Source organism: Candidatus Thiodiazotropha endoloripes (genome assembly GCF_001708965.1).
Taxonomy (GTDB): domain Bacteria; phylum Pseudomonadota; class Gammaproteobacteria; order Chromatiales; family Chromatiaceae; genus Thiodiazotropha; species Thiodiazotropha endoloripes.
This window is the reverse complement of the sequence record NZ_LVJW01000003.1, coordinates 2,079,176-2,136,846: the sequence shown is the minus strand read 5'-3', so window position 1 is coordinate 2,136,846 and position 57,671 is coordinate 2,079,176. Positions and strand designations below refer to the sequence as shown.

Here is a 57,671-nt window from a genome sequence, read left to right as displayed (position 1 = left end):
ATCTGCCGGAACGTTTCAAACCGCAACGGCGGATCAATGCGGAAGAGTTGCCACCACCACAGGAGAAGCTCGACATTCTGCAGATGACCATCGATAAACTGTCGGATGCCGGGTACATCTATGTCGGCATGGATCACTTTGCCAAACCGGATGATGAGCTGGTGAAAGCCCAGGAGGACGGCACTCTGTATCGTAACTTTCAGGGTTACTCGACCCATGCGGACTGCGATCTGATTGGATTGGGGGCAACCTCGATCGGTATGGTCGGACCCAGTTATGCGCAAAACATGCGTAGCCTGGATGAATACTATGAGCGAATCGATGCAGGAAGACTGGCGGTATTTCGTGGCGTAACGCTGACCCGGGACGACCTGATCCGGCGTGATGTGATCACCCGTCTGATCTGCCACTACACCCTCACCATCGGGGACGTTGAAGCCAGTTGGGAGATTGATTTCAGAGACTACTTCGCGGAAGAGCTGGAGCGTCTGCAGGAGATGGTGGAGGACGGTCTGATCAGCATTGAGGATGGGACCATCAACGTGTTACCCAGAGGGCGCTTGTTGATTCGCAACATCTGTATGCAGTTCGATATCTACCTGAACAGCAAGGCCTCTCAGGGCAGCTTCTCCAAAGTTATCTGATTCATCGGATCGGCTGACTGGTTCTTTTCAGGTGCCGGGTTAGTCACCCTCCCCAGGGCAATTTTATTGTACTGGGGTCAACGCCTGGATCGCTTTGCGGTTCCCCTGGGCGGCGGCCTGCTGAACCCAGTGCATCGCCTGGCGTTCATTCTTTTCAACTCCCATGCCATGATAGAAGAGATAGCCCAGGGCGTATTGCGCCTTGTCATTACCGGCAGCTGCGAGGGGAAACAGCAGTTGAAAAACCCTCTTATACTCTTTGGCGTTGTAGGCCTTGTGCGCTTCGGTCAGGGTAAGCGCCGTCTCATCCACGGAAGGATCCGGGGAGGTTGCACAACCGCTCAAAATCGCTAAACAGAGCGCGATGATCAGCGGCAGAGTGCGGATTGGATTGCTAGAAAGTTCCATAGAGTCAGGCTACCAATTGGTTAAGATCGAAAATAGGCAGCAGTATAGCCAGTACGATGACCAGCACAATACCACCCATGACCAGGATGAGTATAGGTTCGAACAATCCCTGAATCGTGGAGACCAGGGTTTCTATCTCTCGCTCCTGGATATCGGCGGAGCGCTCCAGCATACCTTCGAGGTTACCACTCGATTCACCGCTGGCGAGCAGACTGAGGGTCATCGGTGGGAAGTATCCGGTTTTGTCCAGGGCCTGATAGAGACTGGCCCCTTCACGAACCCTTAAAGTGGCTTCCTCGACGGCACTGCGCATCGGCAGATTGGTCAGGACCTGGGAAGCGATGCGCATCGAATCGAGAATCGGTACACTGCTGGCGGCCATGATGCTCAGGGTTCTGGAGAAACGGGCCGCATTGGCGGTCCGCACAAGACGCCCCACCAGCGGGATGCGCAGCAGGGTGCGATGCCACCAGCGTTTGGGGCCTGGTTTCTTCAGCAGATAGCTGAACAGCAGACCGAGCGCCAGCAGCGTCATGAAGATCGGAACCCCGTAGCTGCGGAAGGTGTCACTGGTGGACATCAGTGCCTGGGTTATCCAGGGGAGTTCGGCGGACATGCTTTCGAACACCCGGGTGACCTGGGGCACGATGTAGGTCAACAGACCGCCGACAATCAGCAGTGAGACGATGGTCAGCAGTGCCGGGTAGAAGAGGGCGAAGATGGTCTTCTGGCGCATCTGCTGGCGCTGCTCGGTGTAGTCCGCCAGTCTCTCCAGGACCACTTCAAGATGGCCGGACTGCTCCCCCGAGGAGACGGTCTGGATGTAGACTTCCGGGAAGGTTTTGGGGAACTCCTTGAGGCCGTCCGCCAGGGTTCTGCCCTCCAGAACCTTGGCCCGTACCGCCAGCAGGGTGCGCTCCACGTGGCGTTTGTCCGATTGCTGAGCGGTGGTTTTCAGGACATGCTCAAGGGGTAGTCCGGAGCGTAACAGGGTAGCCATCTGGCGGGTGATCAGAGCCAGTTCCATGGCATTGATCTGACGCTGAAACAGCTTGCTCTTGCTCTGTGTGGCGGTACCGCTTGCGGAGTCGATGGAGAGGGGAGTCAGGCCCGATTCCCGCAGTTGCTGGCGAACCTGTCTTGGGCTGTCACCCTCAAGAACACCACGCTTCTCCTTGCCGCTCGGATCGAGTGCTACATATTCAAAGGCGTCCAAGGCGGGCTATCCTTCCTGGGTCACGCGGATGATCTCATCGATGGTGGTATCACCATTGAGAACCCGCTTCATGCCATCCTGGCGAATGCTGTCGGTGAAGTTTCTGGCGTGTTCCAGCATCTCCATCTCACCACTGCCCTTGTGAATCATATTACGCAGGGTCTCATCGATAGTAATCAGCTCATAGATGCCTGTTCGGCCCACATAGCCGTGGTTATGACACTTTTCACACCCTTTGGCTGAGTAGATCGTGACCGATTCGCTACTCGGTTGCTCCAACAGTTCCAGCTCCTGCTGGCTGGCGCTGTAGGGCTCCTTGCAGTGGGGGCAGAGGGTACGTACCAGGCGCTGGGCCAGAACACCGATCAGACTGGAGGAGAGCAGGAACGGCTCCACACCCATATCCCTGAGACGGGAGATGCTGCCGATTGCCGTGTTGGTATGCAGGCTCGACATCACCATATGGCCGGTCAAACTGGCCTGTACCGCAATTTGTGCGGTTTCCAGGTCACGAATCTCACCAACCATCACCACATCCGGATCCTGACGGAGAATCGCCCTCAGGCCGCGGGCAAAGGTGAGATCGACCTTGTTGTTTACCTGGGTCTGTCCTATGCCGTCGAGATAGTACTCGATCGGATCTTCCACGGTGACGATGTTACGGCTCTGGGTATTGAGTCGGCTCAAAGCGGCATACAGGGTGGTGGTTTTACCCGAGCCGGTGGGGCCGGTGACCAGAAAGATGCCGTGGGGACGCCGAATCACGCCGGGATCGACCTGTTCAAGCAGGTCTCTGGCCATGCCAAGGTGTTCCAGATCGAGCCGGCCCGCCTGTTTGTCGAGCAGGCGCAACACCACTCGCTCGCCATAGCTGGAGGGCAGGGTCGAGACACGCACATCCACCGGGCGGTTACCCACTTTCAAAGAGATCCGGCCATCCTGGGGAATGCGTTTTTCAGCGATATCGAGTTGCGCCATGACCTTGATACGGGAGACCAGGAATGAAGAGACATTGCGCGGTGGCGAGAGGACTTCGCGCAACACCCCGTCGACCCGGAAACGAACCACCAGGCGGTTTTCATAGGGTTCGATATGGATATCCGAAGCCTGCTCTTTGATCGCTTCGGTAAACAGGGCATTGATCAATCGGATGATCGGTGCGTCATCGTCACTGCCCAGCAGATCTTCCGGCTGGTTGAGCGCCTGGGCCGCATGATCGAGATCCATATCATCGCCCATGGTCTCCATGATCTGACTCGATTGTTTGGAGCCCGACTCATAGACCAGCGAGAGCTGTCTCTCCAGACTCTCCTCATCGATCTGTTTGAAGATCAGGGGTTGCCGATAGAGACGGCGGATTTCATTCAGTACTAAAATCGAAACCCCGGGTTTATAGAGTAACTCGTACTCACCCGTTTGATCATTGTGCACCACCACGGCGCCATGTCGCCTTGCATAGGCATAAGGCAACTGACTCGGCTCCTGGGGCGGCAGGCTCTCAGGCTCTTCGGAAAGCAGTTCGGATACCGGATCCAATGCGTCCTGTAGTGGATTTGAGGGCGTCGTGTCAGACATGGTTTACGCTACCTGTCAGAGTTCCGGTTCCGGCGGTTCATCCTCGAAAGGCGGAGCAAATGTACCGAAGCGCGGTGGCATGATCGGCGTCTCCTCATCATCCATCAGACTGACCCCTTCCTGCTTCATTTTCATTTGCTGGGCGCGGAAGTAGTTATATTTGTCACTGGCAATCTGGGTACTGATCGCAGCATCCCTCAATACCACCGGCCTGAGAAAGACCATCAGATTGCGTTTCACTTTGGTGGTCTTGTTGGCGCGGAAGAGGGCGCCCAACAGGGGGATGTCGCCAAGCAGGGGGACCTTCTCTTCAGTCTGCTGGAGATCTTCCTGGATCAGTCCGCCGAGTACGATTGTCGCGCCATCTTCCACCATCACCACGGTTTTGATGGTGCGCTTGTTGGTAACGATATCACTGGTGCCGGTGCTGGCGGAGGCATTGATGCTGGAGATCTCCTGTTCAATCTCGAGCTGAATGGAGTTGCCTTCGTTGATCTGAGGTTTGACCTTCAGAGTCAGGCCCACATCCTCACGCTGTACGGTCTGGAACGGATTGACCGAATTGCTGGTGCCACCGGTGGAACTGTAGGAGCCGGTTATGAAAGGCACATTCTGACCGATCACGATCTCAGCTTCCTGGTTGTCCAGCGTGGTCAGGCTGGGGGTAGAGAGAATGTTGCTGGTGGTATCACTCTCCAGTGCCTGTATCAGGGCCGCGAAATTGACCCGGTCGCTGTCAAATCGGCCCAGGCCGATCGAGGTGCCGGGACCCAGTGGTACACCGGCGCCGGCAGCCACGGAGTTGTAGACGTCCGTAATGGTCGGTGAACCCAGATTGATCACACCAACCGGACCCTGTCCATCCGGTGTGCCGTCAACCACCCACTGCACACCCAGACTTTTGGCCTTGTCATAGGAGACTTCAGCAATGATCGCCTCGACCAGAACCTGGGCTCGACGAATATCCAGTTTACGGATGATTGCCTGCAGGGAGTGGAAAACATCCGGTGGCGCGGTAATGATCAAGGCATTCGAGGCTTCATCAGCCTGTATGTTGACCGGCACCTTGGGTTTACTTGCGGCTTTGGCCGCTTTACCCTTGCCACCCTCATCGATATTTTCACTGACACCGGTCAGTACAGTCACCAAGTCAACCGCATTGGCGTATTTCAGATAGACGACCTGGGCATTGCCCTCGTTGTCAAACGGGGTGTCCAGATGTTCGATCACCACCCGTGCCCGCAGGCGCTCAGTCGGATCACCGCTGATCAGGATGCTGTTGGTGCGTTCGTCGGCGACCATCTTTGAGGCCGATTTGGAGGCGCCCTTGGCGGCGGATTGTTTGAGACTTTCCAGAATCCGAACCACCTCGGCGGCGGAGGCGTGCTGAAGCGTGATGACCTCGATGGAGCTGTCACTGACCTGATCGATCTGTTCGATGATCCTCATCAGCCGGTCCACATTGCGGCGTCGGTCAGAGATGATCAGTACATTGGTGTCCGGGTAGGCCGCCAGATGCCCCTCCTGGGGAATCAGCGGACGCAGGATGGGGACCAGCTGGGCCGAGGTGACATTCTTCACCTGAATAATCCGGGTGACGATCTGATCCCCGGGCAGGGAGCCGGCTCTGGCCAGGGTTGGAATACCACCCTGTTTGGCCTTTACATCGGGAACGATCTTGATCACTTCACCACTGGGAATGGTTGAAAAACCATGCACCTCAAGGATCGACAGAAAGACTTCATAGAACTCATTCCGGTCCATCGGATGGGCGGATATCACCGTAACCTTGCCTTTGACGCGCGGATCGATGACGAAGTTCTTGCCGGTATGTTCTGAAACCGTTTTGATCAGGGCTTCGATATCCGCGTTGTTCAGATTCAGGGTGATCTGCTCGGCATGACTGGGCGCGATCGTCACAAAGTTCAACAGAACCATGCAGCAACAGAGAAGCAGAGCATGGCGAATTCTGTGCTGGAACGGAGCTGATCTGTCCATGAATTTATTGGCCGAATTGGTCATCATAGAAGCTGTCCCCTAGCACTCTCTGCAACATGCCTGATCCAATTCAGGTCACTGGTTTGTGACAGGTCAGGGAAATAGTTGTGAAATTCTTTATCCATCATGGGTTTATGTTGAATATATAATCCATTCCATAATAGCAGATGTTAGCGCATTGGCCTACCGGTTCAAAACAGTAGTATGAAACAGTGCACATGCTTCAAAGCCGCGCGCTGTAGGTTATCTGGTAGCTGCCATCCGGTTTGGGTTTGCTGATTGCATTCAGGGCACCGCCAAGTCGGGGGTCGGAATCTGTTCCCGGTTTGATCTGGCCATTGACCTGGAAGTTTCCGTCCAGTGTCAGACTGAGTTCCCCATCCACGGCGGTAGGTCCTCCCAAGTCTTTGATTTTTGCCCGGACTGCTCCCGCATCGTCCGTTTCAAGGTCAGCCTGAAGGTCGCCAACCTTGAGTGCGAACGGGCTTTTCAGGGCAGATCCCAGCCACTGCACCTCGCCTTCGGCATAGATGATCTGATTGTCTGACAGAGTGATCTGTTGGAGGTTCAGGTTAACGTTACCGTCAACGCCGATTTGTGCCATATCGATCAACTGGGGAATGATCGCAGCCTGAATCACGCCACTGATATCCTCGATCTGGATCTCATTGCCAAATCCTTTTGCAACATCCGCTTCCAGTTCCTGACCCGCATGATTGATCTGAATGTCAAAGCCGAGACGACCGAATAGCAGCTCACTTGGGGAGAAGCGCCATTTGAGTTTGTCGAGGGGAACGCCGTTTACGGTCAACGCCTCCATCTTGCCACGCCACAGGCTTCCTTTGATGGTGCCGTAGGTGAAAGGCATTTTCTTATTGTTGCCTGCCGTCCAGCCCAGGACATGCTCTGCCGGCAGGCTGATCACCATGATCAGCAGATAGGCCCCGAGACCGATCAGCAGGTAACTCCACCACTTCATTACCTTCTATCCTCCGCGCTGCAGGACCACCCGGGCATTGATCAGCCCCGGAGCATCCTGTCGATCGATATTGAGTGATTCGATATTCAACGCATACTCCTGGGTCATCTCACCCAGCCAGCGAATCAGGGTGTCAAAAGAGGCTTCTTCGACCCACAGCTGAACTGAATCGTCACCCTGGGGCTTGATACGCTTGATCTGCTGCCTCAACTGAATCCGTTTGGCGGTCCTGTCGACCAGTGTCAGCAGTGCTTCGTTGCTGGCTGCGCCTTTACCGGGTTGGTCGTTGCGTATGTTCTTCACCAGATCCGCGTTGTCTTTCATCCATTGCAGAGTCGATTCCTGGCTCTTCACCAGCAAGGCCTTTTGTTCCAGGCTCTGCTGGAAGGGGCGCCATACAATCAGGTAGATCAGCAACAGCAGCACCGCCGTACCGCCAATGATCATGGCCAGATGTTCTTGTTGGGTTTTACTCTGCCACCACTGCTTCATCAGGATCCTCCAGTGATTCTCAAATGGGAGGTGACTTGATTATCCGCCGCATTGGCAGAGCGGATTTCGACAGTCAGCCGTTTACTCTCGATGGTCTTCTTCAAGGTCTCGAGGGCTTGCAGCTCCTTGATGGTCAGTTGCAGATTGAGCTGGCCATCGCGAAAGCTGATGTTTTGCAGGGTGGTGTTCGGGCTGTGTTTGATGACGCTTGCCGAGGGTACGAACAGGCTGGCAAATTGGGCGAAGCTGCCGGATTGACCCCGCTGCAGGGATTTCAGGCGTTGCTCCATCTGTGCTCTGGGATCGACAATTCGCTTCACCTCCGGAAAGGCCTGCTGAAACGTCTCCCTGATCTGAGCATGCAGCAATTTGCTCTGGTTGTCATATTGATTGTATTGCTGAATCGACGAGCCAATCGAGAGGCCAATGAAAATCAGTGCCAAAACGGCCGCCGGCAGCCAGCGCTTCCACTGCAGGGTTGTTTTGTCGACCCTGAGATACTCCCCTTGCAAAAGATTCAACAGCTGCTTCTCATGCAGGTTTTCCGCCAGCAGGTTGGTCAATTCACCCGGGTGTTCTATCTCCCTGGTGATGATCTCGCAATCTGGTGCGATCGTCTCCAGGTCCAGTTCAGTACGGCTGCCGTTAAGCCGGTAAAGGATCAATTTATGCGGAGCCGATTCCCCAGCCTGCTGCAGTGCCAGTTTTAAAAACTCACCACCGTTGACGCCATCGACGCTGTAACCCCGGTTGGTCTGGGTACGAATCTGTAATTGATGGTCGCTCTGGTAGAGACACCAGGCATCGCTCTCCATCGGCAGCCCGAGCATATCCGGATAGAGACCGAGTGGTTCGATACCGGCCGACTCCAATTTTTCAAGCCACGCTTCAAGTCGACTTCTGGCAACAACGGCAACCGGGGTGATGTTGTTGTCATCCATATTGCCAGCAGCAAAATGGAGTTCATCGATATCCTCAGTCAGCTCGTTCTCCAAGGAGAAAGGTATCGCTTGCAACAGACGCTGGCGATTGCGGGTTGGAATGTTGACGGATGTAATCAGGATTTCGGACGCAGGAGCCAGCACCAGGGTGCGTCTGCCTTTCGCCTGTTGAGCTGCCTGTTCCAGGGTTCCGGTTCCCGCTTCGCTGCCACTGGCGCCACGAAAAGACCAGGAGACCTGCTTACAGGATGCATCGTGGCAGTGCAGAATAAGATGCTCGGCCATCAATAGACCCCGGTGGTTCGGGATATGACAACCACATCCTCACTGCCTTGGTACAGGCGGCTGACCAATCTTTGGCTGATATTTTCCATGCGTACAACCGTCTCCAGTTGAAAAAAGTGACTGTCTACTGAGATCAATGGCTCTATCTCTTCAGATTTTACTTTATTTTTATCCAAAAGTTCTCTAAGTCTTTCAATAAAGGATGCCGTCTCTTTGAACGGGTTCTCTTCTCGCTCACTGATCAGTTGCTCTGCATGCCCGTCCGAGAGTTCGTTGAGCAGGCTTTTTAACACGATCTGGTCTGCCGTATTGACATTGATCGGGGTTTTAACCGGTAGAGCGACGACATGTGGCGCCAGTATGTCGTAACTCTCCTGATCGATATCCTTGATCAGTCTTAGCTCAGTGTGGCTGGCCATAAAGCCATTGGCCGTTCGGTAGGCTGGCTCCTGACCCAGATATTCAATGTCTTCAGCACCATCCGGAAAGGAGGTCTTGATGTCACCATCAAGCCAGTCCTGGGTTGCCTGGGCGATCGACTCCGGTAGTTCGAGAGCCGTAAGGATACGTTGAAATATGGCCAGCTGGACGGCGGCCTCCTGTTTGGCCTGTGGTTCCGCTTCTGCTGCCACGTAGAGATTGTTCAGGTTGAACCGACCTTGCAGGTCAGTGGTAACGGCCTGCACCTCACCCCCTTCCACCGGGGTGGGGGGGAGTTCGATTGCCCAGTTCTCATCCAGTGAGTCGTACTCCTTGGCGTCATCATCCAGCAGGTCCCTGATCAGCATACCTCTGGACCAGGCTTCACTGCCAAGGGTGTAGTAGTAGGACTGGTCCGCTGCCTGGATATTGCCGGTTCGACGAATATTAAGTTGCAGGTTGTGGGTCATTGCCACGGCAGCGATCGACGCCATGGCGACAATCACGATGGCGGTGATCAGGGCGATACCTTGTTGTTGCGACGGACGCTTATTGAGTGTCGCCATTACTGTTTTGTCCCTGCTCCTGCTGTTCATCCGGTATGGGTCTCACCAGTGCAAACAGGCGTCTGATATTACCCCAATCCTTGAGTTCCATCTTGACTTCCACCGCCGTGGGAAGACCGGGTTTTTCGCCTGAATCGAAATCAAATCTTTCGGCTGGCCACTGACTCTGTTTTTTCATCTCCTTGTCATAATAGACCAGCTCAAGTGTCTCAATATTATCGATCAGTTGGTAGCGGTGAGGTTCACTATCCTGGGCTCTGTCGAGAATTCTCCAGGTAAGGCGATAGAGGGTCTCCTCTTCCAGCTGGTATCCCACCCGCTGCAGATTGCTGCGGGGCAGCTTCATTGGATTGGCATAGCCGTCCCGGGTCAACTCGAGCAGTGTGCCGGCGAAACCTCCGCTAATGAAAGCGCCGACTTCGTCACCATGCTGATCCCGGATTGGCCTCTCAATCGCCTGCTCGAAATCCCGCTGCATCAGGTTCATCGCCAGTTGCAGTTGAGACATGCGTTTACTGTATTGACTGGTCTGGTTTTCAGAATCCAGTACCACCTTCAGACCCGAGTAGGCGAAGGTGGCCATAATGGCGAAAACGGTAATGGCAATCAGCAGTTCAAGCAGTGTGAATCCAGCGGCACAGGGCGTGTACCGCTGCTGATGGTCCCGCATATTATGTGGCGAAGGTTTCATTTGATCGGTTGTGAAAGAAAGCTCACCAGTCGGGTTACACTGCTCTCATCGTCCTTGTTGCGAAATACCCGGATCTCCACCTGTCTGACACGATCATCCGGTGTCTTGCTGACCTCCCTCTGCCAGTGCCACTCCTGCAGTCCCATCTCCTCTTTACCCTTTTTCGAGCCGGTCGCGGGCCATTGGTTGGTGACCTGCAGCTCTGTCATCTGGTTCATGGCTACCCAATGGGCCAGGGTCTTGTCTCGCAAATAGGCGACATTGACCGATTGGTTGGATGCCACTGAGATGATTGAGGTCAGTGCAATCGCCAGAATCGCCAGTGCAATCAGAATCTCCAGCAGGGTGAAGCCCTTATTGCGACTGCCTGGTGCAGTCCCGGAGGGGTGGGATGTAGTGGCGTGTGGTTTAGTAGGGTGAGACATGTTCCAGGGAGAGCTCTCCAAGTTCATTGCCTGTCAACCGGTAGTAACTATCAACCTGTTCAGAGCTGACATTAAGCTCGAATGTGGTCATCTCACCACTGTTCAGGAGGATGATCTCAGGCGTTCTCTTCTCTTCGTCATCCCCTTCGGGCAGTGCGGTCGCAACGCTGATCTCAACCCCTGGGGGCAGTTGACGCTCCCGAAACAGGTTATCGGATACCACTTCCCACTCCCCCTCGTTGAGGCTGAGGAAGCCATAACTCTCTTCGGTGATATCCACCCCGATCAACGTCGATCTGAGCAAGGCCTCTTCACTGGCCAGCTTGAGCAGGCTGTTGAGTCGCTGGGCCTCGTCCCTGAGCTGGTCACCCGGGGCATTGCGCCCGAATGAGATTGCCACATAGTTGATCAGGATGCCGATGATGACCACCACCACCATCACCTCGATCAGGGTGAAGCCCATGCCCAATCCCTTGCTGCTTCGCATTGGCCAAGCTCCCTCTGGCTTACTGTTGATCTTTCCGGGCGGTGTCAATCCAGATTCCAGTTGCCGATGTCATCATCTGTCGATTGCATGTCCAGGCCAGAGGTATAGATATCGACCGTACCATGGGTGCCGGGGCTCAGATAGAGATAGCCATTGCCCCAGGGATCGCTGGGCAATCGATCGAGATAACCCCCTTCCTTCCAGTTCCTTGGTTCCGGAGAGTCGGTGGGTTTGCTCACCAGAGCCTCAAGTCCCTGCTCGGTGGTTGGGTAGATCATGTTGTCCAGGCGATAGAGATTCAGAGAGGCTTCCAGTGCACGGATATCGCTTTTGGCTTTGGTGATACGGGCCTGTTCTGGCCGATCCATGATTTTCGGCACAACGATCGCCGCAAGGATACTCAGTATGACGACGACCACCATGACTTCTATTAGTGTGAAGCCTTTGATTTTCTTTGATTTATTCATTCCGTCCCAGTGATGACTAGTTGTTGCTTCAGGGGCATTTAGCGAGGAGACTGCATTGATGGTCATAAGATTAACCCGTGTCAATTATCCGTGTTGATTGATCATAAAAGTGGGCCATTATCCGGGGATTATGTGCTGGAATCCAGATTCCCGTTAAAAATCACGCTGACAGGGTGAATCGTTTCACTATCTTTGTGTACTATAGTGGCTCTTGCCGCGGAATCAGCATCATTTTGGCGATAGCATCCAAACCATAATCAATCGCCGGATCTGCTTCAATCGGCAGTAAAGACGACAACCTCATGAGTTCAGTTTCTGCAAGACCCTATACTGAATAGTGGTTGGGTAACCGGTAGTCGGCTTAAATCGAACATTGTTCGTTGGGATTTGCCATAAAAAACCATGACGGCTGCATTTGGGATAGTCCATCACAAATGCCAAATACCATTACTCACCTCACATAGAGGACATTCAGGATCTCAGTGATTACCGGGATAATAAAAACCCACAGTTGTAAGTCTCTGTCAGTGAGTAAAAGTTCATTGCGCCTATTACGCAAACAACTACCCATGAGGATGACTGATTGACTATTGGAATAATCGGCTATGGATTTTCAGCGACACTGTTTCTGATTTTCAGTGTGCTTCTGTTGACCAGTTGGCGAGGGCGCATCGAAGGGACCTATCTGCTGATTGCCTCGAGCACCTCCGCCTGTTGGGCGCTGACCGCGATTGCTTTCCAGGTTCAGGAATCGGCTCTTACAGCCAATACGTACCAACTGTTTGAAATCGCAAAAAATATTGCCTGGTTTGCCTTTCTGCTGAGACTGCTGAGCATACTCAAGTCAGCAGCAGGCGGGGATGACGGCCTGCTCAGATACGCCCCGGTCACGATCTTTTCCGTCTCCGCTCTGTTGTTGGGTGTTGAGTTGTCGGCCCAGTTTTTCCCCGGGGTGCGCAGCTGGGGAGGTACTGCAAGCTTTCAACTGGTCGGACATTTGGGATTTGCCATCGCCGGTCTGGTGCTGATCGAGCAGCTCTACCGCAGTACCCGGCCGGATATGCGCTGGGCGGTCAAGTATCTCTATTTCGGCATGGGCATACTGTTTGTCTATGATCTTTTTCTCTATGCCGACGCGTTGATGTTCAAACAGGTGGATTCCGCCCTGTGGCAGGCCAGAGGCTTTACCAGCTCACTGGTTGCACCCTTTGTGGCGATTGCCGCGACCCGTAATCCCAGCTGGTCTGTACGGGTGTTTGTCTCAAGACAGGTGGTGTTTCATGCCACAACCCTGCTGGCAGCCGGCAGCTATCTGGTGCTGATGGCGGCGGTTGGTTATTACATCCGCTATTACGGTGGAACCTGGGGGAAAGCGACACAAATCGCGTTTGTTTTCACCGGGGTCTGCTTTCTCGCCGTCGTGCTTTTTTCCGGTTCCCTGAGAGCCAAGCTGAAAGTGTTTGTCAACAAACACTTCTTTAGTTACAAGTACGATTGGCGGGACGAGTGGTTGAGAGTGGTTCAAACCCTTGCGGAGGGACCCGGTGGCAATCAGATACTGCCCCGAGTCGTGCAGGCGATTTCCGACTCTGTGGAGTCCCGTGGCGGTTATCTCTGGACCTTGGGTGAAGATGGGCGTTACCACTGCACCAGTCGCTGGCAGGTCGACGACCTTTCACTGGACCTGCAGGCGGAGAGCGAATTAATCGCCTATTTTCAGCGTAGCGACTGGATCATCGATATCGATGAACTGAACAAATACCCTGAACGTTATGACAATCTGGCGCTTGATCACAGTCTGGCGGAGATCCATGACGCCTGGTTAATAGTACCTATCAAACATCATGAAGCCTTGATAGGATTTGCACTGCTTATCCGTTCCCATTCACTACCCTCGATCAACTGGGAGGATCGGGATCTGATCAAAGCTGCCGCAAAACAGGCGGGTGGCTATCTGGCGCTGCTGCAAGCCTCTGAGGCGTTGAACCGGGCCAATCAATTTGAGGCCTTCAACCGACTTTCAGCATTTGTCGTGCACGATTTGAAGAACCTGATCGCACAACTCGAACTGGTTGTGAAAAATGCAGAACGACATAAAAACAATCCGGAGTTCATGGACGATGCGGTGAGAACAATTGGCAATGCAGTCAACAAAATGGGCAGACTGTTGGCACAATTGCGGCAGGGTAGATTTGAGTCGACGGAAACGAAACAGTTCTACATCGAGGAGTCCGTGGCGCAGGCGGTCAATGAACTGTATGCCTATCAGCCGAAACCGCAGTTAAAAATCAAAGACAACTATTTAGAGATTGTTGCAGATAAAGATCGTTTCACCGCGATTATGATCCATATGATTAAAAATGCTCAGGAAGCGACCGATAAGGACGGTGAGGTGATGATATCCGTCGAGAGAATCGATCAGAATGTGATCATAACCATTCAGGACAATGGTTCAGGGATGGAGGATAAGTTTATCAAAGAGCGGTTGTTTCGACCCTTTCAGACAACCAAGGGAAATGCTGGAATGGGAATTGGCGTATATGAAACCCGGGAGTATGTTAACTCCCTGAATGGCAGTCTGACAGTGAAGAGCCAGCTTGGTGAGGGCACTTGTTTCACCATATCCATTCCACTCATTAAATCAGGGACTGCAACAGACCGGCAGTCAGATGCTACTGTAGAGGCGTAATTGCGTGAGTAAAGCCAATAATCAATTAAAACCGCTGATCATTGTTGAAGACGACCCAGGGCTGCAGAGTCAGTTGAAATGGAGCTTTGACGGCTACGATGTACAGATTGCCGGAGACCGGGTGAGTGCAATCAATCTTTTGAGAAAGACTACCGCGCCGGTTGTGACTCTGGATCTCGGCTTGCCCCCGGACCCCACCAATGTCAGTGAGGGCTTCGCCACCCTACAGGAAATTCTCAGTCTGATGCCTCAGACAAAGATCATTGTGGTGACCGGGAATGACGACCGGGAGAATGCGCTGAAGGCGATCGATCTCGGCGCCTACGATTTCTACCAAAAGCCGATCGATCCGGATGTGCTCAAGGTGATCATCGAGCGTGCCTATCATGTCCACGAACTTGAGGAGGAGAACCGGGGGCTCAACAAGATGCAGCGCTACTCACCCTTGGATGGCGTGGTGGCAAACAGTCCTGAAATGATCGAGCTTTGCCGGGTCATAGAGAAAGTCAGCCCGACCAACATTACAGCGCTGCTGTTGGGGGAGAGTGGGACCGGTAAAGAGGTTCTGGCAAGAGCGATTCATGGTTTGAGTGATCGGGGTGAGCAGAAGTTCGCTGCCATCAACTGCGCCTCGATTCCGGAAAACCTGCTTGAAAGTGAGCTCTACGGGTATGAAAAGGGTGCCTTCACCGGGGCATCCAAACGCACCATCGGTAAGATTGAATCCGCCAATGGCGGGACACTCTTTCTGGATGAGATCGGAGATATGCCGATCGGCCTGCAGGCAAAAATGTTGCGCTTTCTCCAGGAACGGGTGATTGAAAGACTGGGTGGCCATGAAGAGATACCGGTGGATGTCAGAGTGGTCTGTGCCACCAACCAGAACCTTGAAGAGAAGATATCCAGCGGTGAATTCCGTGAAGATCTCTACTATCGGATCAGCGAGATCATTATCGATATTCCACCACTACGTGACAGGGCAGGGGATGCAGTATTGCTGGCCTGGTCATTCATGTCTAAGTACGCCAAGCAGAACAACTCCAAAGTCAATGGATTTACAACCGATGCATTACAAGCGATTGAGGTTTATCAGTGGCCGGGTAATGTGCGGGAACTTGAAAATCGCATAAAACGTGCGGTGGTGATGGCAGATGATCAATTGATCACACCCGGGGAGCTGCAACTCAACGCTGATGGCGAAGAGAACATGCCGATCAACCTGAGAGAGGTCAGAGAGCATGCGGAAGCCAGGGCGATTATCAGGGCGATGAGCTATGTGGGTGGGAATGTGTCGAAGGCGGCTGATCTGCTCGGTGTCAGCCGGCCCACGCTCTACGATCTGGTTAATAAATACGGATTGAAATAGCGCATTGCCGGAAATAATTCGTTAACTGATTTCCCCGACTGCCGGTATGACCTTGAACAGGGTGAGTTAGCGAGAGTGGTTTTCCCCAGTCAGGCGCCACAATGTGGAGCATGGACAGGCTTAAAGCCACTGAGAATTTGATTTTTTTTTAGTAAAAACGACAGGCCGAAGATTAGCTGCTTGTAAACTGCGTCAACAATACTTGGATTGATTGGAGAAACTGATGGCCGTCTATACAGGTGGATCGACAACTATCACTACACTGATACTTACAGTGATTCTGCTCGCGGGTTGTTCCGGTGGAGTGAGTGAAGAGGAGCGTTATCAGAGCGCACTCACCAGTTATTCCAATCAGGAGTTCAGCAAAGCGATAATCGAACTCAAAAATCTTTTGCAAGCGAACGGAAAGCACCAGGCAGGCCGGATACTGCTGGCCAAAACCTATTTGCAACTGGGTGATGGAATCGCAGCTGAAAAGGAGATCAATAGCATCAATGAAGCAGAAAAGGCAGATCCTGAAGTTAAACAGATGGTTCTCGACGCCTGGCGTCTGCAGGGTAAATACAAGCAGATTGTCGAACACTATGAGGCGGATGATTTTACCGCACTGGAACAGCGTCCCCTGATTCAGACTGTTGCGAATACCTATATTCACCTGCGTCAGCCTGAAAAAGCCGACAACCTGGCTGAGACTCTGCTGGAGACGGATGCCGGAAATGCGGATGCGTTGGTGGTTCGTGCTAAAGCGGCAAGTATGCGTGATCGGGATGAGCAGGCGATCGACTTTCTCAACAAAGCGATCGTACTCGATGGTGAGAATCCACAGGCTTGGCGCACCCTGGGTGGTATCCAGTCCAAGCTGCAACAGTTCGATCAGGCGATAGAGTCGCTGAAGCGAGCCGTTTCACTCGATCGGCCGGATGACTCCAAACAGGAGCGATTTCTCACACAGACCTCACTGATTCAGCTGTTGATTCTTAAATCCAGATTCACTGAAAGCAAACAGTATCTTGGTGAGCTCAAAAGTGAATTCTCCAGCCATCCGATCGTTATCTATCTATCGGGTCTGCACAACTACATCGACAAAAAGTATGATTTGGCAAAAACAGAGTTGACGGATGTGCACAACGCCTTGCCAAACCACTTGCCGACCGTATTGCTGCTGGGTGCAACCCACTTTGCTGAGAACAACCTGGAACAGGCAAACGTTCTGCTGTCGCGCTATGTCAATCAGGTACCGACTCATCTCCAGGCGAGAAAGTTACTCGGCGAGATCAAGCTGCGGTTGAACAAACCCGAGGAGGCCCTCTCGATCCTCAAGTCCTCGAGTGATCAGCAGAAGGACCATCAACTGCTCTCGATGATCGGTGCAGCAGCCAGCCAATCCGGGGACTTTCTGCAGGGGGTCGAATATCTGAAAAAGGCGGCCAAATCCCATCCTGAAAATACCCAGATCCGACAGGAGTTGGCGAAGCTCTACCTGAATCAGGGTGCGGTGGATGATGCCATCGCTGAACTTGAACAGATGGACAGTACATCCGGTAAGAGCACCACCAATCTGTTAATACTCTCTTATCTGAAGAAACAGGATCTCGCAGCGGCCAGAAACAAGTCAGATCAAGTGTTTACCGATAATCAGAACCTGTCAGCAACAGACTATTACCTACGTGCCGTGATCGAGTTGCAATCCGGTAACCGGCATGCAGCGCGAGAGCATCTGCGCAATGCCGTGGAGGTGAACAGAGCCTATGTACCGGCTCTGGTGGCGCTTGGTCGGATGGACCTTGAGGATGGCCGATTGAGCGAAGGCAGTGATCGGCTCGACCTGGTGCTGGCGACTGATCCGGAGAATACACATGCCTTGTTGCTGTTGGCGCAAATCAGCGAACGCTCCGGTCAGCAGAGAGAGGCGTTGAAATGGATTGACCGAGCCGCAACATCTTCACGCAACCCAATACTGCCGATCATTATCGTCAGTCGTTACTACCTGCGAACAAAACAACCGGAAAAGGCTGCCAGATACCTGCAAAACAAAGCACTCCTCGAAACTGAGAATCTGACCATTCTCTCACTGATTGCGGAGATGAATCAGCAATCGGGTAATTATCAACAGGCAGGGGCGACAATTGAGCGGATGATCCGATTGAATCCGCAAAATCAGGATGCCTATCTGCAACTGGCCGACCTGCAGAGAAAGCAGGGTGATTATGCTGCCGCCATGTCGACCCTCGATGGTCTCAATCCATTGCCGCAAAAGGGTAAGTTGCTGAAGTACAAGCTGGCGCTGCAGAGCGGACAGTTTGATGCCGCTGAGGCGGTAGCCAAGCAACTGAGTGCTGACTCCAAAAGCAAATACCTCGGGGTGGCACTGAGTGCCGGGGTTCTGCAGGCCAAAGGCAGGCCACAATCAGCAATCTCTCTATTGAAAAAAAATCTGACAGCTGAGGCGCCGTTTTACCTCTACAGAAAACTGGCTGACTTGTACGCCATGAATGGCAATGTCAATGCGGCGTCAGAGGTACTGCAACAGAGAATTGAGTCCCAGCCTGGTGGAGACAAGCAGGCGAAACTGGCGCTGGCGATGATTCTACAGACCAATGAAAAGCCGGAAGACGCAATAAAACTTTATGATGAACTATTATCTGATGAACCGGATAATGTAATCGCCTTGAATAATGCGGCACTGCTTGTTTACGAGAAGAACCCGGAGAAAGGGCTCGATTTTGCCCGTAGGGCCTATGATCGTGTTGGTGATTCCTCCCTGGCAGTGATCGACACCTACGCCTGGCTGACCTTCCGGGAGGGGGATTCCAAATCAGCTCTGAATTTACTTGAGCCAATTATTCACAGAGCCACTGATCCATCCATCCGCTATCACTACGCAGCAGTGTTGAAGGCTCAGGGCCGGAACAAAGAGGCACGGGAAATTCTCCAGGCAATTCTGGATAATAACCAACAATTTGAAGAATCCAGTGAAGCCAAGCAGCTATTAAGTGAGTTATCATCTGCGAATGGCTAGTCATGGGGTGCTGTGAACAGGCCCTATATCAAGAACCGGGAACAGTTCTCGAACTCGAAAAAGTACAGGAAAGTGTTATGTTATCAGTAGATTATATGAAAATTACAAGTTTCATCGCGGCCATCGGACTGATGCTGTTGACGGCATGTTCCAGCACCCCTGAAATGAATGCGGCCAATTCAGCCGGCGGCGGCTCAACCGGTACGGCCTCTCCCTCTTCGCCTCTCTACCTGATAGGACCCGGTGACACTCTGAATGTATTTGTCTGGGGAGACCAGGAGCTGACGACCGATGTGGTGGTTCGTCCCGATGGACTGATTACCACTCCGTTGGTGGAGGATCTGCAGGCGAGTGGCAAAACCCCCACCGAGTTGGCCAGAAACCTGGAAGCCAGGCTCTCCAAGTTCGTCAAAAACCCCAAGGTCACCGTCAGCGTCCGGCAGTTTGTCGGTCGATACACCGAACAGGTTCGTGTCGTCGGTCAGGCATCCCAGCCCCAATCCCTTCCGTTCCGCGAAGGTATGACCCTGCTGGATGTGATCATCGAAGTTGGCGGCTTGACTGAATTCGCTTCAGGCAACAGCGCTACGATCGTGCGTAAGATCGATGGTAAGACCTCCCAATACCGGGTCAGACTGGATGACCTGATTCGTGACGGTGATATTTCAGCCAATGTCAGAATGATGCCCGGTGATGTACTGATCATTCCGGAAACCTGGTTTTAATCGATCGATCGGGACTATATTCAGACAAGGTGCTATTGAATTGGAATTGGTTTAAATGAGCAGCATAGAAAAAGCGATTGAACGTCTCGAGAAATCCAAGGCTGAGAAGAAGTCTGTGGATCGGTCAGCTGTGGCGGTTGAGCCGGAGAAAACGGCAACGCCCGAGGCGGCTCCAAACGAAACAGTAGCTGCTTCCCAGCCTGTGGAAGAGAAGCTCTCTCCAGCAGTGCAGGAGAGCCTCGAGGAGCCCAATGAAGAGGCAAAACGAATCAACCTCGATTATGAAGCACTCTCCAGCAACGGGTTTATTGTACCTCACTCCGGCAACAAGCAACTCTCTGAAGAGTACCGAATCATAAAAAGGCCTTTGATTCGTAACGCCTTGGGTAAGGGGGCTGCACCGATCACCCATGGAAACCTGGTCTCCATCGCCAGTTCGCTACCATCCGAAGGTAAAACCTTCACTGCGATGAATCTGGCCCTGAGTATCGCGACTGAACTGGATACCACCGTGCTGCTGATCGACGGGGATGTGCTGAAATACTCCCTGAGCCGTCTGCTCGGAATCGAAAACGAGCCGGGTCTGATCGATCTGTTGAGTGATAAAGCGTGCAATGTGAGTGATGTCATCATTCACACTCAGATACCCCGTTTGAAACTGATCGCGGCGGGCCATCGCTCTGAAAAATCAACCGAGCTCCTGGCCAGTAAAGAGATGGAGCGACTGCTGGATGAGATATCCAATCGTTATAGTGACCGGATCATCATATTTGATTCATCGCCGATTCTGGCAACCAGTGAAGCGGCGGTTCTGAATCAGCACATGGGACAGATCCTGTTGGTTGTGGAGGCCGGTGAAACACCCGTGGATGCGATCAAGGACTCGCTCTCCCGTCTCGATCATGAAAAGGCGATCGGACTGGTGCTGAACAAAAGCCGGGAAGACAAAGGTTCCAACTATTATGGAACCTACTATTAATTTACAGGCTTAATAGGATTCTGTTTCCTCTCGGCATTGGGATTCTTGTCAACTGGATCCAGTCATACCTGTTGAGACGCTATTGCATCAGAACAACAATAAGTAGCGGCAGGCTGAATCGATGATCTGCTTGAAATAACGCCGCTTCAATGACATTGAGAGCAGCACATGCCGCGTTGAAATGCCGTTTTGCTGCGTATCCGGTATATTAATTACTGCTAAAATTGTGAAAATAATCCCAAAATAAACGATTACATCCACTTAAAACCACCTGTTTTTATCCCCTTGTTAAGGCCTGATTCTTGTGCTGTGATTGTAATGAATCAGGCCATAACATATTGTAATTAAACGGTTAATTATTTTTAATTTTTTTGGTCTATGCTGGTCTCGACCCCCTTTTACAATGGTCTGGCAAGGGCTGGGCCCAACTTGTGAAGTCCTCTGTTTGGCTGGATAATGCAGCGCAATCTGAAGTATATGATTTCATTAGACATAAACTTGGCTGAGTAAAAAAACATGAAAATAGGCCTGTTAAAGGAGTCGGTGGCAGGTGAGCACAGGGTTGCTCTGTCACCTGACGTTACAAAAAAACTGATCGCGAAGGGCTTTGAAGTCGATGTCACTGCAGGTGCAGGCGAGCATGCCCATTTTTCCGATGCACTCTACAGCGAGGCGGGTGCGAAGATCGTTACAGCAGCAGAAGCGCTGAAAGCGGACATTCTGGTGCGGGTACGCAAACCATCGGCTGATGAAGTGGCCGATCTGCCGAAAGGGGCGATTCTGATATCGCATATTGAATCCTGTGAGCAGGATGAGACCCTCAAACAGATCCTGGCGAAAGAGGTCGTGTTTCTCGCGATGGAGCGGATACCCCGGATCTCCAGAGCCCAGGCTATGGATGCCTTGTCCTCTCAAAGCAATATTGCCGGTTACCGTGCGGTGATTGAGGCGGGTGCCCATTACGGACGTTTTCTGCCTCTGATGATGACTTCGGCAGGCTCAGCCAAACCGGCAAGAGTGGTTGTACTGGGCGCCGGCGTTGCCGGTCTGCAGGCCATCGCTACGGCGAAAAGGCTGGGGGCAGAGGTATTTGCCTATGACATACGGCCTGAGACCAAAGAGCAGATCGAATCCCTCGGCGCCAAAGCGATCGAGTTGGATATCGGTGAGAGTGGCTCCGGTGAAGGTGGCTATGCGAAAGAGTTGTCCGACGAGGCCAAGGCAAAACAGCAGCAGGCGTTGGCCGATGAGCTGAGTAAAGCCCACATCATCATCACAACCGCATTGATCCCCTGTCGTCCCGCACCGACCCTGGTGAGTGAAGAGGTGATCAAAAACATGCGTGAGGGCTCAGTGGTCATTGATCTGGCGGCTGCTAACGGAGGCAATTGTCCTCTGACCGAAGCTGACAAGGTGGTGGTCAAGCATGGTGTCACACTGGTAGGGCATACCAACTACCCCTCGATGGTGCCATCGGATGCCAGTGCCTTCTACGGAGGCAACATAATGAACCTATTGAATATCATGGTGGAAAAAACGGATGAGGGTCTGGTCCTGAAAGATCTGCAAGAGGACGAGATCACATCGGCTATGCGTCTCAAACCTGAGTGATGATCGATCACAAGGTGTTTAGAAAAACGCAATTCAACAAATAACGATAAAGAGTGATCCTATGCCTGACACACTAGTCGCACTATATGTATTTGTTCTCTCCTGCTTCATCGGCTACTGGGTGATCTGGGGGGTAACCCCGTCACTGCATACTCCGTTGGTGGCACTGACCAATGCCATATCCGGAATCATCATCGTCGGCGCACTGCTGGTAACCGGTCTTGAATCGGTTGGCACCGCTGCAGAGATTTTTGGCTTTATTGCGGTGCTATTGGCCTCAATCAATGTATTCGGCGGATTCCTGGTAACCAATCGCATGCTTGCCATGTTCAAGAAAAAAGATAAGTGAGAACCTGAGCAATGGAGATTTCAGCAAACACCCAGTCGATCGCTTACCTGATATCAGCGATCCTATTCATACTGGCCCTCAAAGGCCTGACACATCCCGCATCAGCAAGACGCGGTAACTATCTCGGCATGATCGGTATGGCAATTGCCATACTGGCCACCCTGTTTGGCAGTGAAGTTCAATCCTACGGTTTCATCGTCGCCGGTGTTGCCGCCGGTGCACTGATCGGCTCCGTTGTTGCATCAAGGGTTGAGATGACCGCAATGCCCCAGCTGGTTGCCGCGTTGCACAGTTTTGTGGGTATGGCCGCTGTCTTGGTGGCGATCGGCACCTATCTCAACCATGATGCCGCCGGTACACTCAATCCGGTGATGATGGGTGAGTTATCCGCCGGAATCATCATCGGTGCGATCACCTTCTCAGGCTCTGTGGTGGCATTCGCCAAGCTGCAGGGTCTGGTCAGCGGTGCGCCGGTCAAGTTCAAAGGTCAGCATATGCTGAATGCCGCCATCGGTGTAGCCACGGTTCTGCTGGGGATCCATTTCGGCATGACCGAGAGCATGACCTCACTGGTGCTGATGACCCTGCTCGCCTTCGTGCTCGGGTTTACCCTGATCATCCCGATTGGCGGGGCGGATATGCCGGTCATTATCTCAATGCTCAACAGCTACTCTGGATGGGCCGCCGCTGCGACCGGTTTCACCCTGGGTAATCTGTTGTTGATCATCGTAGGCGCCTTGGTTGGATTCTCCGGTGCCATCCTCTCCTTCATCATGTGCCGGGCGATGAACCGTTCGATCATCAACGTGGTGTTTGGTGGCTTCGGCAGTGAAAGCGGCGGTGAAGCCAGTGCAGTAGGGCAGGCTGCGCAAAAAGGTGTGAAGTCCGCCTCTGTGGATGATGCGATCTACTGGATGGAGGATGCAGGCAAGGTGATCATCGTGCCCGGCTACGGTATGGCGGTAGCCCAGGCTCAGCATGCACTGAAAGAGATGATGGAGCTGCTCGAACAGCGCAATGTGGAGGTCAAGTTCGCCATTCATCCGGTGGCGGGTCGTATGCCCGGCCACATGAATGTATTGCTGGCGGAAGCGGATATTCCCTACGATCATGTGCAGGAGATGGATGAGGTCAATCCTGAATTTCCGACCTCGGATGTGACCCTGGTGGTTGGTGCCAACGACGTGGTCAATCCGGCCGCCAAGTCGGACTCCTCCAGCCCCATCTATGGCATGCCGATACTCGATGCCTCCAAGTCACGGCAGGTCTATTTCCTCAAACGCTCCATGAGTCCCGGTTATTCCGGGGTGGATAACCTGCTCTTCTATCAGGATAATACCTCTCTGATCTTTGGCGATGCCAAGGATACGATAGAGGGCATGGTTTCTGCACTCAAAGGGGGCGGTCATTGAGACCGGCCAGAGGGTGCAAAAACAGCGGGCTTCGGCCCGCTTTTTTCGTTATGGCGGATTGGTTTTTTCGTTACCCAGAACTCCGGCATGGCCCCGTAAGGGTAGCGGGTTAAGGTTATTCACAGTTCAACAGAACCGGGCAGATGCACGAAAGCTCAGACAGTAAATTACCCCTGATAGACGATCTGCCGGATCCGGCAGAGCTGGAGCTCTGCATGCAGGCGGATCGCCACCGCTTCAGTCAGCGCCTGAAAGGGGTGAAAAAACGACTGGCCAGTGGCGCCGATTACAGCCAGGCGGCGCTGAAGCTTGTGCAGCAGATCAGGGCATCACAACAGCGTCTGCAGCAACGCCAGGCAAATCTGCCAGTACCTGCTTTCCCCGCCGAGCTACCGGTCAGTCAGCGTCTTGATGAGATCAAGAAACTGATTGCGGAAAACCAGGTGGTGATTCTGTGCGGTGAGACCGGTTCGGGAAAATCGACTCAACTGCCGAAGATCTGTCTCAGCCTCGGAAGAGGAGTATCAGGCTATATCGGTCATACCCAGCCCCGGCGTATGGCGGCCCGCTCACTGGCGGCCAGGGTGGCTTCTGAGCTCGACTCCAAGACCGGTGAACATGTGGGCTACAAGGTGCGCTTCAGCGACCGGGTTGGACCGAATACCCACATCAAACTGATGACCGACGGTATCCTGCTGGCTGAGATTCAGCAGGATCCCTATCTCAATCAATACGATACCCTGATCATCGATGAAGCCCATGAGCGGAGTCTGAATATCGATTTCATCCTCGGCTATTTGAAACAGCTGCTGCCGAAACGCCCGGAGCTGAAGCTGATCGTTACCTCTGCAACCATCGATCCCGAACGCTTTGCCGAGCACTTCAGTCAGGCGCCAATCATTGAGGTATCCGGGCGAACCTACCCGGTCGAGGTCCACTATCGGTGCCAGGAGGAGGAGCCGGAAAATGAGCGGGACGATCCGATGCAGCAGGGGATCGTGGACGCAGTGGATGAGCTCTCAAGACACTCCCAGGGGGACATCCTGGTATTTCTCAGTGGCGAACGGGAGATTCGCGAGACCGCTGAGAATCTGCGCAAGCACAAACTGAAGGCCACGGAACTGGTGCCCCTCTACGCCCGGCTAAGCGCCCAGGAGCAGGCACGGGTCTTCAAGTCCCATACCAGTCGACGCATCGTTCTGTCCACCAACGTGGCCGAGACTTCACTGACGGTGCCCGGTATCCGCTACGTTATCGATACCGGATTTGCCCGCATCAGTCGCTACAGCCATCGCAGCAAAGTGCAGCGCCTGCCGATCGAACGGGTCTCCCAGGCGTCCGCCAACCAACGTAAGGGGCGTTGTGGGCGGGTTGCTGCCGGCATCTGTATCCGTCTCTACAGCGAACAGGATTTCGACGATCGCCCAGCCTTTACCGAACCCGAGATACAGCGAACCAATCTGGCTTCGGTGATTCTGCAGATGAAGCTGCTGGGATTGGGGGATATCAGTCAGTTTCCGTTTATCGATCCGCCCGACAATCGTCTGATCAAGGATGGCTACCGGGTGTTGGAGGAGATCGGTGCAGTAGATGGCGACCGCCGGATCACCCGGTTGGGGCGCCAGCTCTCCCGTCTGCCGGTAGATCCGCGAATCGGCAGAATGCTGCTGGAGGCGGCACACCACCACTGTCTCAATGAAGTGATGGTGATCGCCGCTGCACTGAGCGTGCAGGATCCCCGTGACCGGCCTGTGGAGAAGCAGCAGCAGGCCGATCAGATGCATGCCAAGCATCAGCATGAGCAATCGGATTTCATGGGCTATCTGAACCTGTGGCAGGAGGTTGAGTCCCAGCGCAAGCATCTTTCGAAAAGAAAATTTCACAGCTGGAGCAAACAGCACTTCCTCTCCTGGAACCGGCTGCAGGAGTGGCACGACATCCATGCCCAGTTACGCGGCCAGATGCACGAGATGGGTTATCGTGAGAACAGTGCGGAAGCGGGATACCAGGAGATCCATATGGCGTTGCTCAGTGGTCTGCTGAGTCATATCGGATTCAAAGGCAAATCCCATGACTACCTTGGGGCACGAAACAGCCACTTTTTCATCTACCCGGGATCCGGGTTATTCAAGAAGCAGCCGAAGTGGGTGCTGGCCGCTGAACTGGTGGAGACCAGCAAGCTCTATGGCAGAACCATCGCCCAGATACAACCGGAGTGGATCGAGAAGTCTGCTGGTCATCTGTTGCAGCGCAGCCACTCGGAACCCCACTGGGAGAAACGGCGGGGACAGGTGGCCGGTTATGAGAAGGTGACCCTGTTCGGCGTCACTATCGTGCCCCGTAGAAAGATCAATTTCAGTCCCGTGGATCCGGTGGTCGCCAGAGAGATCTTCATACGCTCTGCCCTGGTGGACGGGGATTTTCATACCCGCGCCCCGTTCTGGCGACACAATCAGCAGCTGATTGCCGACATCCATGCTCTGGAAGCCAAGTCCCGGCGACGGGATATTCTGGTGGACGAGGAGCGCATCTACAGCTTTTACGATCAGCGCATCCCCGAGGGCATCTCCACCACCCCGGGGTTTGAAAAATGGTTGCGTAACCAGACGACAAAACAGCCGAAACTGCTCTATCTGAAAGAGCAGGATCTGATGCGGGATGCTTCACAACAGGTTTCAGCCGAACTGTTCCCAGATCGATTCAACCTGAATGGCATGCAGCTGCCCCTGGAGTACCACTTTGAACCGGGCAGTCAAACCGACGGGGTTACCCTGGTGGTGCCTCAGGATGTGCTGAACCAGGTCAGTGACGCCCGCCTGCAGTGGCTGGTACCGGGCCTGTTGCGTGAGCGGGCGATCATGCTGATCCGGGGGCTGCCGAAGGCGCTTCGGCGCGCCTTTGTACCGGTTCCCGATTTTGCCGATGCCTGTCTGAAAGGGGTTACGCCCAGCGATCGGCCGCTGGTACAAGTGCTTGGTGAGCGACTGAAAGAGCTGACCGGTGTTCATGTTCCTGAGGATGCCTGGAGTCAATCTGAGATCCCAGCACACCTGCAGATGCGGCTCAAAGTCGTTGATGAGGCTGGCAAGGGGCTGGAGTCCAGTCGCGATCTGACAGCTTTGAAAAAACGTCATGCCACACAGAGCAGTGCAGAGCATCGTCAGCTCAGTTCCCCGGAATTGGAACAGAGCGGTATCAAGCGCTGGGACTTTCCACCGCTTCCACAGCAGATGTCGGTTGCTCAGGGTGGTATCCAGCTGCAGGGATATCCAGCCCTGATCGACGAGGGGGAGAGTGTCTCTATCCGCTTACTGGATGCGGAATTCAACGCCCGCCGGCTGCATAAAGCGGGGGTTCGACGCCTGCTGATGATCAAGCTCTCCAAGGAGACCCGCTATCTGCGCAAGAACCTGACCAACCTGGATCGTATGCGCCTGCTCTATGCCAAGGTGCCGGCGCCTGTGCAAGGAGCGGGTAGCTCCGGCAGCAACAATCTTGAGGATGAGCTGGTGATCAAGGTGTTCGATCAGACTTTTCTCGACGGGCAGGAGGAGATCCGGGATAAGGAGAGTTTCGAACAACGATATCAAGCCTGCAAGGCCGAATTGATGACCAATTCGAATCTACTGTGTGAACAGCTGCTGAAGATCTTTGAGGTCTATCATCAAGCCCATCGTACCATTCACGGGATCAATCAGATCAACTGGATGAAGTCGGTGATGGATATGCGGGAGCAGCTGGATCGCCTGGTCTATCAGGGGTTTCTGCAGCAGATACCCGAAAACCAGTTGAAGGAGTACCCCAGATACCTGAAAGGGTTGTTGATGCGGGCTGAAAAACTGAGTCATGCCGCAGCCAGGGATCAGCAGCGAATGGCTGAGATGGCGGAGCTGCTGCAGAAGTGGAAACAGTGGGATGAGTTGTGTCGAAAGGAGGCCAGAACGGATCAGCGCATCGAGGAGATTCGCTGGGGACTGGAGGAGTTGAGAGTCTCCCTTTTCGCCCAGGAGCTGGGTACGAAGTATCCTGTCTCGGTAAAAAGATTGTCCAAGCGTGCCCGGGAGCTGGGGCTCTGATTGCCGCTTCAGGAGAGTTTCATCAAACCGTTATCCGGCGGTCATCGATTGGTCAAAATCAAACGATATCATTGCAACCGTTAGGAGCGATCCCTGAAGGTCTCTAAACCGGTAAATTGATAACAGGGTCTTTCAACAAGGGGCCGTTCCGCATTCCAGTCTCGCGCCTCGAGGATAGAGGCATTAAGGTGGGTTGAATACCCGCCTTTTTTATTTCCCCAATCGCAACAACAGCATAGCTTGGTTAGCTCTGGTCTGGACAGGCTGGAGTCCGACAGGTTTTATGCCACATCGACTGCTCGTTGCTGAGCCTCTGAATCACTCACTTTCTTGGTGCAATGGATGCCTCATGGTATCTTTCATTCCCAACTTACCCCGGATGGAAGCAGACTCTGAAATACAGAGGCCAGGCCTGCCCGGAGATTTGACGCACGAGTTTGGAGAGTATAAATGGCAGAATGTTATTGCGGTTCCGGTGTAGATTTCGATGCTTGCTGCGGACCGATCCTGGAAGGCAATGCACAAGCGGAAACCGCAGAAGCGCTGATGCGGGCGCGCTATTGCGCCTTTGTTGTCAATAATCCGGAATTTCTGCATCAATCCCTGCATCCGGATCATCGCCACGACCATGACGTCAATGCCACCCGGCGTTGGGCGGAGAACTCCGAGTGGCTGAAGTTGGAGGTGGTCGACTCTTCAGCCGGTGGTGCCGATGACGATCAGGGGAGTGTGGAGTTTATCGCCACCTACAAAGAGCAGGGGATGGTTCGGCCCCATCACGAAATCAGCCGCTTCATCAAACAGGAAGGCAACTGGTATTTTGTCGACGGCGAATTGGTGGCGCCACAGACCGAGGTGCGTAAACAGCCGAAAGTGGGCAGAAACGATCCCTGTCCCTGTGGCAGTGGTAAAAAGTACAAGAAGTGTTGTGGGGCATGAACCGACACCGGTGCGGCCTGATCAACGATTTCAAGTTTCAATTGCCAGCGCCGACACCTTAGATATCTGAACAACTCAAGGATCAGTCGTGACACTATTGACGATGAAAACAGCCAGAGAGTGCCTGGGAACCCTGTTCCTGGCCGGGCTTGTTTTTGTCGTGCCAATGAGTGCCGAAGCGGAGATCTACAAATACAAGGATTCCAGAGGGGGTATCCACTTCACCGACAAACCCATGAAGGGTAACTACCGGCTGCTCTGGCGCAGCGGCAAGAAGCAGAGCCGGAAAGGCCGCTTCAGTATGAAAAAATTCAGGCAAAACAAGGCTGAAGTCTCACCCTTCATTGATGATGTCGCGAAACAGCTGCATCTCCATCCTGGACTCCTGCATGCCATCGTCAGAGTGGAATCGGCCTACGATCCCAAAGCAGTCTCACACAAAGGGGCGCAGGGGCTGATGCAACTGATGCCGGCAACGGCAAAACGGTATGGTGTGGAAAACTCCTACGATCCCCAACAGAACCTGTGGGGTGGGGCGACCTATCTTAAGGATCTGCTGAGAATGTTTGAGTATGACATCAAGCTGGCGCTTGCGGCCTATAACGCCGGTGAGAATGCGGTGCTCAAGTATGGCAAGCAGATTCCCCCCTATCCTGAAACCCAGCAATATGTGAAGAAGGTGCTGAACGAATTCGAGCGTAATCGTTTGGCGATGCTGAACTGATTCGGCTTAAATCGATATCGCCGACACGCCACACTGCCACTCAGGGTAATGTATCAAGTGAATCTCATTCGTGTTAATTGACTCTAGCTTTACTGCTCAGAGTTCCACTCCAGAATCAATCGATCGATGTAGAGCACATCGTCGCTCGAAATCTCGGTAATTCGAAAACCGCTCCAGAAGCTCTCCGGATGGGAGGCTTCGGTAGACCATACCGCTTCTGCACTGAACGCCACTGACTTCTGCGTCTCCTGGGATGAGGGATCAATCAGATTCAGTTGGTAGACGGTGCCGAGAAGCATCGGTTCCTGGCTGAGTAGCATGAAGCCTTCAGCACTGATATTGACAATGCGCCCCAGTGTGTTGCCGGTAATCTGATCCTGAATCTCTAAAACCTGATCAGCCACTTTACGGGGGGATTGACGTTGTTCTTGCATGGTTACTCCTTAAGGGCGCATAGGGTTGATGTTAAAAAAGCTCCACTTTAACGGGCTTCTTTCCCATCGTTCCCCTCGTCATCAATCAGCTCACTGGCGATATCTTCTGTGGTTTTCAGTGAGCGCTGCAGCATGCGCCGTATAGCATGCAGGGTTCTTTCGACAAAGGGGTCGCCACTGTCTTCGAGAATGGTGGATTCACCACTCAGAATCTCTTGAGCAAGCGTCCTCAATGGTTTGATGGCGGTCTGCACACCCGCACGGTCGACAAACATGCATGAAGCGGTCAGCGGGCTGAGCCAGGAGAGCTTGACCTTCTTCGACTCGCCGCTCTGTGTGTCGTGAATTTCAAACCAGGTGCCGAAGCGAATCTTACGCAACTTCTCCATCATGGCGGCTTCGTCTTCGGGGATTTCCTCTTCATCCGTTGCCGTTTTCGCATTGGCATCACTGACAGCCGGCTTGCTTGGGACTGCCTTCAACTGAGGCTTGGCCGCAGTCTCTTCTGGCTCTGCTGCCTTTTCGGCCTGTTTGGGTTGTGCGGGCTCTGGTTTTTTCGGTGCGGCTTGTTTGGTTGCCAGTTCCGAGGCGATGGTTGTGGCTTGCGCACTGCTCAACAAGCCGAACAGGGTCTGGCTCTTCTCCTGATGAAAGCCGCCCAACGAGGCTAACCCCTGTTCGATGGCTTTGCGCAGGTCCGGCAGACCCTGCTCCAGCTCTTCACGCTCTTTGTCTGATTTAGGTTCGAAAGCCCAGGCAATCTCATCGGCGATACGCAAGGCTTCCTTCCAATCTTCACTCATCTCCCCGTCAGGATGGCGCAGCAGCACGAAGATCAGTTTGTCTACCCAGGTCTGCTCAAGAAACTCTTTCGCCGGTTGCGGCAGATGCTCACTGAATGAACGTGCTTTCATCTCCTGGGAGGCGCGCTGTCGGGCAATGTTCAGCTTCTCACGGCCCTTGATGGAATCCTGTGCCCGCTTCTCGAGAATGTCCGATTTACGGCGGAACTCATCCATGCGCTTCTTGAAATTATCGAGCAAAGTTCCAAACAGGCTGACATTGTCGGAAAACTCTTTCAGTACCCGGTCGACCACATTCTGCATATCGGGGTAGATGCCCCGTTTCAGATTGCGTTCGTCGATCCAGTGGCTGCCCGCCTCAACCAGGGCATCGAGCAGCTGTCTGGCCTCGTGGCTGCTGTCCGTCAGCAGCTTCCGATCGATGATCGCAACCTTCAGATAGGGGGTGTGCAGATGACTGATCAGGGCCTTCGCCACCGCTGGCAGAACGGGATCGTTGAGCATGTACTCAAACAGCATACCCACCAGGTCGATGGTGTCCTCATCGGCCGCTTCAAGCCGGTCTGCACCAACCTCTGCGTAGAGTTTGTGCCGCTCTTCGGCCAAGGTGTGTTTAACCCGGCTGAGAAACTGCTCGTCGATCTCGATGTTGGCAATCACATTGCCAGGCGCATTCACATCCGGTACATATTCGAAACGTTTTTCCGGCTGAATGTTGTCGAGGGCGCTGACCAGATTCTCCGGGGTGGCCGGTGGCGATGCGCCGGGTTGTCTGCCGGCGGCCTGCGCGGCGGCGGCCTTGGCCCGGGTCTTTTCAGGCGATACCCGCCTGCGATTGGCCATCATCTCCAGAATCGAGCCAAACAGCTCTTCGCCCAACTCTTCCTGGGTCTGATCTGTGGCGTTTTCCGCATGCTCCCCATCCTTTTCAGCAGAGTCACCCCGGTCGGAATCGGGCGATTTCTGGATGGAGGGGCGTAAGTGGGGTAGCACACCAGCCTCTTTCAGACTGTTGTTGAAGTCGTCATAGATGGAGCCGAGCTGCTTCAGTACATATTTATCGAACAGGGCCAGAATGATGACTTTGATTCGTGATTCCAGGCCGAGGGCGTCGATGGCTTCATTGAAGGCATGCGCCAGATGATGTGGGCCGGAGGGAATCTGTTTGTGTTTGACGCTATGTCCACCACTGACCACACTCAGTCTCTGGCCCAGGGCGTAGAGTTGGGCGCGGTGGTGACCGACGGTTCGGCTGACCATGTTTTCCAGCGCGGTAGTAACGTCCATCGCCTCCTGGTCGACCAGCTCAAGTTCGGTATCCTCTTCCAGGCTTGAGAAACCGTCGATCTCTGGTTGATCGCGCCAGAACTTGTCAAACCCCTCATTCACCAGCTCACGGAACTCATGCTCAACCAGGCCATGCCGGTTACGGATCATCGCCATGGCTTCGAAAAAGCGGTTCTGTATCTCGTTGGTTTCAGCCTTCTGGGCAAAGCTCGTGAGTGCTTTGTCAGTGTTGTTGAACAGCTCCGTCATCAATGCATTGATATAGACAAGGGCAGTGTCCCTGCAACGATTGAGCAGTGGTTGAAACTGACTCTGATATCTGTTTTTTCTGTCTTGAGTAGACACGATTGACGGGTCCTTCAATGGATAGTTGGTACGGTTGCCTGAATCTTATTACATTTTATCGCGCTGCAAACATACCAAGTTCTGACTAAAGCGCTATCCGACAAAGATTAGCATGAAGAACTCATTAGATGAATATTATCTTTCGTGAACATCGGTGAAGCGCCTCTTTCCGGTGTACAGTTTGTTCAATCATCACCAATGATTCTGTCGTCATTATTACTTGGTGCCAGCAAGGTCTCTCCCTGGCCGATGGTTTTTGCGTGTACCATTCGATAGGTGGCGCCATCCTCCTCCTGGTGGGCGGCGCGAAGCGTTCTGACCTTCTCCCGCGCCGGTTTGTACTTCTCCTCTTCATCGAGAAACTCTAGGGTCTGGTCGGCTCTGACTTTAAAAATGAAAAATGGCATTTGACTGCATACTCCTGAATTTTCTTACTATCTTTATCAAGCTTCCTGTCATTATGTCGCTAACTAATGATATAGGATAGGTTTATAAACCATTTTGGTTTAGGAGAATATCTATTAAACCTTTTGAAATCAGCATATTGATTGCTTTGTGGTTGGCTGGATAATTATCTGATGAGGTGCGTGGCATGACTCCGCAACAACTTGTGATTGAGCTTGATCAGCTGGTCTCCTTACCAGATGTCTGTGTGAAAGTGAATCGCTTGATCGATGCACCGAACTATTCGGCATTGACCCTTGGTGATCTGATTGCCCAGGATTCGGATCTTTCGGCTCGACTGCTGAGAGTGGTAAACAGTGCTTTTTTTGGCATGCAGGCACCGGTGGAGACCATCTCCCGGGCCATTACGGTGATCGGTACGGAAGAGTTGCGCAACCTGGTGATGGCGACCACCGCCGCCAGGGTATTCACCGGCATACCCGCCGATCTGGTGGATATGGCGGAGTATTGGCGCTACTCCATCACCACCGGCGTGGTGGCGGGAGAGCTGGCCAGTCACTGTAACGTACTGCACAGTGAGCGGCTCTTCGTGATGGGGGTTCTGCACGATATCGGTCGTCTCGCCATCTATCTCAAGCTACCCCAGGAGGCCAGGGACATTCTTCTGATCACCGGGGGTGAGTATGGGCTGCTGGCGGATACTGAACAGGAGGTTCTCGGATTTACCCATATGGATGTGGGCGAGGCTCTGTTGAGGAAGTGGAAACTGCCTGAGAGCATCATCGATGTGGTGGCCTGCCATCACAAGCCGTCAACCACCAAGACCCATCAACTGGAGACCTCCTTGCTGCATATTGCGGCTGCGATCGCCGATGCGGATCTTAATGGTTACCCTCATGAAGAGGTTTGCGAACAACTCGATGAAGGGGTTTGGCAGATCACCGGTCTGCAACCGGAAGCGATTGACAGTTACCTGGAAGCGGTTCCCGACAAGGTGCTGGAGATCATGGATGTGGTATTGGCGCCGAAGCTGAAAGCGCGTATGCGCGAAACACAGCTGACCAAGAGCTGAGCGCGGATTCGTCAAGGATTTAATAAGACTCAGGATTTGAGCCCCAACCAGGGTAGAATAGGGTCTCATGTTGAGACTCTACCAATCCAACCAACTCGAAATTCTGGCGCGGCAGCTGGCCGAGGTGCTGGCTAGCCCAGCTCTGTCCCCACTGCAGAGCGAACAGATCGTGGTCCAGCATCCCGGGATGGGGCGTTGGCTCTCACAGCGGATTGCGTCTCAACTGGGGATCAGCGCCAATCTGGAGTTTCCCCTGCCGGCAAACTTTCTCTGGCAACTGTTTGAACAGCTGCTGCCCGATGTGCCCCATCAGGACAGCTATCAACCGAAACATCTCGCCTGGCGTATTCACCAACTGCTGGCCAGTCTGAGCGGGCAGCCTGAATATGCCGCGATCGGGGATTATCTCTCGGATGGCGGGGATTTGCGCCGCTTTCAGTTGTCTCAGCAGCTGGCCCGGCTGTTTGATCAATATCTGCTCTATCGCCCCGACTGGATTCATACCTGGCAGACCGGTGAGTCTGCCGTGCCCGGTGATCACTGGCAGGCGGATCTCTGGCGTAAGCTGGTGGCTCAGGAGAGCAGACACTGGGTCCATTTTCAGCAACAACTGTTTCAGTCGATCGATAAGGCCAAGCCACTCAAAGCGTGCAATCCCAGGATCTGCATCTTCGGTGTGCCTTCACTCTCGCCAGGCTACCTGGAGATCATTCGCTATCTTGCCAACTGGATCGATGTACACCTTTTTCTGCTCAATCCGTGCCAGGCTCACTGGGCAGAGATTGTCACCCCGGAGGAGCAGGCCCGACTCTCCCTGGCGGCTTCGGGCGAGGATCTCTATCTGGACCTGGGACACCCGTTGCTGGCCACCCTGGGGCGCCAGGGGAGGGACTTTTTCGCCGCGATAAACGAGATGGATCCGGGCAGCGAGGAGGCCTTCAGGTTGCAGCCTGATGGGAGCCTGCTGCATCGATTGCAGAACCAGATGCTGAATCTCGAACCACCAGAGGCTGGCGCTGAAGCGGACGACTCCATCAGCTTTCAGCTCTGCCACAGTCCGATGCGCGAGGCTGAGGTGCTCTATGATCAGCTGCTGGCGGCGCTGGATGAGCTGCCCGGCCTGCGGCCTGATGAGATCCTGGTCATGACAACCGATATCGAGCGCTATGCACCCCTGATGGAAGCGGTCTTTGCCGCCCCGGGTGAGCGTCCGAAAATTCCCTATCGGATCAGCGATCACTCGATCCAACGGAGTAATCCCCTCGCTGAGGGCCTGATCAGTCTGTTATCCCTGCCTGGTTCCCGCTATGGGGTCACCGAGCTGCTTGCACTGCTGGAACAAGCTGCTGTCAGAGCGCGTTTCGGGCTCGATGAGGCGGGTCTGGAAAAGGTGATTCAGTGGTTGCAGCAGGCATCCATCCGTTGGGGACGGGACGGTGCCAACAAAGTGGATTTCGGCCTGCCGGAAGAGGATCGCAACACCTGGCGGGCCGGGTTGCGTCAACTGATGCTGGGCTATGCCCTGGCCGATCACGGAGAGAGCCTGTGGCATGGTCTCTATCCATTGGACGCGGTGGAGGGGTCAGACAGCCAGTGGTTGGGAGGTCTGCTGGCATTCACCGAGGCGGTGTTCGAACTGGAGTCGGTTTTTGCCGAGTCAGCGACACCGCAGCAGTGGCAGAAAAAACTGAGCGATACAATCGAACGCTTCTTTGCCGTTGAGAGCGGCTCTGAGCAGGATCTGATTGGAGTACGCACCTGTATCGAGCAGCTGGTGGAGGAGACCGGTGATGCGTGTGACCAGGTGAGCCTCTCCCTGGCACTGGTCAGACATCGATTGAGCGAACTGTTTGAGCAGCCGATGGAGCGGGGCTTTCTGGGTGGCGGTGTCAATATCTGCGCACTGGCGCCGATGCGCAGCCTGCCATTCCGGGTGATCTGTCTGCTGGGGATGAACGATGGCCAGTTTCCACGTCAGCCACAGGAGTTGGGGTTCGATCTGATGCGGCGGGAGTTCCGCAACGGGGATCGATCCCGCCGGGTGGACGACCGCTACCTGTTTCTCGAAACCCTGCTGTCGGCCCGGCAGCGTTTGATCATCAGCTACTGTGGCCAGAGTCAGCGTGACAACATGCCGATGCCGGCCTCTGTGGTGGTCGAAGAGTTACGGGACTGTCTGCAGCAGATGGTTGGTGAAAGAGGCCTTGCCAGGATTACCCACCGACACCCGCTGCAACCCTTCTCACCGGACTATTTCCGCAGTGGAAGCGATCTGTTCAGCTACTCAACAGAGATGCGCGAAGCGGCCATGACGGTCGGTCGGGGCAGGGCGATCGATCTTCCGCTGGTTGAACAACCGCTGCCGGCTGCGGAGTCTCAGCAGGTGATCGAGCTGGATCAGCTGATACAGTTTTTCGAGAACCCCCAACGACAGTTTGCCCGGCTTCGACTGGGCATCAATCTGGAGGCGGCTGCACAGCTGCCGGAGGAGCGGGAGCGGTTTGCCTACGACCGTTTCGAGCAGAGTGACCTGGAACATCAGATGGTGGATCTGCTGCTCCAGGAGCACCGGGCTGAGCAGCTGTTTGAACTGTTTGACAGTCGCGGTCTGTTACCACATGGTCAGGCGGGCAGACTGGCATTCGAAGCGATGCTGGACAGGGCTCAGTCGATGAGCAGCCGGGTTGCCGACTGCCAGGGGGAGAGGCTGGAAGCGCCATTGGCCGTGGAGATCCCCTTTGAACAGAACCGACTGAGTGGTTATCTGCGAACGGTCAACCAGTCTGGACTGCTGGCCTACAATACGGCCGGGCTCTACCCATACCACTTGGTCAGAGCGTGGATTCGGCATCTGGTGCTGAATCAGTTGCGCCCCAAGGGGGTCCGTCTGGAGACCCGCTTACTGGAGGCTGAGCGGGATGGCCGTTTCACCCCGGTCGACCAGCCTGAAGCCCATCTGCAGAAGCTGATGCAGGCCTATCAAACCGGCATGCAGACCCCCCTGCCATTCTATCCGGGCACCTCCTGGCAGTTTGTTGAACGCTATCTGCAGGGAGACCCGGAGAAGGCGCAAAAGGAGGCGGAGAGAAAGTGGTTCGGCAGCAGCCACCATATTGGTGACGCGAGTAAACCCTACAATCAACTGCTCTATCAGGGCCACGCCCTGAATCAACAGGCTTTCGCAGAGACCAGCCTGACACTGCTGCAACCTCTGATGCAGCATCTGGAGTGGCAGTAGTGGCGGCAGATTCGGGCATGAGGATCGAGCGTTTATCTCTGCAGGGGATCAACCTGATTGAGGCCAGCGCGGGTACCGGCAAGACCCACACCCTCTCCAGTCTCTATCTGCGGCTGCTGCTGGAGCAGGGATTGATGCCCCAGTCGATCCTTGTGATGACCTATACCAAGGCGGCAACCGCTGAGCTGAAAACCCGGATACGTCAACGGATTGTCGAAGCCAGGCAGTGGTTTCAGGCGACCGATACTCCGGATCCGCTGTTACAGGCGATCGATGAAAAAGTGGCAGACAGATCCCTGGCGCTACGCCAGCTCGATCTGGCCCTGGCCAGTTTCGACCGGGCTGCGATTTTCACCATCCACGGGTTCTGCCAACGGGTGCTGACCGAATTCGCCTTCGAAAGCGGACAATCCTTCACCACCGCGCTGGTCCCCGATCAGGCGGAACGGCTGCAACAGATCACGGATGATTTCTGGCGTCTTGAGATGTCCAGTCTGCCAGGACACTTCTTCAGCGCCCTGCAGGGGTGGATCGCCACCCCCGATCAACTGCTCGCAAGACTCAAACCGGCGCTGGGCAAGCCCTATCTCCGGGTGAGTGGTGCGGCATGGCCTGACAATCTGGCCAGCTTGGAGCAACAGGCCGAGCAGGCATTGCAACAGTTGCGCACCTGCTGGTATGCCGAAAGGGAGCAGGTGGAGAAACTGTTGAGTGACAAGCAGCTGCTCAAAGGCTATCGCGCCGATTGGCTGGCGGGCTGGTGTGCACGGATGGATCTGTGGCTCAACGGCAATCTCTATGAGGCCCCCTTCGACAAGGTGATCCGATTTACCCCGGAGGTGATCGCTCAGGCGGTGAAGAAGGGCAAAACAGCGCCGGAAAATCGGTTTTTCAATGCCCTGTCGGACTATCTGCCCCTCTCTGAGCAGTGTGTGGCCGCCTTCCATCAGGCCAAGGTGGCCTGGCAGGCCCGCCTCTACGACTACCTGCAGCAGGAGTTGCCCCGTCGTCAAGTGGAGGCGGGGGAGTGGTCCTATGACGATCTGCTGCTGCAGCTTCATGAGGCGCTGCAAAAGGATCACTCCGGGCAGCTGTGCGGTCTGCTGCGCAGCCGCTATCAGGTCGCTCTGGTGGATGAGTTTCAGGATACCGATCCGATTCAGTATGAGATCCTGCATCGGATCTATGCAGAATCGGAACAGCCCCTGATTCTGGTCGGCGATCCCAAACAGGCGATCTACAGTTTTCGCGGCGCCGATATCTACACTTATCTGCAAGCCAGGGAGGGTGCCGGGGGGCGACGCCATACCCTGGATACCAACTGGCGCTCCACCCCCGATATGGTGCAGGCGATCAACACCCTGTTCAGTTTTTCTCCCCGTCCTTTCTACGACCACCGAATTGGCTTTCAACCCACCGATGCGGCCGAGCGGCCCCGGGATCAGCTGACCGAGCAGGGCAGGCCGAGTGCAGCGTTGCAGATCTGGCGTTTGCCTGCTGAGGAGGGCTTATCGGTTGAGACACTGCGTCAATCCGTGGCGGAAACCACCGCGGCAGAGATCGCCAGTCTGCTGTCAACGGATGACTCCAGGCAGGCAAGAATCGGCGCAAGGCGTTTGCTCGGCAGTGATATCGCCATCCTGGTGCGTACCCACTCGCAAGCAAGTTGCCTGGCTGTGGCACTGGCCGCCAAAGGCATCGCCAGCGTACGCAGCAGTCAACAGAGTGTCTATTGGAGCGCCGAGGCCGAGGCGCTGGAGCGGCTCTTGATTGCGCTGCTTGAGCCACATCGGGATGCGGTTGTGCGTGGTGCCCTGGCAACCCCGCTGTTTGGCTGGAGCGGTGCTGAGATCGATCGCCTGAATGAGGATGAATCGTTACAGAGTCAGATCACCCGGCACTTCTTCGACCACCATCAGGTCTGGCGCAGCAGTGGCTTCATGGTCATGATCCGCGGGCTGATGACCGAGTTCAGCATGGAGAGCCGGATGCTCGAGTATCACGATGGCGAGCGCCGGCTGACCAATCTCTACCATCTGCTGGAGCTGCTGCAACAGCATGAGAACAGCCAACGCCCCGGCATGGAGGGGCTGCTGAAGTGGTTCGCACAGCAGCGCCAATCCAGCTCCCAGGATGAGGAGCGCCTGCTGCGCCTGGAGAGCGATGGGGATCTGGTGAAAATCGATACCCTGCATCACAGTAAAGGGCTGGAGTACGGCATCGTCTTCTGCCCCTATCTGTGGGACGAATCACAGGAAAAGCGCAGTGACTGGCCGTTTCTGTTCCACGACCCGCTCGATGACGATGCGGCGGTGCTTGAGCTGGGTTCAATGGCAATGGAGCAGAACCGGGCCTATCGCCAGCAGGAGAATCTGGCAGAGAACATCCGGCTGGCCTACGTGGCACTGACCCGATCCCGCTACCGCTGTTATCTCCCCTGGGGTTTGACCAAACAGAATCGTCATGGGGCGCTGTGCTGGCTGCTGCACAGCCGAGGCAGTGCACAACCGCCACATCAGTTGAGCGATTGGCTGTCGACCGCAAAGGCGCTGCAGCTCGCCGATGATGACGCCCAGCTGAGTGTATTGGCGGCCTCGGCGGGAGTGACCGTTTCCGTCATGCCGATGCCCGGCTTTGAAGTGGCAGGGCAGATGTCACTGCCACTGCCCCCTGAACTCATTCCGGCCAGACGCTTCAGCAAAGCGCTGCCCAAACATCAGCAGGTCGCCAGTTTCTCATCCCTGATCGCCGGCCTGCCGGAGGATCTGCCGGATCATGACGGCATCGAGGCGAGCGACAGCACCACCCTGGAGTTCGAGTCACGGCTCGATGTGCATGGTTTCCCCAGAGGTGCCGGTCCCGGCAGCTGCCTGCATGCGATTCTGGAAAACCTCGACTTCCAGCAGACGGATCGGGGTGCGATGGAGCAGCTGGTTGAAGAGAAGCTGTTGCTCTACGGCATCGACCTGCAGTGGCGTGAGGTAGTGGTGCCATGGATGCAGCGCTTACTGGCCACTCCACTGACCGAAAGCGGGCTGCACCTGGGCCAGATAACGCCGAGCCAGCGTCTCAACGAGATGGCTTTTCAGTTTCCGGTGAGCGCCTTCAACACCCGGCAGATTAGCCAGCTGGCGGAACGCACCCGGTTCAGTCATGCCCCTGGGCTGATTGCCGGTCTGGGCGGTTTGGGGCGCGACAGCGTGGATGGCTATCTGAAAGGCTATATCGACCTGATTTTTGAAGCTCAGGGCCAATACTTTCTGGCCGATTACAAATCGAACTGGCTCGGCACCGACTACCCGGCCTACCACCAGCAGGCACTGACAGAGGCCATGGCCTCACACCACTATCCGCTGCAGTATGTACTCTACACTCTGGCGCTGCATCGCTATCTGCGGCTGCGAATTCCCGACTATGACTATGAAAAACAGTTCGGTGGTGTCTTCTATCTCTTCCTGCGTGGTATGAGTCCAGAAGGGGGGCAGGATATGGGCATCGTGCAGGAGCGGCCACCGGTCGACTTCATCAGCGCCATGGATGAGATGATCGGAGAGCCGTCATGACGACCGGATCCGAGCGTCACCTGTTCGCACAGACAGCGGCCCAGCTGAAACGGCTGCGTGAGCACAATCTGCTGGAGGATCTGGACTGCCAACTGGCGATGTTTCTGATGCAGGAGGCGGATCAACCGTCGCTGCAGCTGGCTCTGGCTATTGCCCTGACCTGCCGGGCGACCGATGAGGGGCACCTCTGTCTCGATTTGGATCAGCATGCGCAGCGGACACTGCTGCCCGGGATCGATCCAACACTCAGAACGCCGCCACTTGATGAGTGGCGCTCGGCATTACTTGACAGCGGTGTGGTCGGTAGTCCGGGCAGTCGACAGCCGCTGGTGCTCGACGATCAGCAGAGGCTCTATCTGCATCGATACTGGGACTATGAGCAACGCCTGGCGAGCGCACTGCTGCAACGCGCTGCAGACCCAGGGGCCAGGGTCGACAGGGTGTCACTGAGCGCTGGCCTGAAGCAGTTGTTTCAACCGCCAGAAGGTCTTGATACCGATTGGCAACAGGTTGCGGCAGCCAATGCCCTGTTAGCCAATCTGACGGTGATCTCCGGCGGTCCGGGGACCGGCAAAACCTCGACCGTGGTACGAATCCTGGCTCTGCTGCGCCAACAGCCTGGGGGGAGTGCGCTGCGCATCGGGCTGGCCGCACCAACCGGCATGGCGGCGGCGCGGCTTCAGCAATCGATCCGCGATGCCAAACTCCGCCTGCCCCTGTCGGCAGAGGAGCAGGAAAAGATACCTGAACAGGCCTCCACACTGCATCGGCTGCTGGGTGTCACAAATCAGGGAACCGGTTTTCGACACCATGCAGAGAATCCCCTGTTACTGGATGTGCTGATTCTGGATGAGGCCTCGATGGTGGATGTGGCACTAATGGCCAAGCTGCTGGATGCTCTGACCAGTCAGGCCAGACTGATCCTGCTGGGGGATCGGGATCAGCTCGCCTCGGTTGAGGCGGGTGCGGTCTTGGGGGATATCTGCAACGGTTGCGAAGGGCCGGGTACTGAATCGGCCGCCACCCTGGCGCAAATCACCGGCCAGCCGATTGAACCGTTACCCCGATCTGACAATCCGCTGCAGGATCGGGTGGCGCTGCTGCACCACAGCTACCGCTTCAGTGCCGAGAGTCCGATCGGTTGTCTGGCATCGGCAATCAATCGGGCAGAGGCTGATCAAGCGATCCGTCTGATTCAGCGTGGTAGCGCGCAGGATGAGTTGACCTGGTTGGCCGATGAGGCCGAGACCCTGGCACTCGGTGCGGCCCATTTTGCCCAACTCGGCCAGGCGATCGAGCGGGGTGATTCCGTCGAGGCGCTGTTCGAACAGCTGCATGCCTTCCGCATCCTGGCGGCGCTACGGGAAGGGCCGGCGGGTGTGATACAGCTCAACCAGGGTATCACCGGTCGGCTGAGAGCGCAGGGGGCCATTCCCCAACAGGCAAGCTGGTATGTGGGGCGACCGGTGATGCTGACCCGCAACGACTATCAGCTCAATCTCTACAACGGTGAGACCGGGATCGTGCTGGCCCATCCGGACGGCTCCGGTGAGCTGTCGGTCGCTTTCAACGGGGCCGACGGCGCTATTCGCTGGGTCTCACCCTCCCGCTTGCCCCACTGTGAGACCGTCTATGCCCTCACCGTGCACAAGAGTCAGGGATCGGAATTCCAGCGGGTGCTGTTTCATCTGCCGAAGCAGGACTCACCGGTGCTCTGCCGTGAGCTGGTCTATACCGCCGTCACCCGCGCAAAGCAGCAGTTCAGTCTGGTTGGTACGGAAGCGGTTTTCAAAACCGCCTTACTCAGAGGCATGCAGCGTCAGAGCGGCCTCAGTGATCGGCTCCAACGATTCTCCTAACCGCGGTTTACGGCGACAGACTGCCGTTTTCAACCAATCCACCCGCAACACCACACCTGGGAATGGCCCGATTAAACGGGGCGAGCAGATATTTTGCTGAGCACATAAAAAATAACTTGGGTTGGATAACTCCTGGTTGTGGTAGGGTATGGGCTGTTTGTGTATTGGTGTGAGCATACTTGCTTATACAATTAAATAAAAAACAGTGGCTTACGGCTCTTTTCAAGAAATTAAAACAGATCAATGAAGGGGCCAATCGATCGAATCCACTGACGACAAAATCGGCAGAACCGAACTGCCCTCGGTGACGAGGCGAATCGGCCATAAGAATTTAGTGATCTAAGCGAAGGAGAAGAAACGTCATGATCAACCCCGTTGGTTCAACAGAACTACAACCTTTGTTTGTCTATGACCCGGATACCCACCACAGTCTCTCCCATGAGGCTGAATCACTGCCTTCCGTAGTGATCAGCTCCCAGGCCGCCGGTAATGCGGTGATGATGGGTGCAGGCTACTTCAACCCGCTGAAAGGCTACATGTCGGTCGCCGACGGTATGGGTGCCGCTGAGAAGATGACCCTCACCGATGGCAGCTTCTTCCCAGTGCCTGTGCTCTGTTTGGTTGAGAGCACCGATGCAATCGGTGACGCCAAACGCATTGCCCTCAGAGATCCGAACATGGAAGGCAATCCTGTACTGGCCGTGATGGACATCGAAGCCATCGAAACCGTCAGCGATGAGCAGATGGCTGTGATGACCGATAAGGTCTACGGTACTGACGATGCCGAGCATCCCGGTGTGGCGGCGTTCAACAGCCAGGGCCGCATCGCCCTGTCCGGTCCGATCCAGGTACTGAATTTCTCCTACTTCCAGGCTGATTTCCCGGATACCTTCCGCACCGCGGTAGAGATCCGCAACGAGATCCAGGAGCGCGGTTGGAGCAAGATCGTCGCCTTCCAGACCCGTAACCCCATGCATCTGGCCCACGAAGAGCTGTGCCACATCGCCATGGATCGTCTCGGCTGTGACGGCCTGGTGATCCACATGCTGCTGGGTAAGCTGAAGAAGGGTGATATTCCTGCACCAGTACGTGATGCCGCCATCCGCAAGATGGTCGAGCTCTACTTCCCGCCGAACAGCGCGATGGTGACCGGTTACGGTTTCGACATGCTCTATGCCGGCCCCAGAGAAGCGGTTCTGCACGCCTACTTCCGTCAGAACATGGGCGCCACCCATTTCATTATCGGTCGTGATCACGCCGGTGTGGGTGACTACTACGGTGCCTTCGATGCACAGACCATCTTTGAGAACGAAGTGCCGGCCGGTGCCATGGAGATCGAGATCTTCAAGGCCGACCACACCGCTTACTCTAAGAAACTCAACAAGGTTGTGATGATGTGTGAAGCACCGGATCACAGCAAAGAGGATTTCGTACTGCTGTCCGGCACCAAGGTGCGTGAGATGCTGGGACAGGGCATTGCGCCTCCCAAAGAGTTCTCCCGTCCCGAGGTGGCTCAGATCCTGATGGACTACTACCAGTCAATAAAATAAAAATTGACTCCATAAGAAAAAAATTGCCCGCTTTATGCGGGCATTTTTTTTGTTGCAAGCTTATTATGGAGACGCTTTAAAAATCTTCAGATCAACTGTTCTCCCGGCAGAGGTCGGCTTCCGCTTCGATCATCATCTCAACGATCACTTCAATTTCATCGGGATTGGTTTCCGCCAGCTCCCTCAGCTCGGCACAGCTAAACAGCAACATATCATTCATGATAAACACCAAAAAGAATATTATTAATTACTAATATAGTGTGAATTACGCCATTCGTCAAGTCAGCTGGCGGCTGTTCGAGGGGAATCACACGATATTTTGATGTGTTAATGACCTCAGTATTACCGATATTTAAGGTAAACTAGTCACTGTTAAGGCACTGACGCCCGGCGAATTCCAACTCTGAACATGTCAAATCGCAAAATCACCTTCATCAACCCCCCCTATGACTCCATCGCCAAGGGGTATGAGTTCGTCAAGGAGATCACCAACAACTCCCCCTCGTTGGGGTTGATGTATCTGGCGGCCGAGGTGAGAGAGCACGGTTACGAGCCGGAGATCATCGAAAGCAACATCATGAACCTCACCATCGAGGGGGTGGTGGAGCGGGTGGTGGAGAGCGCGCCCGCCTACGTGGGCATCACCCTGTTCACCGTCGGTGTCTGGAACACCGCAGAGATCGCCAAATCGATCAAGCAGAAGCTGCCGGAGACGGTGATCGTCATCGGTGGTCCCCACGTCTCCTCCATGGGGCGGGAGACCATGGAGCGGTTCAGCCAGTTCGATTATGCGGTTACCGGTGAAGGGGAGAAGACCCTGATGGACCTGCTGCGGGCCATCGAAGGGGAGGGCAAACTCACCGAGGTGCCCGAACTGATCTATCGGGACGGCCCCTTCATCAACCAGACCCAGGGCCGGGCGATCAACCGGGATCTGGATTACCTGCCGATGCCGGCCTGGGATCTGCTGCCAGATTTCCCCCAGGCCTATAAGCCGGCCATCTACGACTATCCCCGGGGACCGGTGGCCACAATCGCCGCCTCCCGCGGCTGTCCATTCCACTGTAAGTTCTGCGACACCTCGACCTTCGGCGACCGGGTCCGTTACTACTCACCGGCCAAGGTGGTTGAGATGATGCGACATCTCAAGCAGACCTACGGCATCCGTCATGTGATGTTCGTCGACGACCTGTTCCTGGCGAGCCGCAAGCGGGCCTCGGAGTTCTGCAAAATCCTCATCGAAGAGGGGCTCAACATGACCTGGTCCTGCACCTCCCGGGTCGATACGGTCCACGAGGATGTGCTGGCGCTGATGAAACAGGCAGGCTGCTGGGAGATCAGCTTCGGCCTGGAGAGCGGTTCCCAGGAGATGCTGGAGAAGATGGTCAAGTCCGCCAAGGTCAAGGATTCTGAGCGGGCGGTAAAGATGACCGCCGCCGCAGGCATCCGCACCAAGGGACTGTTCATGCTCGGTTACCCGGGTGAGACGGTGGACTCCATCGAAGAGACCAAGCAGTTCGTGCGCAACATCCCCATGACCATCATGAACCTGACCAAGTTCACCCCCTATCCGGGCTCGCCCATCTACTACGACCTCTATGGTTCGAACATCCGTGACGACCACTGGGAGAAGATGAACGGCATGAACTTCCTCTGGTCCCCGGAAGGGATCAGCATCGATGAGCTGGACAAACACTATCGGGAGATGCTGGTCTCCTTCTACCGGCGACCCTCGATCAGCTGGCACTACACCTGGCTGTCACTGCTCTATCCGCAGCACATGGTCCGTTTGATCAAGTTCGGTGCCCATTTTGCTAAATACAAAGTCACCAATCTGATCCGCAAACCGGCCCTCGAAAACGAACGTTGAAGTTCTCTGTCGAACATCGACTCCTGATCAATACCTTACTTATCGAAAAGATCTTTTCTGTCGTTTATTTAGCCGCCAATCACTTGGGTGATGGATTCCACACAGCCCCGGATAGAGTGATTGTTGTTAGCCACTGCTGTCCGGAAAAATCAGTGTATCCGTGTTTATTCAAAGCGTAATTGGTGGGGCATGGCCCCACCCTACCATTACTTCCAGGGTGTAGGGTGGGGCCATGCCCCACCAATAGGGTTTGAGGAACCACCATTAACTTCAGGGTGTAGGGTGGGGCCATGCCCCACCAAACAGGGTTTGAGTAACCACCATTCAGGTCTGTTAAATGTGGCCTTGTGCAGATTAAGAATCTCTGATTGTCAGTCCCTGCCATGGCTTGTACCCTTCAAAATCAAGTGCTGCATAGCTTTCAGCCAGATGAAACGTATTTATTCCGGACCGTAGTGGACACTACCCAGGATCCAGGGGCAGATTGAGAGGGGGCGGCTTTCCTGCTAACTGTGTGAAGGGCCTGGCGGAGGTTGGCTGGAATTTATCTCTCAGACTTGATCAAGTCTTGGAGCTCCGGACCGATAGTATTACAAACAGTCACACACCGTTCACACCATTGAAATCCGTAGTTTGTGGCGGGTTGTCATGCTAAGGTAAAAAGCAACTCTGTGGCTGGAAAGGAGCTTTGCATGCCTCTCTCTAAACGCTCGTTCCAGATACTGCTTCTCACGGTGTCTGTGGTTGTACTCTTATGGCTCAATCAGGGAGAGCACAGTGCCGAACATGGAGGTGGGCCTCACGAAGTCATCCTGCAATCCTTCATCTGGTTTGCCGTGGCTATGGTACTTGCCCGGGCCTTCGCCAGTCTGTTCAAGCTGATCAATATTCCAGCAGTTCTGGGCTGCATAACCGCCGGCATCGTTGCCGGCAACTTCGCGCTGATGACCGGTCTCGACTGGCTGGAACCGATCAAGACCACCGAATTCATCCGCATCATTGCTGAATACGCCGTCGTCCTGTTGCTGTTCAAGATCGGCCTCGAATCGAACATTAAAGACATCATGAGCGTCGGGCTCCGCTCCCTGGCGGTTGCCATCGTCGGGGTGGTTGCACCGATGGTGCTTGGCTACGTCACCCTGGCGGTACTGATGCCGGGGCAGTCCGATGTGGTCTACCTGTTCTTCGGTGCGGCACTCTCCGCCACCTCCATCGCCATCACCACACGAACGTTTGAGGACCTGGGGCAGAAGGACTCCACGGAGTCAATCATGGTGCGCTCCGCAGCCGTCATCGACGATGTACTGGGTCTTGTGATCCTCGCTTTCGTATCATCACTGGCCGCCACCAGCGGTGACGCCGAAGCGGTTGGTATCGGTAGCATGTTTGTCATCATCGCCAAAGCGATCCTGTTGTTCGCTGTGGCCATACTGTTCGGTCAGAGCATCGCGCCGGGCCTCAGCTACTGGGTGAGCCGGCTGGAGGACAGCCTGGAGATGAAGGCGGCCTTCGTCATGGGCATAGGCATCGTCTTTGCGGTGCTTGCCTACTCGGTCGGCCTTGAGATGATCGTAGGCGCCTACGCGGTTGGGCTGGCCCTCGATCCGGTTCACTTCCGCTACTTTAAAGAGCCGGAAGCGATCATGGAGTTGCGTGAGCGGCTGTTTCATAACGACACCAAGTGTGAGAAGGAATCGCGCCGCATTCTGGAAGCCACCATCAACAAACACAGCGACAAGCACATTGAAGACCTTATACATGGTTTTGTGATCTTTATCGTGCCGGTGTTCTTCTTCTACACGGGCATGCAGGTCGATCTGGCGTCACTGGTGGCGAATCCGACCATACTGAGTATTGCACTGGCTGTATCCGTTGCGGCGATCGTAGGCAAGTATGTCTCCGGTTGGGCAGCAGGGCCGGGTGTGGACAAAAATACCGTCGGTTGGGCGATGGTGCCTCGTGGTGAAGTCGGTATTGTATTTGCGAATGTAGGTTTGAGTCTGGGTGTCTTGTCTGCGGATCTGTTTGCGACGGTGATCATTATGGTGATTGTGACCACTTTTGCTGCGCCTATTGTGTTGGCTTATCGATTGTCACATAAGAGTTGAAGTCAATTTAGCTATTCGATGGTGTAGCCACTCGTTATTGACCTCTTGTCGGAAAGTCCCTGTTTCGCCCTCCTGGGCGAGTCACTTTTCTTTTCTCGCCAAAAGAAAAGTAACCAAAAGAAACGGCGCCCGGCCGTCACGCCCCTTCGGGTCCGCTGCGATGCTCGGCAAAAACCGGCGGGCCTGAAACTCGCTATCGCTCAAACAGTCAGGCCCGCTGATCGGCTTTTGCCTGCGCTTCTCGCTCGTGCCGGTACGGGGATTAAGAGGGAGTGGCCCCAGGCTTATCGCGCGAATAGAGGAGTAGAAAGGCAGGAAGCTAAGTGATTGATATTGTCCTAAATTGGGTGTTATATAGAGCATCCATAATAAATATCCAACAGGGCGGGGAACTCGGGAAAACAACAGTCATGAGTAAAAAGGACTTTAACCGTGTGGAATTCCTTTCGTAAAAAGCCGTTACTCACCGAACAAGACACTCGGTTTCAAATCGAGTGTTACAGATGGCTGCTGACCCATTTCGGAGGGGACGATTTCTATAAAGAAGCCCAACTCGTTCTCCCCACAGGTGACTATTTTCCTTCCATCGTCGACTCAAATGAATCCGCTGCCCAGACCACGTTAAAACAAGTGATGAAATACGCCGGAATGGAGAACTGGCCGGTAACCCTCCAGGTTCAGGAGGAAGATCCCAATCTACGGGTTGCCCCGACTTTAACCGTGCAAAACGTTGAGCAAAGCCCCCTCGGCACCTTCTCGGTAGATGAGAATAACCAAGCCACGATCACCTACAATCCAAAACTCACCGATGATCCAACCCAAATGGTGGCGACCTTCGCTCATGAGTTGTCCCACTATCTCACCGGCACAGCACCGGAACCACCTCCCGGCGGATGGGAAAACTGGGAGTTTGCAACAGATATTGGCGCTACCTTTCTGGGGTTCGGTATTTTCCAGGCAAACGCCGCTTTTAATTTCCGGCAACACTCAAGCGTGGATGCAGTTGGCTGGCAAACATCAGGTGGTGGGTATCATACGGAGGCCGAGCACAGCTATGCACTGGCAATCTTTCTGCAACTTAAAGGGTTAGAGCCGGAAATTGCTTTTCCTCACTGTGATGTGAATGTGAAAGGGTATCTCAAGAGGGCATTGGATGAACTTGATCGTAGCAATGTGATTGCTGAGTTAAAGGAGGTGGCTTATGTGCCGCGAAGCTTATGACAAGACGAGTAATGAAATTGTCCGCAAGCGACCCAAAGCGGACGTTTAGGGAATAAAGAATGAAAATTAAGAGAGTTAAACTCAAAAACTTCCGTCGTTTAGAGGAAGTAGAGATAGACTTCGGCCAGAAGGAAACCGTCTTCGTTGGTCCGAATAATAGCGGTAAAACCTCCGCAACTTCTGCATTCAAACTCTTTCTAAAAACCCTTGATTTTAAAATTCACGATTTTTCAGTTTCAAAAATTTCAGATTTTGATAAATACGGCAGAGGTGAAGAGATTGAGTTACCAACTTTAGAAATGGATTTATGGTTGGCTATTGATCCTGACATTGAGTTTGGTCGAGTATGGTCACTTTTGCCCAATATCTCAGCCACTATCGAAGAGGTTGGAGTAAGGATTCAGTATACAATTTCAGATGCTGACAAATTAATGGAGGAATACTCCTCAGCTTTCCCTGAGCTTGAGGGTGGAAGCCGCGCGAAGAGCCTATCTCAGTACCTATCATTACCTTCTAATCTCACACGCCATTATACCACGCAATATTTTACGCTAGAAAAAGATGGGGACGATCTAAATGTTCATCATATGGAGGCCGATGAAGCCAAAAAGACATTATCTTCTATATTGAGGATCGATTTTGTTGATGCGCAAAGAAATATTGACGATCACGAAGCTTCACGTAGCACTCGCTTATCTCAAGCTTTTGCTACCTACTATAAAATGAACTTAGATCAGGCAGAAGTTAACGAAGAAGCAAACCGAGTAATTGATCAGAACAACGAAAATCTAAATGAGCACTACGAAAAATGCTTTGATGGGCTAATGGGCATTCTAAAGAGCTTAGGCGTACCCTCTGTTAATGATAGAGAGCTGAAAATAGTATCATCGCTTAGTCCAGAGGTTGCTCTAAAGGGAAATACCTCGTTGCTTTACGTGGATTCAAATCACAGTCACGAACTTCCAGAGGCTTATAATGGGCTCGGCTTCAAAAACCTCGTATATATAGCTATTCACGTAAGTCACTATTACTTGCAATGGATTTCTACAGAATCAAAAAGACCGCTCTGCCAGCTAATATTTATTGAAGAGCCTGAAGTTCATTTACATTCATCTGTCCAACAAACATTTATAACCAATATTTGGAACATTATCGGCGATGTGGCTAAGCAAGAGAATGAACAGCACAACATCCCGCAAATTGGGGTGACTACACATTCTTCACACATCCTCGACGCTGTTGATATTAGCAAGGTTAGATATTTTAAGAGATGCTACCTAGATGGAGAAGATCAAGACGATCCGGGGGTTTTAAATGCATCAAAAGTGCTAAGTATGATGTTATTCAAGCCTGACAGGAAATCTGCCTCTGGTAATAACGTAGATGAAAAAGAGGTCCTTGATTTCTTAACAAAGTACATGCGCTTAACGCATTGCGATTTGTTCTTTTCAGATGGGGTTATTTTAGTTGAAGGAGCTGCTGAAAAATTACTTTTACCAAAAATGATCGAAAAGGCTGCAGAAGACTTAAAGAGTACGTTCCTATCTGTATTGGAGGTCGGTGGAGCATATGCCAGTCGCTTTGCTGGGCTTCTTGAGTTTTTGGGGGTTCCTTATTTAGTTATTACTGATATAGATTCAGTCGACCCAAACAATAATAGAAAAGTCTGTCAGGCTGATCTAGATGGAGCTGTAACATCTAACTCTTCCATAAAATTTTATCTTGGGAAAGACTGCATAGCAGAACTCAGCGCACTATCAAGTGACCAAGTCGCAGTCGAGGATAATTCAGGCTATATAGGATTCCAGAGACCTACCGATACCCCTACTTTTGGGGACGATGTGAAAATGTACGGGAGGACTTTTGAAGAAGCTTTCATCTATGAAAACATTGATCTCTTCAAGGATGGCAAACTTTCGTGCGGAAAGGAATTGACAGATGACCCGGCTGAGGTGAAACAAACAGTGTTTGAAAGGGTGAAGTCAGATAGTTTTAAAAAGACAGACTTCGCGCTCGAAATGGCGGCTTCAGAAGTAGATTGGAAAGTTCCTTCGTACATATCAGATGGCTTAACGTGGTTGGCGAAAAGATTGGGTGTCAATTCTATTCCGGAGGGGGAGTATAATGCCGACTAGGAATACAAGAGAGTTTGTGCCGACTGAATCTGACGAACAAATTAAGAGATGTTTAGAGGAAGAAAGAAGCTTCTCTATTGTGGCGGGGGCGGGATCAGGCAAAACAACTTCTCTGGTCATGGCACTTGACCACATTAGAACATCAAAGGGAAAGACCTTACGGCAAAATGACCAAAAAATTGCTTGTATTACTTTTACTAATAGAGCAGTGGATGTTATTTCGGAGCGTTTAGGTTGGGATGATATTTTCCTTGTCTCAACTCTTCATAGCTTTTTGTGGGGTGAAATTAAACGTTTTACTATTGATATTAGAGCAGCATTGACTGATGTGATAATACCTGCCCAACTTGAAAAGCAGGCGGAAAAAGCGGTAGGCAATAGTCAAAGAGCTGAAGCAGCTAGACAAAAAATTGAGTCTCTTAACGCGGATTTGGAAGCTTTAGTCCAAGTTGAGAAATTTCTCTATGACGATACTTCAACGTTTTCAAATTATTCAGAGGGAAAGTTAAGTCATGATGATGTTGTCGCTGTTTCCGGATCGATGATAAGTGATAATGCGGTACTTCGCAAAGTTTTAGGTCAGAAATATCCGTATATATTTGTCGATGAGGCGCAAGATACATTTGCAGAAACCGTGAATGCGTTTAATTCAATTTGTTCAGAAGAAGGCCTGCCGGTAGTGGGTTACTTTGGCGATCCATGGCAACAAATCTACGATAGAGGTATGGGAGAATTTGCAGCCCCAGAAGGCTCTCCAGTTATCACTAAGCAAGAGAACTATCGTTGTGCAACGCAGGTAATAGAACTTTTAAATTCCTTTAGAACTGACGTTGAACAAGTAGCATCGGGGGACAATGCTGCTGTTGAAGGTAGCGTTGAATTGATTCTAGTCCAGTCAGAAAGTCCTGAAGCGCCTAGAAATAGGTATTCTGATGAACAACTAGATAGGGCAGCAACAAAATTTGATCAAATTATTCGCTCCTTCGGTTGGGAGGAAGATGAAAATACAAAACTACTTTTCCTTGTAAGGCAAATGATTGCTCGTAGGCTGGGATTTCAGAACTTACATAAATTATTTACTGGAGAATACGCTTCCTCACGTGCTCAGGAGGATTATGAGTCTGGGGATCACAAAATATTAAAGCCATTTACGAAAGTACTGTGGCCACTTGTAGAAAGTTATAGAAATGGCGATATTCGAACTGTAATGAATTTATTAGCTAAGAATAGTCCAGCGTTTAACCCAGAAGGCGAAAACGAACAAAAATCACTCGGGGAAATGTTAGAGCTTGGAAGGAAACTCGTGGAACAGCTTACTCTAATCTGGGATACAAATAATTTAGGTACTATTTTACAATTTGTTCGGGACAACGGGCTTTACCGCTTCTCAGAAAGTGTTCTAGAAGATTTAGACCGTGAGCCAATGGAAGAAGAATACCGTCGTGATGAGCACTCCCAGGATAAAGGTAGGTGGTTAGCCGATACATTTTTCACAATGGATACTTTGGAACTAGCGAATTATGTTGATTTTGTAAATGACAACACACCGTTTAGTACTCAGCATGGAGTTAAAGGTGAAGAATACCCAAATGTGGTTGTTGTATTTGATGATACTGAGGCGGCATGGAATTTATATAGCTTTTCTAAATTGCTCACGCCAGGGACATCAGGAGAGGCTACCGAAGGGCAGCTAAAGCGAAGTAGAAAACTTGCATATGTCTGTTTCTCAAGAGCAGAAGAAAATCTAAGAATTATATTGTTTACACCAAATCCAAATACAGCAAAAGAGGAACTTATAGGTGCCGAACTACTTTCAGAGGAGCAAGTTGTATTAGTTGAATAAAGATAGCTTCAAAATATTTTACATTATCTAGGAGTTAAAATGACAAAAAAGATAGAGCTGTATGATGAGAATAACCGTTATTATTACGGGAAGATAAGAGATAATGGAAACATCGAATTATATGATGAGCAAAACAAGTATTACTACGGAAAGCTTAAAGATAATGGGAAAATCGAATATTATGATGAGAACAATAATTACTACTACGGTAAATTAAAGGCTGATGGCAAAATCGAAATCTACGATAAAGATAACAAATATTACTACGGGAAAATCAAGTAGCAGAGTTTTAAATAAAAGACGCGCTGTGCCAAAGTAGCAAACACTGAATGTCCGCTTTTGGCCGCTGGTTGTCTATATCATGCAAACGTTCTTACTTTAGATGATTTAACTTTGTACTTTGGAAGATATGAATATCGAATATGAAATTATATTAAAAGAGAACCTTACCGATGATATTCGGAACGCCTTTGCGGACATGTTAAAACAACAAGGTAAAGTTCAAGGTGATCCACAAAGAAAGGCTGATAGATGCAAATTAATTTGTATTGCTAGAATAGGTGGAGAACCAGTTTCAATTGGTGCAATAAAGGTTAAGACAAACTCAGACTTCTCTGACAAAAAATCTGGACTTTCTGACTTAAGTAATGATTTCGAATGGGAACTAGGCTACCTGTACACCGACCCAAAGTATACAGGAAAGGGATTAGCAAAAAATATCGCTCGCATGTTAGTAGACGAGTTTGGGGGCAGTAATCTCATGGCTTCGACCGAAATCGCGGCAAATCCAGCGATGGTCAGTATACTCAAGCAATTAGGTTTTTGTCTGTATGGTAAGCCTTGGAAAAGTGCTATTCACGATGATTATCTTGGTTTGTTTCTCAGATTTAAATAAACACTGAATTATGGATCAGAGTAAAAACAATTTAATTGTCCGCTTTTGGCCGAAAGCGGACATTAAAAAATGTCATGCATTATCATATTGGAAATAATATGTGGCATAAGAAATGATGCTATATTCACATGTGCCTCTGAGTGAGTTGGCATTCACCGGGCGAAGAAAAGAGAATTAATCAGATATCCTTTTGATCTTACAAACTAGATCAGTAGTTGCACTGTCAGCATAATGAGAAACAACCTTCTGTAAGGTTTTACGTATCTTTGAATCTGCGCTTTTCTTACCGGAGAGATCAAGTGCTCTCGTGCAATCACTCCATAGCTGTTTTTGTAACACTCGTTTAATCAACAGGCTGTTCTCAGAATCATCTAACAGCCCATCGACAAGGGCATTTAAGGCGAGTGTCTGAATGGTGGCCTGGGTATAGTCATATCCCCGATTGCCAAAAGCGTATGCAATCGCATCCAACCACTCCTGTTCCGTCAGATCCGACATGGGGGGTGTTTCAATCCCCTTGAGCAGGAGTACGAGCAACTCGGATGAGACTTGACTCAGTGGCTCTGCAAGTAGTGCTGGCAGTTGTTTGGCATAGCTGGCTCTGGCTTGTTTCAGCATCGATTCGCCTCTACTACTCAGGGCCTGGATATGCATTACTGATTGCTGACTGCTGCTTGCTCCCGGGTGGACACCCAGCCTTACGGCTTTCATGCCGTTGGCCTGCCAGAATCGGATCAGTCTCGTCTCAGCACCAAAACTGACACCAAGATAGTCATACGCCTGATCAGAGGCGTAATTTTGTATCGCATTAAGCAGTTGTTGACCAAGGCCTCTGTTTTGTAGGGCAGGATGCGCGGCAATTCTCATGATCCGCAATCCCTTCAGAGTCGACGCCGTTCTCAAACCCAGATGAGCGGAGAGTGATTGGGCCAGTAAGTGTCCTCGGGGCCGCCGTCGGCCGAGCCAGATCTGTTCTGCGAGTTCCGCTGAAAATTCTCCTTCGGAGGCGAGCAGGGCGACGGCGATGATCTGTTGTCGATGTTTCACAATCACCGGTTGCAGATTCGGTCCGTCCAGCAGATGCCAGAGATCCCTCGGTGTGGTCCGGTAGTGGGCCAGGACCAGCAGGCCGAAGAACTGTTGCAGCTGCTGTTCATCTTCCATCAGCTGCGTTTGGCTGGGAAAGGTTATGGAGAGCTGGTCGTTATCCAGGGTCAAGTCGTGATCAATCTGCGCCGGTTCTGCATCCAGGGCCAGCATTCTGAAGACCAGCTGTTCCAGGGGATCATTGAGTGCCCAACGGATCGGTGTCTTGAGCTGGATCTCCCGCCACTGGGGGCGTTGCTGATCGAGGTGTTTTTTGAATCGGTGGTTGAATCCCAGGCCGGTGCCTTCATAGCCATGCACTGTGGTGGCGAAGGTGATACGGGGGTAGTGGGCCAGCAGTTTTTTGAGTAGGGGCGTGGGGATGGCGGCTGCTTCATCCACCAGCAGAAGATCTCCCCGGGGCTGCTCCAGGATCAATCGATCCGGGGCGACATACTCAATCATGCCTTGCTGGTGGAGGAGGGTATCCGCTCCCTGTTGTTCCATCTTTAGTTCGCGGGCAGCCAGGGCGAACAGGGTCTCCACCGCAGCCTGTCGTGTGGCGGTTACCAGGATGCGCTTGTAGCCGTTCTGGAGAAGCCGGGCGGCGGCGATCCCCAGGGCTGAGGATTTACCGCGTCCCCGGTCGGAGCTGAGTACCAGCGGCCGTTTGCCATGGCCTTTGACCACATGGATGATCGCTTCTACGGCGGCAGATTGATCGTTGGTACAGCAGCTGGGATCCGTTGTGGTTGAATCTGTTTGGTCTGGCAGTGTGTCGGTCTGTGTGGGCTTGATAGCAGCGGCTGTGATTCTGGCAACGGTCGGTTCGGTTTCCAGGATGGATGCAAGCCTTGTGAAGAGGCGGCTGGGTTTGGGCAGGTTGTAGTTGGCCACGGTGATCCGCTCGGCTTCCGGATCACTCTGCTCGGCCCACTGATCCAGGGCAGGGGTCAGCAGGAGCAGGAGTCCGCCGCCCGCCAATGTGCCGCTGACTGCGCCGAAGGCGTCCGGGTCGAATCCTGAAAAGGCGTTGTAGATCAGCAGGCCAGATTCCCTGCCCAGATGCTGCAGTGTCTGTTGATTGCCGGCATGGGTGATGCCTTCCGGTGGATGTTCTCCAATCCACAGTGTGTTGGGTTCGTTTATCCCTTCAACGATCTGTTTGGCCTGCTCAATACACCAGGCCGCTTCACCTGCGATATGCAGAAGGTAGCGATGCCGTCTCTGTTGAGCCAGTTGACGGGTCTCTGAGACCAGTTGAGTGATTGTGCTAATGGTGTTGATAGTATTTCAGGGTTTTTTGATGTTGGCACTAGCGCATCAGTTGAAACGCTGCTTTTGGCTGAATAAAGCATGCCATGAAATGTTGTTAACTGTAATACACGGTAGTCAGTAGTGTATCAGCTGTTGGCAGTTTATCATTACATGATCTTTACATTTTTCATTTTGGTAAAGATTATATATAATCTTTACATATCTATGGATAGTAAAGAGGTGGGTCATGCCAAAAGTAAGTGCAAAACGTCAAATTACACTACCAGTCGAACAATGCAGAGTTGCTGGTATCGGTCCGGGTGATGAGTATCAGTGTTTTGTTGATGGAGAAGGGCATATTACGATTATTAAAAAAGCTCCCGGTGCGGCTAGAGGTATATTAAAAGGGCTCAAGAGTAACCCCAAGCTGAGTGATGAAGAGTCATTACAGAGTAGCTTGAACAAATGATTGCCATTGATACCAATGTGCTACTGCGATATCTGCTTGATAATGACAAACAGCAGTCGAAAAGGGCTGCCAAATTGATCGATGAAAGTGAAACTGTATTGATTACAGATATCGTGCTGGTTGAGACGCTATGGACCCTGAAAGGGAAAAAGTACAAATTAGGCAAAGATGGGTTAATAAAAGTTTTAAACAGTTTATTTGAAGAGCCCAATCTCTGCTTTGAAGATGATCAAACGGTCTGGAGAGCTCTATCTGACTTTCGAAAGGCAAAACCTACGCGGAGAAAAGCACTGGATTTTCCTGATGCCTTAATAATCAACAAGGCAAAATATCATGCCGAATCGACAAATCAGTCTATGGATGGTGTCTATAGTTTCGATATGGCTGCACAACAACTTCCCGGCGCTAAAAAGCTGTAAGTTTATTGTTGGAATCAGGCCTTAGATAATTGAAACAGATCAACGGCAATTGAATCAGCTGAGCGTATCCGGGTTCAGGGGCTCGTGCAGGGATTGGATTCCGGCCCAAGGTCTGGCACCTGGCCCGCGAGTGTGGCTTGCGTGGTTCGATGATCTCAAGCGAGAGCCAACCGATCACCTGCCGGGGCATGCATCGTTTGAGATCTCAGTCAGTCAGCGGGTGAGCTACTCCCCTCTCCCCTTGTGGGAGAGGGGCTGGGGGAGAGGGGGAGAATGAACGGCATCATTTGACCAATACTCGATAAGATAAAAGATGAAGGATTAAATTG

43 protein-coding genes (1 of these 43 cut by a window edge) are annotated in these 57,671 nt (G+C 53.0%); 26 read left to right on the top strand and 17 right to left on the bottom strand.

Annotation, left to right across the window (positions count from 1 at the left end):
• Window positions 1–644 carry the end of an oxygen-independent coproporphyrinogen III oxidase gene (gene hemN / locus A3193_RS09540; protein ID WP_069014598.1) on the top strand. 742 nt of this gene lie to the left of the window's left edge, so 644 of the gene's 1,386 nt are visible here — the last part of the coding sequence; the start codon falls outside the window, past its left edge; it ends in the stop codon at window positions 642–644.
• A 63-nt stretch (window positions 645–707) separates the two neighbouring features.
• Here hemN and A3193_RS09535 read toward each other — a convergent pair whose 3' ends face one another.
• From A3193_RS09535 to gspG, 12 genes are all read right to left on the bottom strand, one after another.
• Complete coding sequence (locus A3193_RS09535; RefSeq protein ID WP_069006661.1) at window positions 708–1,052, bottom strand: SEL1-like repeat protein; 345 nt, start codon at window positions 1,050–1,052, stop codon at window positions 708–710.
• Between the two features lie 4 nt (window positions 1,053–1,056).
• Window positions 1,057–2,268: a type II secretion system inner membrane protein GspF gene (gspF, locus tag A3193_RS09530; RefSeq protein ID WP_069006662.1), complete on the bottom strand. Its 1,212-nt coding sequence runs from the start codon at window positions 2,266–2,268 to the stop codon at window positions 1,057–1,059.
• Between the two features lie 6 nt (window positions 2,269–2,274).
• Window positions 2,275–3,843: a type II secretion system ATPase GspE gene (gene gspE / locus A3193_RS09525; protein ID WP_069014597.1), complete on the bottom strand. Its 1,569-nt coding sequence runs from the start codon at window positions 3,841–3,843 to the stop codon at window positions 2,275–2,277.
• Window positions 3,844–3,858: 15 nt separating this feature from the next.
• Window positions 3,859–5,868: a type II secretion system secretin GspD gene (gene gspD / locus A3193_RS09520; RefSeq protein WP_235614943.1), complete on the bottom strand. Its 2,010-nt coding sequence runs from the start codon at window positions 5,866–5,868 to the stop codon at window positions 3,859–3,861.
• A gap of 196 nt (window positions 5,869–6,064) precedes the next feature.
• Window positions 6,065–6,820, bottom strand: coding sequence for a type II secretion system protein N (locus A3193_RS09515; RefSeq protein WP_069006664.1), 756 nt, complete (start codon window positions 6,818–6,820; stop codon window positions 6,065–6,067).
• Window positions 6,821–6,826: 6 nt separating this feature from the next.
• Window positions 6,827–7,312, bottom strand: a complete 486-nt coding sequence (gene gspM, locus A3193_RS09510) for a type II secretion system protein GspM (RefSeq protein WP_069006665.1) — start codon at window positions 7,310–7,312, stop codon at window positions 6,827–6,829.
• Window positions 7,312–8,538, bottom strand: coding sequence for a type II secretion system protein GspL (gspL, locus tag A3193_RS09505; RefSeq protein ID WP_069014596.1), 1,227 nt, complete (start codon window positions 8,536–8,538; stop codon window positions 7,312–7,314). The genes gspM and gspL overlap by 1 nt, the downstream gene beginning before the upstream one ends.
• Entirely contained in the window at window positions 8,538–9,524 is a 987-nt protein-coding gene (gene gspK, locus A3193_RS09500; RefSeq protein WP_162272495.1) for a type II secretion system minor pseudopilin GspK, read from the bottom strand. Before gspK ends, gspL begins: the two co-directional genes overlap by 1 nt.
• On the bottom strand, window positions 9,508–10,215 hold the full coding sequence (gene gspJ, locus A3193_RS09495; protein WP_083218482.1) for a type II secretion system minor pseudopilin GspJ: 708 nt from the start codon (window positions 10,213–10,215) through the stop codon (window positions 9,508–9,510). Before gspJ ends, gspK begins: the two co-directional genes overlap by 17 nt.
• Window positions 10,212–10,640 carry a type II secretion system minor pseudopilin GspI gene (gspI, locus tag A3193_RS09490; protein ID WP_071932447.1) on the bottom strand — a complete coding sequence of 143 codons (429 nt, stop codon included), beginning with the start codon at window positions 10,638–10,640 and terminating at the stop codon, window positions 10,212–10,214. Before gspI ends, gspJ begins: the two co-directional genes overlap by 4 nt.
• On the bottom strand, window positions 10,624–11,127 hold the full coding sequence (gene gspH / locus A3193_RS09485) for a type II secretion system minor pseudopilin GspH (RefSeq protein WP_069014769.1): 504 nt from the start codon (window positions 11,125–11,127) through the stop codon (window positions 10,624–10,626). Before gspH ends, gspI begins: the two co-directional genes overlap by 17 nt.
• 44 nt (window positions 11,128–11,171) lie before the next feature.
• A complete protein-coding gene (gene gspG, locus A3193_RS09480) occupies window positions 11,172–11,594 on the bottom strand; it encodes a type II secretion system major pseudopilin GspG (RefSeq protein ID WP_069006667.1) in 423 nt (140 codons plus the stop codon).
• 583 nt (window positions 11,595–12,177) lie between these two features.
• On the opposite strand from gspG, the gene prsK reads away from it, so the two are divergent.
• From prsK to A3193_RS09425, 11 genes are all read left to right on the top strand, one after another.
• Entirely contained in the window at window positions 12,178–14,283 is a 2,106-nt protein-coding gene (prsK, locus tag A3193_RS09475) for an XrtA/PEP-CTERM system histidine kinase PrsK (protein ID WP_069006668.1), read from the top strand.
• A 4-nt stretch (window positions 14,284–14,287) separates the two neighbouring features.
• The gene (gene prsR, locus A3193_RS09470; protein ID WP_069006669.1) at window positions 14,288–15,649 is read left to right on the top strand and encodes a PEP-CTERM-box response regulator transcription factor; all 1,362 of its coding nucleotides are present in this window, start codon (window positions 14,288–14,290) and stop codon (window positions 15,647–15,649) included.
• A 223-nt stretch (window positions 15,650–15,872) separates the two neighbouring features.
• A complete protein-coding gene (gene prsT, locus A3193_RS09465) occupies window positions 15,873–18,668 on the top strand; it encodes an XrtA/PEP-CTERM system TPR-repeat protein PrsT (protein ID WP_071938091.1) in 2,796 nt (931 codons plus the stop codon).
• A 164-nt stretch (window positions 18,669–18,832) separates the two neighbouring features.
• Window positions 18,833–19,393: an XrtA/PEP-CTERM system exopolysaccharide export protein gene (locus tag A3193_RS09460; RefSeq protein ID WP_414630426.1), complete on the top strand. Its 561-nt coding sequence runs from the start codon at window positions 18,833–18,835 to the stop codon at window positions 19,391–19,393.
• Window positions 19,394–19,448: 55 nt separating this feature from the next.
• Window positions 19,449–20,372: an XrtA-associated tyrosine autokinase gene (locus A3193_RS09455; protein ID WP_069006672.1), complete on the top strand. Its 924-nt coding sequence runs from the start codon at window positions 19,449–19,451 to the stop codon at window positions 20,370–20,372.
• A gap of 516 nt (window positions 20,373–20,888) precedes the next feature.
• On the top strand, window positions 20,889–21,983 hold the full coding sequence (locus A3193_RS09450; protein WP_069006673.1) for a Re/Si-specific NAD(P)(+) transhydrogenase subunit alpha: 1,095 nt from the start codon (window positions 20,889–20,891) through the stop codon (window positions 21,981–21,983).
• A gap of 61 nt (window positions 21,984–22,044) precedes the next feature.
• Window positions 22,045–22,332: a proton-translocating transhydrogenase family protein gene (locus A3193_RS09445; protein WP_068993940.1), complete on the top strand. Its 288-nt coding sequence runs from the start codon at window positions 22,045–22,047 to the stop codon at window positions 22,330–22,332.
• An 11-nt stretch (window positions 22,333–22,343) separates the two neighbouring features.
• Window positions 22,344–23,744: an NAD(P)(+) transhydrogenase (Re/Si-specific) subunit beta gene (locus A3193_RS09440; RefSeq protein ID WP_069006674.1), complete on the top strand. Its 1,401-nt coding sequence runs from the start codon at window positions 22,344–22,346 to the stop codon at window positions 23,742–23,744.
• Between the two features lie 143 nt (window positions 23,745–23,887).
• Window positions 23,888–27,820 carry an ATP-dependent RNA helicase HrpA gene (gene hrpA / locus A3193_RS09435; RefSeq protein WP_235614941.1) on the top strand — a complete coding sequence of 1,311 codons (3,933 nt, stop codon included), beginning with the start codon at window positions 23,888–23,890 and terminating at the stop codon, window positions 27,818–27,820.
• A 450-nt stretch (window positions 27,821–28,270) separates the two neighbouring features.
• A complete protein-coding gene (locus tag A3193_RS09430; RefSeq protein ID WP_069006675.1) occupies window positions 28,271–28,759 on the top strand; it encodes a YchJ family protein in 489 nt (162 codons plus the stop codon).
• Between the two features lie 88 nt (window positions 28,760–28,847).
• Entirely contained in the window at window positions 28,848–29,483 is a 636-nt protein-coding gene (locus A3193_RS09425) for a lytic transglycosylase domain-containing protein (RefSeq protein WP_235614940.1), read from the top strand.
• An 89-nt stretch (window positions 29,484–29,572) separates the two neighbouring features.
• On the opposite strand, the gene A3193_RS09420 is transcribed toward A3193_RS09425, so the two are convergent.
• From A3193_RS09420 to A3193_RS09410, 3 genes are all read right to left on the bottom strand, one after another.
• On the bottom strand, window positions 29,573–29,917 hold the full coding sequence (locus tag A3193_RS09420) for a PilZ domain-containing protein (protein WP_069014594.1): 345 nt from the start codon (window positions 29,915–29,917) through the stop codon (window positions 29,573–29,575).
• A gap of 47 nt (window positions 29,918–29,964) precedes the next feature.
• Entirely contained in the window at window positions 29,965–32,352 is a 2,388-nt protein-coding gene (locus tag A3193_RS09415) for a DUF1631 domain-containing protein (protein ID WP_235614939.1), read from the bottom strand.
• Window positions 32,353–32,537: 185 nt separating this feature from the next.
• Window positions 32,538–32,759 carry a hypothetical protein gene (locus tag A3193_RS09410; protein WP_069006677.1) on the bottom strand — a complete coding sequence of 74 codons (222 nt, stop codon included), beginning with the start codon at window positions 32,757–32,759 and terminating at the stop codon, window positions 32,538–32,540.
• Between the two features lie 185 nt (window positions 32,760–32,944).
• On the opposite strand from A3193_RS09410, the gene A3193_RS09405 reads away from it, so the two are divergent.
• The 5 genes from A3193_RS09405 (at window position 32,945) to sat (ending at window position 44,039) form a co-directional block, all read left to right on the top strand.
• A complete protein-coding gene (locus A3193_RS09405; protein WP_069006678.1) occupies window positions 32,945–33,829 on the top strand; it encodes an HDOD domain-containing protein in 885 nt (294 codons plus the stop codon).
• 67 nt (window positions 33,830–33,896) lie between these two features.
• On the top strand, window positions 33,897–37,067 hold the full coding sequence (gene recC, locus A3193_RS09400; protein WP_069014593.1) for an exodeoxyribonuclease V subunit gamma: 3,171 nt from the start codon (window positions 33,897–33,899) through the stop codon (window positions 37,065–37,067).
• A gap of 17 nt (window positions 37,068–37,084) precedes the next feature.
• Window positions 37,085–40,630 (top strand): exodeoxyribonuclease V subunit beta, encoded by a 3,546-nt coding sequence (gene recB / locus A3193_RS09395; RefSeq protein WP_069014768.1) that lies wholly within the window; start codon window positions 37,085–37,087, stop codon window positions 40,628–40,630.
• Entirely contained in the window at window positions 40,627–42,489 is a 1,863-nt protein-coding gene (gene recD, locus A3193_RS09390) for an exodeoxyribonuclease V subunit alpha (protein ID WP_083218646.1), read from the top strand. Before recB ends, recD begins: the two co-directional genes overlap by 4 nt.
• Before the next feature lie 362 nt (window positions 42,490–42,851).
• Window positions 42,852–44,039, top strand: coding sequence for a sulfate adenylyltransferase (gene sat, locus A3193_RS09385; protein WP_069006680.1), 1,188 nt, complete (start codon window positions 42,852–42,854; stop codon window positions 44,037–44,039).
• 91 nt (window positions 44,040–44,130) lie between these two features.
• Here the strand turns inward: sat and A3193_RS20895 are convergent, their stop codons facing one another.
• Window positions 44,131–44,259 (bottom strand): hypothetical protein, encoded by a 129-nt coding sequence (locus tag A3193_RS20895; protein WP_268803213.1) that lies wholly within the window; start codon window positions 44,257–44,259, stop codon window positions 44,131–44,133.
• Window positions 44,260–44,448: 189 nt separating this feature from the next.
• On the opposite strand from A3193_RS20895, the gene A3193_RS09380 reads away from it, so the two are divergent.
• From A3193_RS09380 to A3193_RS09350, 7 genes are all read left to right on the top strand, one after another.
• The gene (locus A3193_RS09380) at window positions 44,449–45,909 is read left to right on the top strand and encodes a B12-binding domain-containing radical SAM protein (protein WP_069006681.1); all 1,461 of its coding nucleotides are present in this window, start codon (window positions 44,449–44,451) and stop codon (window positions 45,907–45,909) included.
• 692 nt (window positions 45,910–46,601) lie between these two features.
• On the top strand, window positions 46,602–48,017 hold the full coding sequence (locus tag A3193_RS09375) for a cation:proton antiporter (RefSeq protein WP_083218487.1): 1,416 nt from the start codon (window positions 46,602–46,604) through the stop codon (window positions 48,015–48,017).
• A 432-nt stretch (window positions 48,018–48,449) separates the two neighbouring features.
• Window positions 48,450–49,238 (top strand): hypothetical protein, encoded by a 789-nt coding sequence (locus A3193_RS09370; RefSeq protein WP_069014592.1) that lies wholly within the window; start codon window positions 48,450–48,452, stop codon window positions 49,236–49,238.
• A gap of 59 nt (window positions 49,239–49,297) precedes the next feature.
• A complete protein-coding gene (locus A3193_RS09365; protein WP_069014591.1) occupies window positions 49,298–51,373 on the top strand; it encodes an AAA family ATPase in 2,076 nt (691 codons plus the stop codon).
• 16 nt (window positions 51,374–51,389) lie between these two features.
• Window positions 51,390–53,216 (top strand): UvrD-helicase domain-containing protein, encoded by a 1,827-nt coding sequence (locus tag A3193_RS09360; RefSeq protein WP_235614938.1) that lies wholly within the window; start codon window positions 51,390–51,392, stop codon window positions 53,214–53,216.
• Window positions 53,217–53,255: 39 nt separating this feature from the next.
• A complete protein-coding gene (locus A3193_RS09355; RefSeq protein WP_069014589.1) occupies window positions 53,256–53,498 on the top strand; it encodes a hypothetical protein in 243 nt (80 codons plus the stop codon).
• A 127-nt stretch (window positions 53,499–53,625) separates the two neighbouring features.
• Window positions 53,626–54,111, top strand: a complete 486-nt coding sequence (locus A3193_RS09350; protein WP_069014588.1) for a GNAT family N-acetyltransferase — start codon at window positions 53,626–53,628, stop codon at window positions 54,109–54,111.
• 174 nt (window positions 54,112–54,285) lie between these two features.
• On the opposite strand, the gene A3193_RS09345 is transcribed toward A3193_RS09350, so the two are convergent.
• On the bottom strand, window positions 54,286–56,400 hold the full coding sequence (locus A3193_RS09345; protein WP_479686395.1) for a tRNA(Met) cytidine acetyltransferase TmcA: 2,115 nt from the start codon (window positions 56,398–56,400) through the stop codon (window positions 54,286–54,288).
• Window positions 56,401–56,701: 301 nt separating this feature from the next.
• On the opposite strand from A3193_RS09345, the gene A3193_RS09340 reads away from it, so the two are divergent.
• Window positions 56,702–56,923 (top strand): AbrB/MazE/SpoVT family DNA-binding domain-containing protein, encoded by a 222-nt coding sequence (locus tag A3193_RS09340; RefSeq protein ID WP_069006695.1) that lies wholly within the window; start codon window positions 56,702–56,704, stop codon window positions 56,921–56,923.
• Entirely contained in the window at window positions 56,920–57,342 is a 423-nt protein-coding gene (locus A3193_RS09335; RefSeq protein WP_069014586.1) for a PIN domain-containing protein, read from the top strand. The genes A3193_RS09340 and A3193_RS09335 overlap by 4 nt, the downstream gene beginning before the upstream one ends.
• Window positions 57,343–57,671: the final 329 nt, after the last annotated feature.

Excerpts from the sequence above, each read along its gene's own strand:
- A3193_RS09535 (WP_069006661.1), bottom strand. The coding sequence starts at position 1,052 with ATGGAACTTTCTAGCAATCCAATCCGCACTCTGCCGCTGATCATCGCG.
- gspE (WP_069014597.1), bottom strand. The coding sequence starts at position 3,843 with ATGTCTGACACGACGCCCTCAAATCCACTACAGGACGCATTGGATCCG.
- gspD (WP_235614943.1), bottom strand. The coding sequence starts at position 5,868 with ATGATGACCAATTCGGCCAATAAATTCATGGACAGATCAGCTCCGTTC.
- A3193_RS09515 (WP_069006664.1), bottom strand. The coding sequence starts at position 6,820 with ATGAAGTGGTGGAGTTACCTGCTGATCGGTCTCGGGGCCTATCTGCTG.
- gspM (WP_069006665.1), bottom strand. The coding sequence starts at position 7,312 with ATGAAGCAGTGGTGGCAGAGTAAAACCCAACAAGAACATCTGGCCATG.
- gspL (WP_069014596.1), bottom strand. The coding sequence starts at position 8,538 with ATGGCCGAGCATCTTATTCTGCACTGCCACGATGCATCCTGTAAGCAG.
- gspK (WP_162272495.1), bottom strand. The coding sequence starts at position 9,524 with ATGGCGACACTCAATAAGCGTCCGTCGCAACAACAAGGTATCGCCCTG.
- gspJ (WP_083218482.1), bottom strand. The coding sequence starts at position 10,215 with ATGAAACCTTCGCCACATAATATGCGGGACCATCAGCAGCGGTACACG.
- gspI (WP_071932447.1), bottom strand. The coding sequence starts at position 10,640 with ATGTCTCACCCTACTAAACCACACGCCACTACATCCCACCCCTCCGGG.
- gspH (WP_069014769.1), bottom strand. The coding sequence starts at position 11,127 with ATGCGAAGCAGCAAGGGATTGGGCATGGGCTTCACCCTGATCGAGGTG.
- gspG (WP_069006667.1), bottom strand. The coding sequence starts at position 11,594 with ATGAATAAATCAAAGAAAATCAAAGGCTTCACACTAATAGAAGTCATG.
- prsT (WP_071938091.1), top strand. The coding sequence starts at position 15,873 with ATGGCCGTCTATACAGGTGGATCGACAACTATCACTACACTGATACTT.
- A3193_RS09460 (WP_414630426.1), top strand. The coding sequence starts at position 18,833 with ATGAATGCGGCCAATTCAGCCGGCGGCGGCTCAACCGGTACGGCCTCT.
- A3193_RS09455 (WP_069006672.1), top strand. The coding sequence starts at position 19,449 with ATGAGCAGCATAGAAAAAGCGATTGAACGTCTCGAGAAATCCAAGGCT.
- A3193_RS09450 (WP_069006673.1), top strand. The coding sequence starts at position 20,889 with ATGAAAATAGGCCTGTTAAAGGAGTCGGTGGCAGGTGAGCACAGGGTT.
- A3193_RS09445 (WP_068993940.1), top strand. The coding sequence starts at position 22,045 with ATGCCTGACACACTAGTCGCACTATATGTATTTGTTCTCTCCTGCTTC.
- A3193_RS09440 (WP_069006674.1), top strand. The coding sequence starts at position 22,344 with ATGGAGATTTCAGCAAACACCCAGTCGATCGCTTACCTGATATCAGCG.
- hrpA (WP_235614941.1), top strand. The coding sequence starts at position 23,888 with ATGCACGAAAGCTCAGACAGTAAATTACCCCTGATAGACGATCTGCCG.
- A3193_RS09430 (WP_069006675.1), top strand. The coding sequence starts at position 28,271 with ATGGCAGAATGTTATTGCGGTTCCGGTGTAGATTTCGATGCTTGCTGC.
- A3193_RS09420 (WP_069014594.1), bottom strand. The coding sequence starts at position 29,917 with ATGCAAGAACAACGTCAATCCCCCCGTAAAGTGGCTGATCAGGTTTTA.
- A3193_RS09410 (WP_069006677.1), bottom strand. The coding sequence starts at position 32,759 with ATGCCATTTTTCATTTTTAAAGTCAGAGCCGACCAGACCCTAGAGTTT.
- A3193_RS09405 (WP_069006678.1), top strand. The coding sequence starts at position 32,945 with ATGACTCCGCAACAACTTGTGATTGAGCTTGATCAGCTGGTCTCCTTA.
- recC (WP_069014593.1), top strand. The coding sequence starts at position 33,897 with ATGTTGAGACTCTACCAATCCAACCAACTCGAAATTCTGGCGCGGCAG.
- recB (WP_069014768.1), top strand. The coding sequence starts at position 37,085 with ATGAGGATCGAGCGTTTATCTCTGCAGGGGATCAACCTGATTGAGGCC.
- recD (WP_083218646.1), top strand. The coding sequence starts at position 40,627 with ATGACGACCGGATCCGAGCGTCACCTGTTCGCACAGACAGCGGCCCAG.
- sat (WP_069006680.1), top strand. The coding sequence starts at position 42,852 with ATGATCAACCCCGTTGGTTCAACAGAACTACAACCTTTGTTTGTCTAT.
- A3193_RS20895 (WP_268803213.1), bottom strand. The coding sequence starts at position 44,259 with ATGAATGATATGTTGCTGTTTAGCTGTGCCGAGCTGAGGGAGCTGGCG.
- A3193_RS09380 (WP_069006681.1), top strand. The coding sequence starts at position 44,449 with ATGTCAAATCGCAAAATCACCTTCATCAACCCCCCCTATGACTCCATC.
- A3193_RS09375 (WP_083218487.1), top strand. The coding sequence starts at position 46,602 with ATGCCTCTCTCTAAACGCTCGTTCCAGATACTGCTTCTCACGGTGTCT.
- A3193_RS09365 (WP_069014591.1), top strand. The coding sequence starts at position 49,298 with ATGAAAATTAAGAGAGTTAAACTCAAAAACTTCCGTCGTTTAGAGGAA.
- A3193_RS09355 (WP_069014589.1), top strand. The coding sequence starts at position 53,256 with ATGACAAAAAAGATAGAGCTGTATGATGAGAATAACCGTTATTATTAC.
- A3193_RS09350 (WP_069014588.1), top strand. The coding sequence starts at position 53,626 with ATGAATATCGAATATGAAATTATATTAAAAGAGAACCTTACCGATGAT.
- A3193_RS09340 (WP_069006695.1), top strand. The coding sequence starts at position 56,702 with ATGCCAAAAGTAAGTGCAAAACGTCAAATTACACTACCAGTCGAACAA.
- A3193_RS09335 (WP_069014586.1), top strand. The coding sequence starts at position 56,920 with ATGATTGCCATTGATACCAATGTGCTACTGCGATATCTGCTTGATAAT.